This is a genomic window from Pseudomonas sp. NPDC087185, from assembly GCF_044744955.1.
Classification (GTDB): domain Bacteria; phylum Pseudomonadota; class Gammaproteobacteria; order Pseudomonadales; family Pseudomonadaceae; genus Aquipseudomonas.
Genome location: NZ_JBIUZK010000010.1, coordinates 1 through 57,671, shown reverse-complemented (window position 1 = coordinate 57,671; position 57,671 = coordinate 1). Strand labels below are relative to the sequence as shown.

Sequence of the window (57,671 nt, the reverse complement as noted above, 5' to 3'; positions counted from 1 at the left end):
TCTTGCCGTTGATTCCGACACTCATCATCAGTTTCCTGGGTGTGCTGCTGCTGGCCTGGTTCATTGGTACCCGTGAGCGGCAACGGCTGGGCAGGCTCCCACAATCGCTGGGCTCGGCGGCCACTACCTTTGATGATGGCGACGGTGATGGCACCCCGGCATTGTCGGAGGAAAACGCCGAACTGCGTCGGCCCAAGCTATTTTGGCTCAACGCTGCACTGACCATTGCCTTGATGGCTGGCCTGGTCATGGAACTGTTGCCGCTGGCGATCCTGTTCATGGTGGCGTTCTCGATTGCGCTGGTAATCAACTACCCGCACATGCAAGACCAGCGCCGGCGTATCTCCGCGCATGCGCCCACGGCCTTGAACCAGATCGCGATCTTCCTGGCGGCCGGTATCCTGGCGGGCATTCTGTCGGGGACCGGGATGGTCGATGCAATGTCCAAGAGCTTCCTGAGCATGCTGCCGGCGGAATGGGGCCCTTATATGGCACCTATCACTGCACTGGCGAGCATTCCAGGCACGTTCTTCATGTCTAACGATGCCTTCTACTACGGCGTGTTGCCCGTGCTGGCCAAGGCTGCCGAGGTCTATGGCATCACCCACGCCGAAATCGGCCGGGCCTCGCTGGTCGGGCAACCGGTGCACTTGCTCAGCCCGTTGGTGGCATCGACTTACCTGCTGTGCGGGTTGGCCGGGGTCGAGTTCAGTGACCATCAGAAGTACACCCTGAAGTGGGCCTTTGCGCTGTGCCTGGTGATCATGCTGGTCAGCATGGCCTTTGGCTTGTTCCCTTGGCGTGCTGTCTGACAGCAGGCGAACAAACGGCGATCCTGGATCGCCGTTTCTTTAGGCTCTGATTAACTGAACTGGAGCGCTTATGTTTGCCTATGTAGGATCCCGCACCACTGAAGAACGCAACGCGCGCGGCATCGGTATCAGCGTTTACCGGCTGGATCAGGAGCGAGGCGTGTTGGAGCTGATTCAGCAAGTAGAGGATCTGGTTAATCCCTCGTTCCTGGCTGTAAATCGTGCGGGTGACCGTTTGTACACCGTGCATGGGGACCGTAGTGACGTCAGCGCTTTCAAAATCGACAACGCTAGCGGTTACCTGGAACTGCTCAATTCCCAGTGTTGCGAAGGCAAGAACCCCGTCCACCTCGCGCTGTCTGCGGATGAGCGGCATCTGGTGGTTTCCAACCACATCACAGGAACTTTGGCTGTGATGGAGGTTGACGATCAGGGCGCGCTTGGGTCGGTGGTACAACTCCTCGCCTTGGACGGGCCCCCAGGCCCACATCGTACGGAACAACCTTTTCCCAAGCCGCATTTCAATATCTTCGACCCCACCGGCCAGTTTGTGCTGGTGCCAGACAAGGGGCTTGATCGAATCTTCAGCTTCCGATTCGAGCAAGGACGCCTGACCCCGGCCGAGCAGCCGTTTGTGATCACTCGCGAAAATGCGGGCCCTCGGCATATTGCACTGCATCCGAATCTGCCTTGTGCATATGCCGTAAATGAACTCGACTCCAGCGTCACCACTTATGATTACGATGCGCAAACAGGCGGATTACAGGCCAGGCAGATACTCAGCCTGTTGCCGGAATACTTCACTGGGAACAGCCGTGCCTCGGAGGTCGAAGTTGACCGTACTGGCCGTTTCCTTTATGCATCGAACCGTGGGTATGACAGCATTGTGATGTTCGCCATCGATCAGGTTACCGGCTGGCTGAAGCTTATCGACTGGGTCCCCAGTGCCGGTGCTACTCCGCGATTCTTTTCGTTGACGCCGAATGGTCGTTTCCTGTTCGCGCTTAACGAGGACAGTGACACCCTCCAGGCTTTCGAGGTCTGCCAAGAGAGTGGCCGCCTGTCCGCCACCGGGCATGTGAACCACACCGGTAGCCCCGTTTGTATGGTGTTCGTCGGCGACTAGCGGCGCGGTTGGACCGGCATAGGCTTGCCAGTAACGAACTCGATGAAGCGCCTGTTGGCTAAGGAAAGGTGCTCATCTGCTCGCCAACATAAACTGAACTGCAAATGCTGGGGCGTTTCAAACGGCACGCTAACCAGGTTGCCAACGGCGTGAAGGTTGGATTTGAACACCGTTGTCGCACCTAGGCCCCGCAGTGCGGCCTGTAGCACCAATGGGGCGTCATTGCTCTGCAACACGGTGCAAAACGCAACCCTGTGCTGTTTGCAGTATTCATCGAGCATCAGGCGTTGCGCGAAACGTCCATCGAGCACCGCCATGGGCAGGCCCTGCAAGTGGTCGGCAGAGACAGCATCCAGTTTGGCCAGTGGGTGATCAGGCAGTACGCATAGCACAAGCTCGTCGGCATCGACCACGGCCGATTGCCAGTGCGGCTTGACCCGGCGGGCATTCATCAACGCAACGTCGATGTCGCGTGACTCAAGCCGCCAGTCCACCTCTTGGCCGCCTCCTTCAAACGCCTTGAAACGCACGCCCGGATACTGGGCGTGAAACTGCTCGAGCCACATCGGCAGGCGGCCCATACCGAACATGGGCGCAAATCCCAGTCTCACCTCGCCGCTTTGCAAATTGGCCAGTGAAGTCAGTTCCTGGCGGGCTGCTGCCAATTCCTGAAGCATGAGGTCGACTCGCTCGAGAAACCTTGCGCCCTCCGCTGTGGCCGTCACCCCGCGAACACTGCGGTCAAACAGCGGCACCCCTAACTCATGCTCAAGCCGAGCGACTGCCATGCTGAGGGCCGATTGTGCAACGTGCGAATGCTGTGCGGCACGAGTGAAACTGCCGGTGCGAGCGACTTCGACTGCGTATTTGAGGGCTTTCAGGTTCATTGTGTTAGCGGGAGCTCACAACAAAAATAGATGGCTAACCTTACATAAAAGAATTTTCCATTCCAATTAGTGGTGGCTAATCTCGGTCAATTCAACGTGAGTACTGGACGCGCTGAGCATGACTCGATCAACCCAAATCGCTTTTCTGGTAGCCGCTACGTTCTTCATGGAGAACCTGGATGCGACGGTGATCGTCACTGCGCTACCAGAAATGGCCCGTAGCTTTGCCATCCGCCCGGTAGACCTGAGCATCGGGATGAGCAGCTATCTCCTGGCGATGGCAGCGTTCATTCCACTTAGCGGGTGGGTTGCCGATCGACTGGGGGCGCGTACGACCTTCGCTGCCGCTATTGCCGCATTTACCTTGGCGTCGTTGTTGTGCGGGCTGAGCTACAGCCTGGAAACATTCGTTGTTGCGCGTGTCATGCAGGGTATTAGTGGAGCGTTGATGGTTCCAGTCGGCCGTTTGGCCGTGCTGCGCGCCACTGACAAGAAGGACCTGGTAAGAACCATAGGCTACATCACCGTACCGGGCTTGGTAGCGCCAGTGCTGGGGCCCCCGGTTGGCGCTTTGATGGTCACACATGCCACCTGGCCCTGGATCTTCTATTTGAATATTCCCTTCGGCATCATCGCGTTCATCTTCGCATGCTACCTGATCGACAATCATCGCTCCGAGCGCCGCATGCCATTCGACTGGACTGGCTTCATTCTGTTGTCAGGCACTTGTGTTGCCTTGTTGGCAGGGTTTGAAATGTTAGGTCACGCGGCCGGACTGTCGTGGTCTGGCGCATGGATCATTGTCGCTGCAATGCTGCTTGCCGCGCTGAGTGTGTGGCATCTTCGCAAGGCCCCGTTTCCGCTGCTTAAACTCGATGCGCTGGGCGTGCAGACCTTTCGGCTGACCTTTTTCAGCGGCTCTTTGTACCGGGTCTGCATCAGCAGTTTGCCGTTCCTGTTGCCCTTGATGTTCCAGCTCGCCTTCGGTCTGTCGGCGCTAACCGCCGGCAGCCTGATGATCGCGGTCTTTGCTGGCAACCTGGCAATGAAAGCTGTCACTACTGCGGTGCTCAAGCGATGGGGTTTCCGGCAGGTATTGCTATTGAATGGCTGGCTGGGCGTTCTCTGTATCGGTGGTTGTGCGCTGCTCGAGCCGTCTACCAGCCATGAGCTGGTAGTTGCATGGCTTTTCATCGGCGGCCTGTCTCGTTCGCTACAGTTCACGGCCTACAACAATGTTGGATTCTCCGAGATATCCACGACTGGGATGCGGGATGCTTCCACACTCTTCAGCATGGCTTTCCAGCTCAGCATGGGTCTGGGGATCGCGGTTGGAGCGCTGATTTTGCGGTTCGCCATGCTGCTCCATGAAAACGTCGGAGTGGAAACGGCTGCGGACTTCCAGTTTGCATTTCTGTTGGTTGCGCTGCTGGCAGCGGTTGCCACGGGTGCCAGCTGGACACTTCGTCGAGATGCTGGAGCTTCCGTAATACAGAGGTGATAGTGGATGGCGGGATGAAGCAGTAATGACCGCCACTGCGAAGCGGTTCATCGTAAAAAGCAATTTTCATCTTATTTTTGTATTTTGGTGTTACAAAAAACATTACCATGCCGGCCGCTCGTGATTCGTCCTGAGAGGCCTGAATGAAACTTACATCTCCTGGTATCACCCGCCGTCAGCTCCTGGGGGCCGGCACGCTGATTGCGGTGAGCTCATCTTTCACCCATGCCGCCACCATCGTCGGTGGTGAACCCTTGCCTTGGGCGCCAAACGCCGCAGACCCGCCTGCGGACATCGATCCGCATAACTGGACATTCTTCACCGAGCACGAACAGCAGTTGGTTGAAGCGATTGTTGAGACACTCATCCCGGCCGATGATATGAGCATGAGCGGTAAAGAGGCCGGCTGTGCCATCTACATTGACCGCCAGATGTCTGGCCCTCAGGGGCAAGGGGCGCGCATGTACTTGCAGGGGCCCTTTGCCAAAGGGCTGCCAACCCAAGGTCCACAATCACCGTTGACGCCTGCGGAGCAGATGCGCGCTGGGTTGACGTCGCTCGAAAAACACTGTCAGGGAGCCTTCGGTAAGACGTTCGCCCAGTTGTCGGGGCACGATCGGGAGGCGCTGCTCAGCGGCCTGGAAAGTGGCCATGTGGAACTGCCCGATGGTGTACAAGGCGCGGCGTTTTTCGAGGTGCTGCTGTCGCGCACTATGGAAGGCTTTTTCGCCGATCCCATCTATGGCGGTAACCGCGACATGGTCAGCTGGAAAATGATTGGTTATCCCGGTGCTCGTTACGACTACCTGGACTGGATCGACAAGCATGGCCAGACGTATCCGAACCCTCCCGTAAGTATTTCCGGCCGCCCAGACTGGAAGGTGTAAGAGTCAAATGATCAAGTTACCAAAAAAAGACGTGGCAATCGTTGGCCTGGGCTGGTGCGGTTCGATCATGGCGATCGAGATGGCCGAAGCAGGCCTTGAAGTCATTGCCTTCGAGCGTGGTCCGTGGCGCGACACCGGTACCGACTTCAATCCGGGATATGTACAGGATGAACTGCGTTATGTGATCCAGCAGGAGTTGATGATCACTGCTGCCGAAGACACCTATACCTTCCGTAACGCGTATGACCAGACTGCCTTGCCGATGCGCGAATATGGCTCGTTCTTGCTGGGCACCGGCCTGGGCGGCTCCGGCGCCCACTGGAGCGGGCTGACGTGGCGCTACAACCCCAGCGACTTTGTGCTGCGTTCGCATCTGACCGAGCGCTATGGTGCCAGAGCCATCCCCAAGGACTTGCTGATCCGCGACTGGGGTATCACTTACGACGAACTTGAACCGTTCTATGACAAGTTCGAAAAAATGGCAGGTATTGGTGGCAAAGCCGGTATGCTCAACGGCCACTATCAACCCGGCGGCAACCCGTTCGAAGGCAACCGCTCGAGTGAGTTTCCGTTGCCGCCGATGGCAATGACCTACGCGCCGACGCTGTTCGCCGAAGCAGCTGCGAAGATGGGACTGCGTCCGTTTCCGACGCCCAGCGGCAACGCATCGCAGGTGTACACCAACCCCTATGGCGTGACCATGGCGCCGTGCACTTACTGTGGCTACTGTTCGCGTTGCGGTTGCGCCAACTATTCCAAATCCACCCCGCAGACCAACATCATTCCCGCGCTGATGCGTCGGCGCAATTTCACCGCCCAGGTTCAGTCAGAGGTGTTGCAGATCAAGCTGGATGCCTCGGGCAAACGCGCGGTGGGGGTCATCTACGTCGATGCCAGTGGCCAGCATTATGAGCAACCGGCGGACCTGGTCATTCTGACGGCGTTCTCGGTACCCAACGTGCGCCTGCTCTTCGCATCCGGCATTGGCACGCCGTATGACCCTATCAGCGAGAGAGGGCTCATCGGAAAGAATTACGCCTACCAGACCAACTCTGCGGTTCAGGCATTCTTCGATGACAAAAACTTCAATCCCTTCATCGCGGGAGGCGGAGTAGGGCAGGCATGCGACGAATACAACGGCGACAACTTCGATCACTCCGGGTTGGGTTTCTTTGGTGGTGCCTGCATCATGTCCAACGTCACAAGCGGTTGGCCGATCAGCAACCGGATGACTCCTCCAGGCACGCCCCGCTGGGGCAGTAAGTGGAAGGTCGCGACCCAGAAGCATTACCTCAGCACCACCGTGGTTCGCACCCAGGGCAGTTCGTACCCGACCCGCTCGAACTACCTCGGCATAGACCCGACCTACAAGGACCGCCACGGTCGGCCAATGATGCAACTGACGTTCGACTTCCCGGACAACGACTTGAAAATGTCGAGCTTCGTCACCGACAAGGCCGCCGATGTGGCGCGTGCCATGGGGGCTCGGCAGATAGTCGCAAAGCCGGCCAAGGGGCCTTACAACATCGTACCGTTCCAGAGCACCCACAATACCGGTGGCGCGATCATGGGCGACAACCCACGCGAAAGTGTGGTCAACAAGTACTTGCAATGCTGGGACGTTCCAAACCTGTTCGTGATCGGCGGGTCAGCCTTCCCGCAAAATGCGGGTTATAACCCTACCGCCACGGTTGGCGCGCTGGCTTACTGGGCTGCGAATGCTATCCGGACACAGTATCTGAAGAACCCTGGCCCGTTGGTGCACGCATGAACAGGTCAGCTACTGCAGCGCTAGCTGTGTCCCTGATGTGGGTGCCTGCTGGCCCTGCCCAAAGCGCGTTGTTCCCGACCATCGAGAAAGGCCGCTACCTGACAACCGTGGGTGACTGCACCGCCTGCCATACTGCCGAACACGGCGCTGTGATGGCGGGAGGCAAAGCAATCGAAACGCCTTTTGGCAAACTGATCGCCCCCAACCTTACGCCTGATCGTGAGACAGGCATTGGTGCCTGGACCGATGAGCAGTTCATACAGGCTCTGCAGAAGGGTATCGGGCACAGAGGCGAATTGCTGTACGGCGCGTTCCCCTACACGGCGTACACCAAGGTCAAGCGTGAAGACCTGCTGGCCATTCGTGCCTACCTGGCAACTTTGCCGCCGGTGCGCAACAAGGTCGAGGCCAATCAGCTGCCGTTCCCGTTCAATGTGAGGACCAGCCTCTACGGTTGGAACATGATGTTCTTCAAGGAAGGTGAGTTCAAACCTGACCCGAACAAGAGCGAACAGTGGAACCGCGGCGCATACCTGGCCGAGGGCCTTGCACACTGCAGTACCTGCCACAACTCCAAGAATTTGCTGGGCGGTGATACCTCGGGTGGGCACCTGCAGGGTTACACGCTGCAGGGCTGGGTCGCGCCGACCATTACCGGAGATGCCTACCGCGGGGTTGGCGCCTGGACCAACGCAGAGCTGGTCGAGTACCTCAAGACCGGTCGCAATCGTTACTCGGCGGCTTCTGGACCTATGGGGGAGGTAGTGATGCATTCCACCCAGTTCATGCGGCATGAAGACCTGGCCGCAATCGCCACCTACATCAAGAGCCTGGATGCTGGGCTGGAGGCGCCCAAGCAAGTGGATCAGAAGACATCGTCGATGGTGGCGGGCAAGGCGCTTTATGCCGACAACTGCTCGGCATGTCACATGGCCAATGGTGAAGGTGTACCGAAGTTGTTCCCCTCTTTACGTAATGCAGGCGCGGTACTCGCACAGGACCCGGCCACAGTGCTGCGTGTAGTGCTGGACGGGGCGCAGGCGGTTGCTACCGATGCGGCACCGACGGGGCCATCCATGCCGTCGTTCGCATGGCGTCTTGATGACAGCCAAGTGGCTGCTGTGGCGACCTACATCCGCAATGCCTGGGATAACGCCGCCCCTGCTGTTACCACTCAACAGGCGCGGGCAGTTCGCGAACAGCTGGCTAACGAGCGATGAATGAACTGAGCCCCGCAGCAGCGGGGCTCGGTCATTTTCAGATATCCATCCACAGCAGCGATTTGCTTTCATCATCCATTTCGTACTTGCGCACGAACTGGAGCTTGCCACTATTCTCGATACGGAAAACCGCCAGGTTCGAGCGGCGCTTGCGTAGCTCGCCGTGATCCTTCACCCATTGCGTCATCTGGTTGGCCACGATCAGCAATTTGCCAGAGGGATCGACCTTCATGGTGCGTGCTTCGATGCCTTGACCATCGATGACCTGAATGCGATGAGGTTCACCCGTCCGCTGGTCGATGGCAAATACCGCGATGTTGTTTTCTCCGCCATTGTTCACCCGTTTACCCTCATGCTCGGTGGCGGCATCGGCACGGTTGCTCACGTAAAGGAAGCGTCCATTCGGCGAGACTTGGATCACACCGCCTCTTTGACGAGGCGTTTCGAGATTGCTCAGGTGCTCAAGGGTATCCTTTTTGAAGCTGGGCGCCTGCTGCAACGACCCATCAGCCTTGAGCTTGTACATATAGAGTTTACTGCCGCGTTCCATGGCCACGTAAGCCCATGGTTGGCTAGGGTGGTAGGCCAGGTGCCTCGGGCCAATCCCTGGGTCGACCGCCGCAACTGAAACCTTGTGCAGCAAACCCTGTTCATCCAGCGCAAATGTGTTCACGCTGCCTGGCTGGTCTGGTACCTGCTTGACCGCGTCATTGCCGCGAGCCAGGGCTATCACGAAGCGGTCATTGGGGGTGAAGGTCACCTGATGTGTGAAAATGCCTGCCTGGGGCACCTGCCCCTGTGGGACTGCTGGGCTGACGCTGCCGTCCGCTTTGATCGGATGCACGCTGAGGGTAGAGGATTGGTTATAGGCAACCACCGCAAATCGGTCTTGCCGATCCAGTCCCAGGTTGATCGGCCGTTCCGGTAGGGCGATGACGTCCCCGACCGCTGTCAGTTCCCCGGATGCTTTGTTGATGTTGAATGCCTGCAAGACATGGGTATCACCCTTGGCGCCCAAGGTGCCGTTCCCGGCGTTGCTGGAAACCACATACAGCATGCTGCCTTTGGCATTTTTCACGCCGAATTGCAGGTTCGCCGGAACCTTGGTTTCACTGATCAATTGCAACTCGCCCGCACTGGGATCGACACGGTATCCCAGCACTCTCTCTCCGAGGCTTGCATAGAGCAGCTCTGATTGTTGCTGTGAAAAAGATGCGGCGCTTGATACCGCAGGCAGGGACGCTGTCAGCACCAGGGCGAGAAGGGTTTTTTTCATGGTCTGCTCGGCTTTCGTTATTGTGATTGGCCGTTCCATTGAACGGCGCCTAACATTGTATTTAAAGTTGTTAAAAAGCAATAATGAAGAATCGATCAATCCTCTGACGTGTGACCGGCGTCAGGTCTGCAGCATGAAGTGTTTCTAGTGCGTAGATCCGCCATTTCGGGGAGTATGTGATACGAAAACGGCGATTGGAGCGCGCAGCCAGCTCGGAGACGCAATGCGATACGATTTGACAAGCCTTGATGTTTTTATTGCTGTTGCAGAAACGCAAAACCTCACCCATGCCGCGAACCTTCGGCACTTGGCTGTTTCTGCGGTCAGCAAGCGCATCAGCGAACTGGAGGACCTTACCGGGGCGCCATTGCTTATCCGTCATGCACGTGGCGTAGAGCTGACCCCGGCCGGGCAGTCATTGCTTTTTTACGCCCGACAGGTGCGGCAAACGCTGCAAAACCTTGATGCCGAGCTGGGGGAGTTTTCCGAAGGGGTCAAGGGGCACATACGTATTCACGCTATCACTTCTGCGTTATCCCAATTTCTACCCACGGATATCACAGCATTCGCCGCGCTCTATCCATTGATTCGTTTCGACATTCAGGAACGAGTGGGGGCCGACGTGGTAAGTGCAGTGGCGGAGGGCCGCGCTGACGTTGGGGTTATAGCATCGCAAACCGCTTCCAGAGGTTTGCAAACGGTGCCTTATCGCACCGATGAATTGGTCGTGGTAGTGCCGGGGGCGCATGCCCTCGCGTCCTCTACAAGCATAAGGTTCGCTGAAGTCTTGCAGTACGAGATGGTCGGCCCGCATCGGGAAAGTTCCATGTATGGCCTGCTGACTCAGCAGGCAGAGGCTTTGAATATGCCGCTCAAGCTGCGAATCCGAATCAGCAGTTTTGATTGCATCTGTCGAATGGTGGCCGCTGGCATGGGCATCGCGGTGCTGCCGCGGTCCGTAGTGAAGCCCTATCAGCGAAGCCTCAAACTGAAGGTGCTGCGCCTGGACGAAGCCTGGGCCGTACGCGCATTGTTGCTGGTCTTGCAGAGTTACGATGCCGCTGCGCCAACCTTACGCACGTTCGTCGACAACATTCGCAGTGAGGCAGGCTAGCTCTAGCCCGCACCCTGGTACTGCTGACCCCATCACCCGATCAATCCACTTGAGCAGCGTTCTCCAGTGGAGAACGCTGCCATGGCGATTCATCAATTTTCATCCGGTGGGCCAACCACTAGCATTGCCCCATCACCAGCATCGGTAGCCGATGCTGTCACAACGATAAGACGCAGAGCGATACGAGCATGACCAAGACTGCCCGCGACCTGATGAGCAACCTGGAGATCGACCAGGCCCGATTCGCCTATGTTGATTTGAAGAAGTTGCTGAGCCCAGCCCAATTGCAGCGCCTGCCCTACTCGATCCGTATTCTTCTGGAGAACGTTGCCCGTTGCACACCCGAAGCGCTCGCATCAGTACTGGCTAGAGCCACGGGCCAGGGGCCAGATTGCGAAGTGCCGTTCCAGCCGAACCGGCTGATGTTCCATGACACCACCTGTCTGCCGGCTTTGGCTGACTTTGCAGGTATGCGCGATGTAGTCGCCGAGCTCGGTGGTGACCCCAGCGCTATGAACCCGCTGATTCCCGCCGTGCTGACCATTGACCACTCGGTGATTGTCGAAAGCTATGCCGACGCCAATGCGGTCGAGCAGAACCTTGATATCGATTTCCGCCGTAACAGTGAACGTTATCGTTTCATCAAGTGGGCGCAAAAGAGCCTGGACAACTTCGGTGTGATTCCCCCAGGCACCGGTATCATCCATCAAATGAACATGGAAGCCTTGGCCAAGGTCGTGTGGGAAAGCCGCACTGAAGATGGCCAGCGCTTGTTGCACCCCGATGACATGGTCGCGACGGACAGCCATACACCGATGATCAACGCCATCGGTGTTCTGGGGTGGGGTGTTGGCGGCCTCGAGGGGCAGGCGGCGATGGTTGGTGAGCCGGTACCTATCAGCTTTCCCAAGGTCATTGGCCTGCGTGTGACCAACGCGCTGCGCCCAGGTGTTACCGCGACGGATTTGTCATTGCATGTCGCTGAGATCCTGCGCAAGCGTTCGGTGGTCGGCAAGTTTGTCGAGTTCACCGGCCCAGGCCTTTCGAACGTTGGGTGGGCCGCGCGTGGCACGGTGTCGAACATGGCCCCGGAGTATGGCGCTACGGTGGTGTTCTTCCCCTTCGACACCCAGACGCTCGACTATATGCGGCTTACCGGCCGCTCTTCAGCGCTCTGTCAGCAGGCCGCCACATACATGAGTGCGCAAAACCTGTATCGCAGTGATGAACTGCCGGAGCCGGAGTTCGATGAACTGATCGAACTGGACCTGGCCAGCATCGAGCCAAGCGTTGCAGGACCTTACCAGCCGCATCAGCGTCAACCGCTGTCGCGCTCGGGCGACTCATTCCGTAAGGAAGTCCTGGGCGGCGGCAACCTTATCGCCGGGCCATCCTCTGAGCAGTACTTCGAGCCCACATTCGCAGAACCGATCACGCATGGCGCCGTGGTTATCTCGGCAATTACCAGTTGCACCAATACGGCCAACCCGGCGCAGATGATCCAAGCCGGCTTGCTGGCCCGAAAGGCACGTCGCCTGGGCCTGCAACGCAAGCCCTGGGTCAAGACTTCCTTGTCGCCAGGCTCCCAGGTCGTCTCCGACTATCTGGCTGAAGCTGACCTGCTGCAGGATTTTTCCGCTCTGGGCTTCGATGTTGCTGGCTTTGGCTGCATGACCTGTATCGGCAACTCGGGCAAGCTGGAAGAGCATGTCGAGGTGTTCGCCGATCAAGGCCTGAAGGGCGTGGTCGTATTGTCCGGTAATCGTAATTTTGAAGGTCGGGTGAACCCTAAAGTCCCCGCGGGTTATCTTGCCTCGCCCGCGTTGTGCGTCGCCTTTGCCATCGCCGGTACCATCGAGATCGACCTGACGCGTGAACCTTTGGGTTATGACTCAGCAGAGAATCCAGTCTATCTGCACGACCTGCTGCCCAGTGATGAAGAAGTGGCTGCGCTGGCCGCGAAAGTGGTGAAGCCGGAGTTCTTCCAACAGCGGCTGGCTACGGTGTGGGAAGGTACTCATCACTGGCAGGCGCTCTCCGCAGAGGGCAGTGTCCAGTTCCCTTGGGACCCTCGCTCGACTTATCTTCGCCGTCCGCAATACCTGGCTGACATCCAGGCTGAACCAAATTCTAGCCTGGCGATTCAGGGCGCTCGTGCCCTCATGGTGCTTGGGGACAACGTTACCACCGACCATATTTCGCCCGCCGGTGCCATCCCTGCCGATAGCCTTGCAGGCCAGTGGCTGCTGGAGCGCGGTGAGGATCCACAAGACCTCAACCAATATTCCACCCGCCGCAGTAACCACGAAGTCATGCTGCGTGGAGCTTTCACCAACAAGTCGGTGAAAAACCGTCTGGTCGGTGAGCAGCAGCCTGGCGTCGGTGCTTGGGCCTGGAATGCGGACCACAGCAAGTGCTTGCCCCTGTACGAAGCCGCCCAGAGTTACGCGGGTACGCCGATGATTGTCTTCGCAGGCATCAACTACGGCGCCGGTTCCAGCCGCGACTGGGCAGCCAAGGCGCAGGCCCTGCTTGGGGTGAAAGCTGTGGTAGCCCGCAGTATCGAGCGCATCCACCGCAGTAATCTGATCGGCATGGGCGTGTTGCCCCTGTTGTTCCAGGACGGGCAGGGCGCAGACGATCTACAACTGATCGGCACTGAGCACTTCGATTTGGTGGGGCTGGATGAGCTGGTCGTTGGCGATAACCGTGTTCGCCTGGAGATAGTCCGTGAGGGTGGCGTTCGCGATCAGATCGAGCTGATTGCTCGCCTGGATTCGCTGCAGGAACTGCGCTACCTGACTAACGGCGGGGTGCTGCCGTACGTGATCCGAAAAGTGGTCAAACGGACTCGCGGCTAACCCGCCAAGCACTGGTGTAACGACTCCGGCGGCGGCAGCAATGCTGCCGCACAGGGTACTGCTGCCTGCCAAAAGGCTGGTGCCCGCTTGAAAACGCATTTGCAAACGGGAGAACAACCCTATGTACGCCTATGTCGGCTCGCGGACCACCCGCGAGCGTAACGCCCGGGGTGATGGCATCACGGTCTATCGCCTGGATCAGCAGGCCGGTACGTTGGAGCAGGTACAGGTCGTCACTGATCTGGTCAACCCTTCCTTCCTTACCCTCAACCGTGCCGGAGACCGGCTGTATACCGTTCACGGCGACTGCAGCGAAGTCAGCGCCTTCAGCGTCGACAAGGCCAGTGGGACCTTGACCTTCCTCAACCGCCAGAGCTGCGAGGGCAAGAACCCGGTGCACCTGGCGCTGGACCCAAGCGAGCGCTTCATGGTGGTGTCCAACCACATCACCGGCACCTTGGCCGTGCTGAATGTGGCCGAGGACGGCGCGCTGGGCAGTGTCAACCAGTTGCTCACACTTGACGGCCCAGTTGGCCCGCACCGCGTCGAACAGCCGTTCGCCAAGCCGCATTTCAATCCGTTCGATGCGTCCGGCAACTTTGTCCTGGTACCGGACAAGGGGCTCGACCGAGTGTTCAGCTTCCGCTTCGACAACGGCAGGTTGCATCCTGCCGAGCAACCCTTCATTGCTGCGCGTGAAGGTGCCGGCCCGCGCCACATTGCAATGCATCCCAAGGCGGGGTTTGCCTATGTGATCAACGAGTTGGACTCCAGTGTCACCAGCTATCGTTTCGACCCCCACAGCGGCGCGCTACAGCCGATCCAGGTACTCCCTTCATTGCCCGCCAGCTACACCGGCAACAGCCGCGCTTCGGAAATTGAAATCGACCGTAGCGGGCGTTTCCTCTACGCCTCGAATCGCGGTTACGACAGCATCGCGGTATACGCCATCGACCAGGTCAGTGGGCTGCTCAGCCCGGTCGATTTCGTTCCCAGTGAAGGCAAGACGCCGCGCTTCTTCACCCTGACACCTGATCAGCGCTTCCTGTTCGCGCTCAATGAAGACAGCGACAGCATCGTCTCGTTTGCAGTCGACCCGTGCAGTGGTGCACTGAGCAAGACCGGCTTCTCGGTTTCGACCGGAAGTCCGGTGTGCATGATCTTTTCTGCCTGATACCCGTTACAACGATAACAATTAAGGGACGGGCTACGGTCCGTTCCAGATGAGGTCCTTATGAACAACAACAATACTGTCGACGAGCAGGCGATTGTCCGCAAGGTGACCTTGCGCATCATCCCGTTTATGTTCCTGCTGTACATCGTGTCCTATCTTGATCGCGCCAACATCGGCTATGCCGCGCTAGAGATGAACAAGGAGCTGGCGTTGACCAGCGAAGCCTTCGGTTTCATTTCCGGAATCTTCTTCATCGGTTACTTCCTGTTCGAAGTGCCCAGCAACGTCATGCTCAACAAGTTTGGTGCGCGGGTGTGGATTGCTCGCATTCTGGTGACCTGGGGCGTCATCGCCGCGGCCACGGCGTTTGCCCAGACGGCCAACCAGCTCTATGTACTGCGGTTCTTCCTCGGCGTAGCCGAGGCGGGCTTCTTTCCGGGCGTGATCGTCTACCTCACCTACTGGTTCCGCTCGCGTGAGCTGGCCACCACGGTGGCGCTGTTCACCGCGGCGATTCCGGTGAGCTACATCATCGGCGCACCGCTTTCGACCTGGATCATGGACAACATCAAGTGGCTCGACTGGAGCGGCTGGCGCTGGATGCTGTTCCTCGAAGGCGTGCCTGCCGTGTTCCTGGGCATTGCCTGCTTCTTCTTCCTGACCGACAAACCCGAGCAGGCCAAATGGCTGACCTCGCAGGAGAAGGAGTGGCTGCTGGCCGAGCTCGAACGCGACCGCCAGAGCCGCAAGAACGTCAAGCGCCTGGGTGTGTTCAAGACCATGGTCAACAAAAAGGTGCTGTACCTCGCGTTCATTTACTTCGTTTATCAGTGCGGTAGCCTGGGCGTCGGTTACTGGATGCCGCAGATCATCAAGGGCTTCTCCAGCGACCTGACCCATACCCAGATCGGCCTGATCGCGATGCTGCCGTATATCGTTGCAACCGCGGCGATGATTATCTGGTCGCGCAGTTCTGATCGGCGCAACGAGCGCAAGATGCACTCGGCCATCCCCCTTGCAATCGCTGCACTGGGCCTGGTCGGCGCCGGCATGCTGTCCAGCCCGATTGCTTCGATGGCGATGATCTGTGTTGCGCTGTCTGGGTTGTACAGCTTCAAGTCGCCGTTCTGGGCGCTGCCGACGCTGTTCCTCGACCGCGCCACCGCTGCGGTATCCATTGCGGTGATCAACTCGATCGGCAACCTCGGTGGTTTTGTTGGTCCGTCGATGATTGGCGTAGTCAAGGGTAACAGCCAGAGCGCGGCCACAGGCCTGCTGTTCCTCAGTGCGCTGCTGCTCATCGCGTTCCTGATGACAGCGCTGATGCGGGTCAATAACAAAGAGCCGGATCAACCGATGGCAGCTTCTGCACATTGATCGTCGGGGCTGCCACGCGGCCCCCATCCGCTGGACTCCTTTGCACTTCTCCAAGCCCGGACTGAGCGTCCAGGCCGGGCACTCCCGTGTTAACTAAACGGAACCGCCAGATGCACAACAACAAGAACATCCTGCGCACTCTGATTACCCTGTCACCTTGCGTGCTTGCCGGTACTGCTGACGCAGGGGGCTTTGTCGAAGACAGCAAGCTCAACCTGCAGATGTCCAACTATTACTTCAACCGTGATTTTCGTGACGGCACTGGCCAGTCCAAGCGGGAGGAATGGGCGCAGGGCTTTCTGCTCGACTTCCGCTCAGGCTATACCCCAGGCACCGTAGGCTTTGGCCTTGATGCTCTGGGCATGCTAGGTATCAAGCTTGACTCGAGCCCCGACCGTGCAGGCTCCGGTTTGCTGCCGGTGCATGACAACGGCCGCGCCGCCAATGAGTTCACCCGCCTCGGCCTGACGGCCAAGGTCAAGATGTCCGAAACCGAACTCAAGTACGGCACCCTGATTCCCAAGTTGCCGACAGTGCAAGCCAACACTGGCCGTATCTTGCCACAGACCTTCGAGGGCGGGTTGCTCACCAGCAACGAGATCGCTGGCCTGACCGTGACCGGTGCTCGCTTGGACCGGGTGACCGATCGCGACTCGAGCGACGCCCAGAAGATCAGCCTGAACAACAAGAACCGCCGCTTTGCCGGTGCTGTCGAAGGCGACGAATACTGGGTCGGCGGCGCCGACTACGCGGTGAGCAAGGCGCTGACCCTAAGCTACCAGTACGCCGAACTTGAGGATGTGTACCGTCAGAACTTTTTCGGCATCGGCCATACGTGGAACATTGGCCCGGGCAAGCTCAAGAGCGACCTGCGCTACATGCTCAGCGATGACGCCGGCAATGCTCGCGGCGGTGCGATCGACAGCGGCGCGCTCAGCGGTCTGTTCACCTACAGCCTGGGCGGCCATGCGCTGGGCTTGGGCCTGCAGAAAATGAACGGCGATACCTCAATGCCATTCCTCGACGGCACCGATCCCTACCTGGCCAACTACATTCAGATCAATGATTTCGCCGAGCCCGGCGAGCGCTCGTGGCAGCTGCGTTACGATTACAACTTCGCCGCCGTTGGCATCCCGGGGTTGACCTTCATGACACGCTACGTCAAGGGGGATCAAGCCGATGCCGCTACGCGTGGCGATGAAGGTCGCGAGTGGGAGCGCAACACCGATATCGCCTATGTGTTCCAGTCCGGCGCGCTGAAGAATGTCGGTGTGCGCTGGCGCAACGCAGCCTATCGTTCCAATTTCGCCCGTGGCGCAGATGAAAACCGTCTGATCGTTTCGTATACCTTGCCGATTTGGTGACGTTTTTGCCGACATGGCTGGGAAAAGTATCACACGACTTCTATAGGAGACCTGCATGAACACTATCGCCACCAGCGTCCTCAAAGATCTGGCCCCTGACGGCACCCTGCGCGTCGCGATCAACCTCGGCAACCCGGTGTTGGCCCAGCTTGGCTCGACGGGCGAGCCGCAGGGTGTATCCGTAGCCCTGGCCAAGGCTTTGGCCGAGGAGCTGGGTGTCACCTTGCACATGCGCACTTTCGATGCTGCGGGAAAAGTCTTTGCTGCACTGGAAGAAGGGGCTTGGAACTTGGCGTTTCTGGCCATCGAACCCGTGCGTGAGGCGCAAATCGCGTTCAGTGAGCCCTATGTGCTGATCGAGGGTACCTATCTGGTCAAGCGAGAAGCACCGTTCCAGCACGTTGACGAGCTGGAACGGCCTGGCCTTCGCCTGGCTGTGGGTAAAGGTGCAGCCTATGACCTGTATCTCACGCGCACGCTGCAACATGCCGAGCTGGTCCGTGCTGAAACTTCTGCCGGCGCAGTGGACCTCTTTATTGAGAGCGATCTGGATGCTGCTGCAGGCGTACGTCAGCCGCTGGAAAGGGTCGCCGCCAGTGATCAACGCTATCGCGTGCTTGACGGTGCATTCACGTCGATTCGGCAAGCGATGGCCGTACCTCGCGAACGTGAAGCAGGCGCCGCCTATGTGCGCAATTTTGTCGAGCGCCGTCTTGCCGAGGGCTTCGTCCGTGGCGCACTGCTCGCTAGCGGACAGACAGACGTCAGCGCCCCTCGCTGAGCGTTGCAAGCCAGCAGGTGTGTACCACCTGCTTCCACCAAGATGAAGTCTGCTTACTAATCGACAGCCGTTTTCATGTTGTCGAAAATGCCGCGACGCCGAACTCCGCCGAGGGCACCAAAAGAGCGAGTGTGGGCATCGAACAACATCTCGTGGCCTTGACTGGGATAAGCAACCAACCAGAACGCGCGACTGGCGCACAGCTTCATGTGGGAGACCTGGATGCGTCGGACCAGGCCGCCGATCAGCAGACCTTCTTCGCTCCAGTCAAATTGAAAGGCCTCACCCAAGGCAAAAGTCAGCGGTACAAAAGCGCGTAAACACTTGCCTTGCTCGCTTCGCCAAGAGCGTACAAACGCCGTCAGCTGGCTGTAGCCGCCGTCATAACCCTCAGCCTTGATCTGTTCGAAAAGTGCTTTGGCGCTTCTGCGGTTGTGCTTTGCCCGAAACGAATCGGCTTTCAGCGCCTGTTCTAACGTGTCTTGGAATGGGCTGAGTTTGTTGAAGATTGCGCACCGTCGGTACGCCGGCTGAGTGGCTTCGGGCGCTCTGACCCACTTTCGGATAATGTTTCTCGACAGCCCGGTACGCTTGGCTATCTGTTGCAGCGAGAGCTTATCGCGCAAGTACATCCGCCGGATTTTTCCCAACATTTCCATGCTGATCACCTGTGTTCTCCTGCTCGAAAAGTGAGCAGAAGCAGTTGAACACCTGGGTCAATTTTCAGTCGGCAGCACAGCCTCTGCAGGGTCAGTTTCGGTCAGCGGAAACAGATAACGATATCATTAGCGTCTATTTGGCGGATTCATTGAGATCGACGTTGCATTCATTAGAGATCACGTCTATTTTTCAATTAAATATGGTAACGTTACCATTTTCTTGCAGGCTCTAGGACACCAATAATGACAATACCGCCCCGTGCCCACATTTTTCAGGCCCCGAAACCGCCGCTGTTGAATGCCATCAGCAGGCGGCTGCTGCCCACTTGGTTGGCAATGGTGCTTGTCTCTCCAAGCCTGGCAGCTGATGCCGTGAACACATTGCGGTACAGTCCGAACCTGTCACTGAGTGGCGCGACCACTCTGCTGGACAAAGCTGTCAGCAGGGCCGCAGATGACGGGGTACACCCGTGCATTGCAGTGACCGATGCCAGCGGCTACCTGCTGGCTTTCAAGCGCATGGATGGCGCGGCCCCTGGCTGTGTCGACGCGGCCATCAAGAAAGCAAACTCGGCGGCCATCAACGATGTCGACACCGTGGTGTTCTACGACCTGGCGCGCAAGGACAACCTTCAGTTGGGCAGCATCCCCGGCATCCTGCCGGCCGTTGCCGGGGTGGTGATCCGCCAGCAGGGGCAGCGGGTGGGCGCCATTGGTGTCGCCGGCGGCGCCGGTGACGCTCAGGAACAGCGCTTTGCCACTGAACTGGCGCGCGCCTTCGAGAAAACCCTCCCAGCCCCACAACCTTGAGCGAGCACCTGCCCATGAACAGCCCTGTACTTCACCGTGAAGTCGTCGATGGTGCATTCGCCAGCGACTATCACGTCCTCAAACCCTCGCGCACACCGCACTGGTTGAGCATTACGGCCCTGTTGGCCACCTTCGTCGCGGCCGTGTATTGCGGTTGGTTCGACTACTCGCTGCCGGATTTCGCGGCTTGGTCAGGCGCAGGATGGATGGCGATCGCGCTGCTGTCGGCCGTGCTGATCACGCCGCGGGTATTCGCGCCCGGGTTTCTGCTGTCGTTGCTACCGTTTCTGCTCGCCTGGCGCGTCGCGGCAATGAACGATGCGAAGGTCATGGTCTGGGTCGCCAGCGTTGCCGCGGTGCCGTTGCTCGTGCAGTTCATCGACTGTGTGGTCAGCGACCTGCGCCGCGATCGCGGCAAGCCAGGCGCCTGGCTTGGCACCCTGTTGTGGCAGGCGACGCTGGTGCGCCTGTGTTTCGGCCTCAACGAGCTGTGCCATTCGGCGGAGAAGATCTTCGCCGGGACAGGGTGGTTCAACAAACTCGAAATCGGTTTCCAGAACCTCGGTTTCGGCGAGGCGGCAGCGGCGTTCGTGGTCCTCGGCGGCCTGATCGAGTTCGCCAGCGCTGTCAGTGTCGGCCTGGGCCTGTTCGCCAGGCTCGGTGCCTTCGTCAGCTTGATCTACTTCCTGGTGGCGACCGTCGGGTTTGGCGGCGAGTGGACCCGCGGGTATGCGTGGGCCATGGCCGGCGGCGGTGGCTGGGAGTATGTGATGCTGCTGATGGTGGTGTTCATCGGTGTGATGATCAGCGGCGCAGGTAAATTCTCGCTGGATGGCTGGTTGCTCCAGCGCGGCCTGATGCCACGCCTGCTGACCCCGCTGGCCGTCAACGCACAAGGCGTGCGCCAACCCTGAAGAGGCCGTCAGCGGGCAAGATCAGGGGGGGCGTCGCTAGGGCGCTCCGCTGGTCTTGCCAGACGGTCTATTGGACCGAGACGGGCTCAGGAACCGCGAGCTTCTGGTGTGCTCCCAACTCCCCGCGCAGTGCAGCCACCTGCTCGGGTTTCACTTCCACTGCTGCGTTCCCCCAGCTGTTGCGCACGTAGTTGAGAATCTCAGCGACCTGCTGATCGTTCATCTTCCACGCAAACGATGGCATCCCCGCTGCGGTCTGCCGTGCTTCGGTATGCGGCGCGCGCGCCCCCATCAGCATGGCGTGCAGCAGGTTGGTCGGGTCATCCGTAAGCATCCGGCGGTTGCCTGCAAACGCCGTGACCATGCCCTTGATGCCTTCGCCCTCGAGCCCATGACAGGCCGAGCAGTTGACTTCATACGTCAGCGCCGCCGCCTTCATGCGCTGCGCGTTCGGGGTCATCGGCTGGCCAGGCTGTGCAGGCGAGGCGGGCAGCGATTTGAGGTAACTGCCGATCGCATCGAGGTCGTTCACCTTGTAGTACTGGAACGAGTGCTCGACAGCCTCGGCCATCGGGCCCGCGGCGACGGCGATGTCATCCGAGCCGGTCTTGAGGTAAGTGGTGAGGGTGTCGACCGACCAGTGGCCAATGCCGGTCAGCGGGTTGGGGGTGATGTCGGGCGCATACCAGGCGCCGAGTCGCCCGCCTTGCAGGTAGGCACTGCTGCGCTCGCCACCGAGCAGGTTGCGTGGTGTATGGCAGGTGCCGCAGTGCGCCGGGCCGTCGGTGAGGTACTTGCCGCGGTTCCAGTCCTTGCCCTGGGTGACGTCGGCGATGAACGGGGTGTTGTCGAAGAACAGCATGTCCCAGCCGGCCATCGCCAGGCGCACGTTGTACGGGAAGTGCATGCCGGCGTTCTCGTCGATGGGCTTGTTCACCGGTGCGATGGTCGACAGGTAGGACCACAGGTCATGCATGTCGCGGTCGTTGAGTTTGGTGTAGGCGGTGTAGGGCATGGCCGGGTACAGCAGGCCATGCGAACCGATGCCCTGGCGCACGGCATTGAAGAAGTCGCGCTCGGTCATCGTGCCGATACCGGTCTGGGTGTCGGGGGTGATGTTCGAGGTGAGCAACGAGCCGAATGGTGTGTCGATCTTGTAGCCGCCGGCAAAGTCGGCCTTGTGGCAGGCTGCGCAGTCGCCCAGCCGCATCACGTATTCGCCACGCACGATGGCCGCCTGGTCGGTGCTGCGAAACTGCGCCAGGGGCACCGTGTCATCAGCCACTGCGGAGCGCGAGGTGTCGAAGGTCTTCACGGCGATCCAGGCTACGCCAACGGCCGCCAGGCCAGCCACAAGCGCGGTCCCGGTGGCGATTTTTTTCCAGTTTTTCATTGCTCGCTCAACCCTTGACCAGTGCGCCTGGATTGTTGAAATAGGTCTCGTGGATCGCCCGTGCCGCCCGAATGGCCAGCGCGCCGACCGTCACGGTCGGGTTGTAGCCACCGTTGTTGGGGAACGCCGATGCACCGACCACGAACAGGTTGTGCGCATCCCAGCTCTGCAGGTACGGGTTGATCGCCGAGGTGGTCGGGTCGGCGCCCATCACCGCGCCGCCAATGGTGTGCGAGCTGTGCTGCATGTACGGGTTCCAGCTCTGCTCGCCCTGGTTGTCGACGATGATGTCGCGCCCGCCGGCCTCTTTCATGATGCGCACGGCACGCTCAGTGACATAGTCGAGCATGTTGGTGTCGTTGCGGTTCCAGTCGAAGGTCAGGCGCAGCAGCGGCTGGCCGTGGCGGTCCTTGTAGGTCGGGTCGAGGTCCAGGTAGGCATCGCGCACCGGCATCGAGGTGCCTTGGCAGAAGATGCCGCCGGACTGCTGGTAGTCGCGCGCATAGGCCTTCTTCCACTCGCTGCCCCAGCGCTTGGTGCCAGGGCGCACGGTGTTGGCGTTCTGGATAGGCCGGCCATTGGTGGAGTAGCCCATGATCCCGGCGCCACCGATGAAGTCCAGATTGGAGTGGTCGAAGTTGTCGCCGTTGAAGTCGTCGATCTGCACGGCCAGGGCGCCGCCGCCGATGAACGGGTTCATGTAGCTGTCATCGAAGAAGCCGGTGACGGTGGAGCAGGTCTGGTAGTTGTAGTTGCGCCCAACCGTGCCGCGGCCGGTGCGCGGGTCGTACTGCTCGCCGACCCGCGACAGCAGCATCAGGCGCACGTTGTCCATCTGGTAGGCGGTGATGCACACGACATCGGCCGGCTGGAAGCCTTCGACGCCTTCCTTGGTGATGAACTTCACGCCTTTGACGGTCTTGCCGTCGTCGTGCTTCACCGCATGCAGCACTTCGGTTTCGCTGAGCAGGGTGAAGTTCGGCCGGCGCATCAGCGCCGGCAGGATGCAGGCTTGTGGCGACGACTTGGAGAAGTTGCCGCAGCCGTGGAAATCGCAGAAGCCGCAGTAGGTACATGGGCCCATGGTGACGCCCAGCGGGTTGACGAAGGCTTGCGAGATGTTTCCGGCAGGAATGGTGAACGGATGGTGGCCGAGGCGCGTGGAGGCGTCGCGGAAGGTGCGCATCCAGTGCGTGTCTTTCAGCGGTGGGGTCGGGTACTCACGCGAGCGCGGCCCCTCGAACGGGTTGCCGCCGGGCTGGATCTGGCCATTGATGTTGCCGGCAATCCCCGAGGTCCCGGCGATGCGCTCGAAGCGGTCGTAGTAGGGGGCCATCTCGTCATAGGTCACGCCCCAGTCCTGCAACTGCAGGCCTTTCATCTTTGCCGCGCCATAGCGCTCGCGGGTCTGCGTGGCGACTTCGAAGTCCCACGGCGAGAAGCGCCACGACATGCCGGCCCAGTGCGCGCCGGCGCCGCCGACGTTCCAGCCATACTGGAACGCCGACCAGCTACGCACCGGGGCGGCCTGTTGGTCCAGGCGATTGCGGAAGGTGGTGGTTTCCACACTCATCGGTTGCAGCAGTTCGCGGCGGGTGGTCCAGCGCAGTTCGTCCGGGTCCACTGCAGGGGGAAAGTCGGTCGAGGTGTCGCGCCAGGCGCCGCGTTCGATGGCGACTACTTCGAGCCCGGCGCGGGTGAGTTCTTCGGCCATTACCGAACCGGCCCAGCCCAGGCCGCAAATGACCACGTCGGCGCGTTTTCGTACATTACTCATGGGTACTCCTTACAGCTCAGTCGGCCGGAATCAGGCTTACAGGGATCAGTCGCAGGTTTTCACCGCGACGGTCGATGTAGGGGCGGTAGTCATAGCGCGCACCGGGGAAGCCGATCATTTTCCAGCCCGCCATGTTGCGGTTGCCGCCGTACATCGGGTCGGCCAGGTAGCCTTCGCGAACGTTCTGCAGCAGCAGTTCGAACAAGCCTTTGCTGTTGATGGCCGGGCCCAGGTCGAGTCGGCCCGCTTCCATTTCGCCGAGCAGGGCGTCGATCCGTTCGGCTGGCAGGTCGGCCAGGTGTTGCCCGTCCACACGCTGGGCATACGCCTCCAGCGCCGCGAGGCCTGAGCGATAACGCTCCAGCGGCGAGGCCAGGAACTGCGCGGTACCCATCAGTTGCAATTCGCTTTCAGGGCGGATCGGCCCTTCCAGATACAGCGCCTTGCCGGCCCCGTAATGCCCGGCCAGCTGGCTATCGATGAACTCCAGGCACCCCGCCTCGGTTGCCGACGGGCCGTACTCGTCGGCGGGTAACAGGCGGTCGTAAAGCGCGCCCAGGGTTCTGCGCTCGGCTTCGCTGAGGACCAGAAAGCCACCGCTGCGGATGGCCGGTTGTGGCATGTGGTCGTCACTGAGCTGGGTGTCGTGTGGCACCCCTTTGAGCTCTACGGCGCCGAGGCTGGGTGCTACAGCCAGCGAGGCTGCGATGGTGCCCAGGGAAAAAAGGGCTTCTCTTCGGTTCATTCACGGGTCCTGTGCAAGGCACTGCGGGGTGCTTTTTTAGAATTGACTCTGTACTTGAACGCCGGCCACCCAGGTGTTGACGACTTCGCGTTGGCCGTCAGGGTTCTTGAGGAACTGCAGGTTGGGCATCACGCTCAGCCAGCCGGTCAACTGTGCCCGGTAGTTCAGCTCGGCCACGTACAGGGTGTGCTGCTCGGGCACGTAGCCGGCATCGTTGAAGGTGGCGCCGCTGAGGTCGTTGGCGGTCTTGGCGTTACGCAGGAAGCGCGAGCTGCCATGCACGCGGGCCATGCCGAAGCCAACGGTGTCGGCGGGGCGGGCATCGAACAGGCCTTTGTAGAGCAGGGCGGCTTTCTGGTAGCTGTCGACCGGGGTGCTTGCGCGGTCCATGAAGGTTGCGCTGGCGACTACCGAGAGACCGCGGCTGCTGTCGCCGTTGACGCTGGTCAACTGTTGCTTGGCGACGATCCATGAGCCATGGCGGCTGCCGTTGATGCGGTAGTCGTCGCCGCTCAGTGCGGCCGGTTGACCATGGGCATCCTTGTACACATCGGCGGCTTCGGCGCTGCTGTGGTAGTAGCCGATGCGGTATTCACCGGGCAGCTGATTGACCCGCGGGGTCCAGACCAGCTCGACCGGGACCAGGGTGCCGGTGGTGCCTTGCACGTGCAGCTTGAGGCCGTTGTCGTTGTCGAGGTTGGACGGGTTGACGTTGTACGCGCCGACCTGGGCATACACCTCGGGGGTGATCCGGTAGCGCAGGCGCGCCGCCCACTGGCTGATCGGGCCGTTGTGGATGCTGTCGACATAGTTGCCCGGCTGCGAGCCGCAGAACGCCAGGTTCTGGAACACGCAGTCTTCAACGGCAAACTCGTCGCTCACCGCGAAGCGACCGGCCTTGAGGTTGATCCGGTCGTCCAGCCAGCCTTTGCTCAACCACAGGCCGCCGAGGCGGGTGACGCTGCCACGGCCGTTGATTTCCTGGGTGGCGCCAAAGCTCTTGGCGCGGGGGTCGCTGATGACCTCGTCGAGCTCTTTGCCATTGCGGTTGGTGAAGGAAATGCTGAACACGGCGTCTTGCCAGCCGAGGGCTTTTTCCAGGTCCGCTTCAACGCCGACGTTGAACTGGTCGGAGTAGCGCGTGGCATGGTTGTGGCGATCATAGCCACCGTGCAGTCCCGAGGCCGACTCGCCGACATAGCCCAGTTTGATGTTGATGCCCTGTTCGAGCAGCTCGGTGCGCAAGCCACCCCAGTCGCCGGTCATCCAGCGCGAGTCGATGGCAAACGCCTGGTCGGCGTTGGCCGCAGCGCTGCACAGTGAGGCGGCAAGCGCGCTCAGCATGAAGCCGGCAGTGCGCGGGAAGGCAGTAGCGGTGAAGATCCTTTTGGCCATGATCGGTTTCTTGTCCAGTATGGGTGACTGCCCTTGTTGGTGTTATGTGCAGTCAGTTGCGGGTGGGTGCTGCGTTATCGATGCGGGCGCCGGTGCAGCGCGCGAGGCAATGCCTCATGCGCTGGCCGTTGATGTCGCTGTGCTTACGGGTAATGGCGGCGGGGTTAACGCATCAGCCAGGCCTCGGCGCCCAGCGCGGTGCGCGCCCGGCTGACGTCTGCGGCGCTGACCCGGGCTGCGCTGTTGCCCCAGCTGTTGCGGATGTAGGTCAAGGCGGCGGCGATGTCTTCATCGGCCATCTTCCAGTCGAAGCGCGGCATGCCGGCGCCGGTGGGGTTGCCCGCGGTGACCGGGCCTTCGGCGCCGCGCAGGACGATGTTGATCAGGCTTGCGGCATCGCGGGCGTTGACCTGGGCGTTGTCGCGCAATGCCGGGATCATGTTGCGCACCCCGTGGCCATCCCTGCGGTGGCAGGCCTCGCATTGGCTTTCGACCACGCGCTTGCCGGCGACCATCTGTGGGTCGTCGGCGGCAATCGCCGGGCCCGGCTGTTCGGCGCTTGCCGGCAGCTGCTGCAGGTACGCGGCGATCGCATACAGGTCGGCGTCGGTCAGGTGCTGGGTGGAGTTTTCCACGGCTTCCAGCATCGGCCCGGAGGCCGCCGCCTGGTGGTTGCTGCCGGTCTTCAGGTAGCGCACCAGGTCGTCGCTGGACCACTTGCCCAGGCCGACATGTGGGTTGGGCGTCAGGTCTGGCGCGTGCCAGCCCTGCAGCGTGCCACCGTGCAGGGCGCCGGCCAGGTCGCCGCCGAGCAGGTTCTTGCCGGTGTGGCAGGCGGCGCAGTGGCCGGGGCCATTGACCAGGTAATCGCCGCGGTTGACCTGCGCACTGACGCCGGCGAGCGGTGTGAACGGCTGGTCCTTGAAGAACAGCAGGTTCCACCCGGCCAGCAGGAAGCGCTGGTTGTAGGGGAACGGTAACTGGTTTTCGACGACCGGCTGGTGGACCGGCTCGACCGTTTTGATATAGGCCCACAGGTCGGCGATATCGGCATCGCTCATCTTCGCGTAGGCCGGGTAGGGCATCGCCGGGTACAGGTAGCCGTGGCGGCCGATGCCGTGTCGTACCGCCTTGTCGAACTGCTCGAGGGACCAACTGCCGATGCCGGTCTCCGGGTCCTGGGTGATATTCGAGGCCTGAATGCTGCCAAATGGTGTTTGCAAACTGTAGCCACCGGCGTATTCGGGCTTGCCGGGGACCGTATGGCACGCGGCGCAATCGGCCATGGCGGCGACATAGCGGCCGCGCTCGATCTGCGCAGCGGACTCGCCGAGCAACGCCGGTGGGATCGCTGCAAAGCGCTGGCTTTCGCCGTGCTTGGCCCACGCCGCAAAACCGGCAACGCCGATCAGGCCGCAGCCTAGGGCGATGGCCGTGAGGGTTCTGAACTGGGTCACGGTCATCTCCTCAGCGGGTCAGCAGGCCAGGTTGGCGCAGGTAGTCGTTGATGATCGCCTTGGCGGTCCAGAGGGTCAGGGCGCTCAGCGTGCCGGTCGGGTTGTAGCCGGCGTTGTTGGGGAACGAAGAGGCGCCGATGACGAACAGGTTGTGCGCGTCCCAGCTCTGCTGGTAACGGTTGAGCGCCGAGGTTGCAGGGTCCAGGCCCATGGCGGAACCGCCAATGGTGTGTCCGCTGTCGTACGCGCGGGTCGGCGAGAACGGCTGATCGGGGAAGGCCATCGCCTCCCAGGTCTTGGCCCCGGACTGCCGGCAGATGTCGGCGATCCGGTCGCGCACGAAGCGCGCCATGCGCCGATCGTTCTCGTTGAACTCGAAGGTCATGCGCAACAGCGGTTGGCCGTTGTCATCGGTGTAGTTCGGGTCCAGCGAGAGGTAGCTCTCGGCATGCGCGTAAGAGGTGCCCTGGCCCTGGATCTTGGCGTAGTTCTGGTAGCTGTGCTGGAAGGCCTTTTTCCACTCAGAGCCCCACAGCTTGGTGCCTGCGGGGACGCGGTCGGTCATGCCCATCGGGGTCGCCTGGTCGGACAGGGCGAGGATGCCAGCGCCGCCGATGAAGCCCAGGCCGGTGTGGTCGAAGTTGTCGCCGTTGTAGTCGTCGACCTGGGTGGCCAGCGCGCCGGTCGAGATGAACGGGTTCATGTACTCGTTCTCGAAGTACAGGAAGCCATACGACATGGTCTGGAAGTTGTACGCCCGGCCAATGGTGCCGGTGCGGGTGGCAGGGTCGTAGGGCGTGCCGATCTGCGACAGCAGCATCAGGCGCACATTGTCGAACTGGAAGGCGGCGAAGATGACGATGTCGGCCGGCTGGAAGCCGATATTGCGGTCGGAGTCGATGAAGGTGACCCCGGTGACGGTCTTGCCATCGGCAGCCTTCTCGGCCTTGAGCACCGTACACTCGGTCAGCAGGGTGAAGTTCTTGCGGGTCATCAGCGCCGGGATCACGCAGGCATTGGGCGAGGACTTCGACCAGTTGCCACAGCCGTAGAAACCACAGAAGCCGCAGTAGGTGCAGGGCGCCAGGTTGATCCCGAGCGGGTTGGTGTAGGCTGCGCCCAGGGTGCCGGCGGGGATCGGGAAGGGGTGCAGGCCCATTTTTTCAGTGGTGGCGTGGAACAGGTCGTTCCAGCGTGAGCGCTCCAGCGGCGGCGTCGGGTACTCGGCGCTGCGCGAGCCTTCGAAAGGGTTGCCGCCGGGCTGCAGGGCGCCGTTGAGGACACCGGCCTTGCCGGAAATACCGGCGATCTTCTCCCAGCGATCGTAGTGCGGCTCGAGCTCGTCGTAGGTCACCCCCCAGTCCTGCACGATCAGCCCTTCGGGCAGCTGCATGTTGGAGTAGCGCTCCTTGACCCGGGTGGCCATGGTGAAGTCCGCCGGGGTAAACCTCCAGGCGTTGGCCGACCAGTGCTTGCCGGCACCGCCGACGCTGTAGCCCACCACCCAGTTGCTCAGGTCGCGGCCGGGCAGGGCGGTCTGCGAGCGGTGGTTGCGGAAGGTCAGGGTTTGCACGCTCGGCGGGCGCAGGGCCTCACGGCGGGCACCGTAGCGCAGCTCATCGGCGGCAACGCTGGGCGGGAAGTTGCGGTGGGTCACCTCGTAGGGGCCCCGTTCGATCACCACTACATCGAGCCCTGCGCGGGTCAGTTCTTCGGCCATGAGCGAACCCGCCCAGCCCAACCCGACGATCACGGCGTCGGCTTTCGGTCGTTTGTAATTCATCAGTCATATCCAGATCAGGCAAGCGCCTCTGCGGCGTCATACGTTATTAGAGGCGTCAGACTCGCCCGATGAGGCTCACGGGAATGATGTCCAGCTTCTGGCCTTTCTGCGCCAGGAAGTCGCGGTAGTCGTAGCGGGCCCCCGGGAAGCCGATCATCTTCCAGCCGACCATGCCCTGGTTGCCGCCGTAGACTGGGTCGGCGAAGAACCCTTCGTGGACGTTGGCCAGGCACTGCTTGAACAGCACCTCGCTGGGCAGGCGGCCCAACTGCACCGAGCCGCTTTCCAGCTGCGCCAGCAGGGCATCCTGTTGCTCGGCGCCGAGCGCTTCGAAGCTGCTGCCGAAGGCCTGCTGGCAGTGGCCTTCGAGCTCGGCGAGGCCGATGCGGTAGACCTGCGCCGGGTTGCGCAGCGACTGGTCGCCCTGGCTAGGCGTACCGGCCTGTTCAGGGCCTTTCAGGTAGCGGTTGCTGCCTTGCCCGTACGGCCCGGCCAGTTGGTGGTCGAGAAACACCACGCAGCCGGCTTGCGAGGCACTGACACTGAGCGCGTCTGCCGGGATCAGCCGGTCGAAGATGGCCGTGACCTGGGCGTATTCCTTGTCGCTGAGGAACATCCGCACAGCAGGGTCGACCGGGGTCGGTGGCAAGGTTTCTTTCGCGTGCCAGCGGTTGCCGCCCGACAGCACCCGCAGGGCGGCGCCTGCCGGTCGGTAGATGGAGGCTGCGACGCTGGTGGCAATCAGCACCATGCCGGCTTTGATGACGCTTCGGCGGTCCATTTCAACTCCCTCTGGTAACAGCCGCCGCGTGCGCGGTGCTGCCTGGCCCAGGTCCTGCCCCGTGATGATGCGGGGTCGTTATTGTGAGAGAGCGCTCTCATTCGTGCGGTGAAAAAATGCCCATTCAGGGCGATTGTTGGAGAGCGCTCTCATTTGCAATGAAAAAAAACGGCCGCATGGGCCGACACCGGCAGATCATAGGCGCGACATTTTGTCTCGTCAATGATCTGCCGTCAGCTGAAGCACTCAGGTTTTCTTTGGTGCGGCGGACGAGGTGCGCAAGATCAGCTCGACCGGCATCACGTGGCGTTTGATCCGCTTCGGGGTGCCGGCGATGATGTCCTGCAGCGCAGCGACGGCCGTCTGTGCTTGAGTCTGCGGGTCCTGGCGCACAGTCGAGAGGGCGAACACCGAGTTGGAGGCGCTGGGGATGTCGTCGAAACCGACCACCGAAACATCGTGCGGAACCGACAGCCCCATCCCTCTCAAGCGGTCGAGGATGCCCAGCGCGAGGTAGTCGTTGGAGGCCAGGATCGCCGTAGGCGGCTCAGGGTCCGCGAACAGCGTGTCGACGCCCCTGCGCCCCGACGCTGCATCGTGGGTGCCGCGCAGGTAGAACGGCGTCAGGCCGGCCTCGGTCATGACGTCGCAATAGGCCTTGGTGCGTTCGCGCGCCGAGGCCTCGGTACCGCCGCCCAGGTGGGCGATGCGCCGATGGCCGAGGGCGAGCAGGTGCTCCATGGCCTTGCGGATGCCGCCGTGGTCGTCGACGGTGATCACCGTCACCCGAGGGTGCTTGATCTGCAGGCTGCCGAGGTACACGCACGGCAGGCTGTCGGCGATGCTGTTGATGGCCTTGGCGGACAGCGAGTTGGCAATCAGGATCACCCCGGCCGCACGCAGGCGCAACAGCCGCTCGACCGCGCTGGTCGCGCAGTCGTCGTCGCTCGCCCTGAGGGTGGTCATGGGCTCGAAGCCAGCTTTCACCAACGCGTGGTCGATGGCCTGGGCCAACTCGATATGAAAGGGGTTGTTCGGGTCGCCAATCAGCAACCCGACCATGGAAGAATGCGCCGACATGAGGCTGCGCGCAGCCAGATTTGGCCGGTAGCCCAGCTCTGCGGCGATCTTGGCGATGCGCTCACGGGTTTCTGCGCGAACGCCCGGGTCACCCCGCAGGGCACGCGAGGTTTGCGCGCGAGACATGCCCGCTGCGAGGGCGACATCGTCGAGGGTAGTGAATGGTTTGTTCATAGGCGGGCAAGAATATACGTCTTGCCCGCCGTGCAGTACAACCTTCGCGGCGGCGGTCAGTGGCTGGCAGCGGTGCTCAGCGTCCTGAACGACATCGACTTGCCGAGCTTGATGCCGTCCACCGAGTCTGGCAGGGGCAGCGAGTAGACATGGAACTTGCCCGAGGTGCCGTTCTTGCCTTTATTGAAGTTGGCCATGAGCTCGCCCTGGGTCGCAGGGATCAGCAAGCGGCGGTTGGCGTCGATGAACAGCGCATCCGGGCCGATCAGGCGATCGTCCTGGATCAGGGTGGCGCGCCGGCCATCCGGTGCGACCACTTCGATGCTGCGGCTTTCGACCAGGCCCAGGTAGACGTTGCCCAGCGAGTCGATGCAGGTGCCGTTGATCGTGCCTTTGTCGAAGGCCAGGACGATGTGCTTGGCAAGCTCGGCGTCGCTCACGCTCGGGTCGTCGAGCAGTTGCCGGCGGATCTTGTACATCGGGCTGCTTGGGGTCGAAAACAGCACCCACTCACCGTCCGGGGTGACCTCGAGCATGTCTGCATGCACCGCTGGGCGCTTTCCGTTCTCGTCTTCATAAGGCCGGCCAGCGGTGGCCAGGATCGGACGGTCGAGCGGCTGGCGCAGCAGCGGCTGGTTGTGCAGGCGGCGCAGGGTCTTGCCGGTCTTCAGGTCATGGATGATCAGCGCGCCAACGCCGGCATCGGTGATGTAGACGCGGTTGTCGAATACCCGCAGGTCGTTCATCACCGCACCGGGTGGCAGGATGCTCTCTTCGAAGCGCAGCACCCGCAGGATTTTGCCGGTCTTGCTGTCGAGCTGGACGACCTTGGCCGCGCCGGGCAGGGTCTTGATGTTGTCCGGCGCGCCCTGGTCCACCAGCCACACCGTGTCGTCATCGAACACGTGCACCGAGTTGACCTGCACGAAGGCATTCGCGGCATCGCCGCCCGGTGCCCAGCCGTTCCAGCTGCCCCCGGGGAACGGGGTGTACTCGGTCGGCCCCTGCACGCGCATCAACGACGGGGTCTTCAAGGTCGCGTGCCAGCGGGGCAGGCCGATGAACAGTGTGCCATCGCTCGTAGCGGTGACTGCGTTGGCGATCGTGTCGATCTCGACTTCGGTCTTGAGCTCGGGGCTTGCGGCGAAGCTCAGAGAGGGCAGTAAGGCGGCGAGCGCGAAGGTCTTGATCCATGTCTTGTGTTGCATGTGGCTACATCTCCTGATTGTCATCGTTATTGCGGTGATGTGGCGCCTCGTTCGGAGAGCGCTCTCTTTAATGATGGTATCGTTACCATTACGGTGTCAATGATTGGCTAGTCGAGGATCCGATCCTGCAGCACCAGCACTTCCGGAGCACCGGCCTGCAGTTGGCCAAGTACCCGGTCAAACGCCCTGCCGGCCAACTGGGCGTGGAACTGCTGATAGGCCGCGGCGTCTTTCCAGCGCTCGTAGATGACGAAGGCGTTGTCGTCATCGCGCACGCCGTAGACGTTGAACACCCGGTTGCCCGGCTGTTGCCGAGCCTGCTCGATGGCCGAGCGGGCCTGGCTCAGAAACGCATCGCGCTGCTCAGGCTTGACCGAAAAACGGGCGACGACGTTCTTGCTCGCAGTGGGGGACTCGATTTCGGTTCGGGCCGGCGCCGGCAGGGCTTGCAGGTCGCGCAGCACGTATTTGCGCTCCGGCTTGGCGAACGCCGAGGGCACCAGGGCGAGGACCGGCGCGACGTGGGCCGAGGCCTCGTGCTGCTGATAACCGTCGGCATCGCGCCAGCTTTCGAAGAGCACCAGGGTCGGGTCGTTGCCGCCAATGTCGGCAACATCGAAGACCCGGTTGGCGGCCTCTGTGCGGCTTTGTGTGGCGTTGTTGCGCATGGCCTTGATGAAGCCTTCGCGGGCTTCGGGGTTGATCGTCTGAATGTTCAGGTAGTGCACCGGCTCTGCCTGGGCAGTGCCGAAAATGCCGAGCGCGGCGGCGCTGAACAGTGCGAGCAGGGCAGTGCGGCTGCGTGTGCGGGGATGATGCATGATGACCTCCAGTCTTTATTGTTGTGCGGCGCCAGGCATCCGGGGGGCATGCAACTGGCCGCCGTGGAGGAACCTATCAGGAAAATGAGAGCGCTCTCAAGGCTTTTCACGCAGCCGCTCGATCGTTGCGCATTTCAGCCAGCCTCGCCCTTGGGCCGATCAGCCTGATAGCATCGGGGTTCTTTCATTCGCCCGCATGGATATCGATACCCCCATGGCCGACACCCCGACCGGCACGCCTGGTAAACCGTCCGGTGCCGTTACATTGAGCGACGTTGCCCGTCTGGCCGCCGTGGCGCCGATGACCGTCTCGCGTTATCTGAACAACCCCGAGGCGGTCAAGGCCGCGACCCGTCTGCGGGTGCAGCGGGCCATCGAGCAGACCGGCTACGTGCACAACCGCCTGGCCGGTGCCTTGCGCTCCAACCGCACCCGGCTGGTCGCGGTGGTGCTGCCGATGGTCACCAACCCGTTGTTCTCCGACACCTTCCAGGCCATCAGCACGCGCCTGAGCCAGTCCGGCTACCAGGTGCTGCTGGGGGTTTCCGGGCATCAGCGCGAGCAGGAGCAGGAGTTGCTCGAGGTGATCCTCAGTCGCCGCCCCGATGGCATCATCCTCACCGGCACCCTGCACACACCGGCATGCCGCAATCGGCTGCGAGTGTGCGGGGTGCCCGTGGTCGAGACCTGGGACCTGAGTGCCGAGCCGATCGACATGCTCGTCGGCTTTTCTCACGAGCAGGCGGGCAGGGCGGTGGCGCGGCGCTTGCTCGAGCTGGGCTACCGGCAGTTCGGCCTGCTGGCGGTCGATGACCCGCGTGGCCTGCGCCGGGCCGACAGCTTTCTTGCCGCCTTGGCAGAGCAGGGCGTGAGCCCGGTACCGCGGCTGATCTATCCCGGGGTGCCGTCGCTTGCGCAAGGGCGCGAAGGCCTCAGCACCTTGCTCGAGGGCGTGCAAGTGGGCGCGGCTCAACCGCTGGCGGTGGTCTGTACCTCCGACACCATCGCCCACGGCGTGCTCACCGAGGCAGCGGCCCGCGGCATTCGGGTGCCCGAGCAGCTGGCGGTGATGGGCTTTGGCGACATGAATTTCGCCGCCCATACCTTCCCCTCGCTATCGACGGTAAAGGTCGATGGCAGCCTGATCGGCGATACCGCCGCGCAGATGCTCCTGGCCCGCCTCAAGGGGCCGCAGCAAGGGCAGCAGGGCGTGCAGGACGTCGGCTTCGAGCTGATCGAGCGCGACAGCACGGCGCGCGTGGCAACGGCGACCTCTACCGACGACTGATAGACACGAAATACGCCTCGGCGGAACCAGCACGCTTGTCGGGCGTGCTTTTCTGGGGTAGGGTTTTGCCCATGAATGGTAACGATACCATTTTTGCTTCAGCCGCCTTGGATTACAAAAATGTCAAAAATCACCTGCGTCAGAACCTTCCGCCTGCCCCAACGCCCCAAGCTGATCTGGGTAGAAATCGAGACCGACGAGGGCTTGATCGGTCTGGGTGAAACCTTTCGCGGCGCCGCCACCGTCGAGGCCGCTATCCATGAACTGATCGCGCCTGGCCTGATCGGCAGGGATTCACGCCAGATCGAAGCCATTGCCCTGGAGCTGTCGACGCCCTACGTGGGCTTTCACAGTGCCAGCGCCGAGATCCGTGCCGCCAGTGCGATCGACATCGCCCTGTGGGACCTCAAAGGGCAGCGCCATGGCGTGCCGATCCACGAGGCACTGGGCGGCGCCAGCCGTGACCGGGTGCACGTGTACAACACCTGCGCCGGCTATGAATTCAACACCCAGCAAGGCGCCCGCCGGGAGATCTCCGAGGCCGACAGCCGCCAGGGCCCGTATGACGATCAGTTGGCGTTTGCCCGCGACCCGGCGGCCCTGGCGATCAGCCTGGTGGAAGAGGGCTACACGGCGATGAAGATCTGGCCGTTCGACCAATTCGCGCGTCAGCCCGGGGCCAACACGATCAGCCTGGCCGAGGTAGAGCAGGGCGTGGACACCTTCCGCAAGATCCGCGACGCGGTCGGCAACAAGATCGAAATCATGTGCGAGCTGCACAGCCTCTGGGACACCAGCGCGGCGCTGCGCATCTGCCAGGCGCTGGAGCCGTTCGACATCTACTGGGTCGAGGACCCGCTGTGCAAGATGGATGACGCGCAAGCGCTGGCCGACCTGCGCCGACGCACCCGTGTGCCGATCTGCGCCAGCGAGACCCTGGGCGGCAGCGCGGCCTACCGCGAGCTGCTCAAGGCCGACAGCCTCGACTACCTCATGCTCGACCTGGTCTGGTGTGGCGGGTTCACCGAGGGGCGCAAGGTCGCCGCGCTGGCGCAGGCCTTCAACAAGCCGCTGGCGCCGCACGACTGCACCGGTCCGGTTGCGCTGTTCGCCGGGCTGCAGCTGGCCATCCACGCGCCCACGGCGGTGCTGCAGGAAGTCGTGCGGGCGTCGCTGTCGACCTGGTATGGCGACCTGGTCGATGAGCTGCCCCAGATCGAATCGGGTTTTGCCCTGGCACCGACCCGGCCCGGCCTGGGCACGGCACTGCGCCCAGCGTTCAAGCAGCGCGCTGACATGATCATCCGTCAAACCTCCCGTTAAGCGGAAAGTGAAGGGCAGCTGTGTGCTGCCTTCCCGCCCTCCGGCATCGAGAAAACAATGAAAAAAACAGGTTCTCTTCGTCGCTTTTTCGCCGAGCATCGCCGCTACGAGGTGATTGCTCTGCTGTTCATCATGATGATCGTCAACCAGGGCGATCGCGCCACCTTGTCGATCGCCGGCGCGAGCATCTCGCAGGAGCTCGGCCTGGGGCATGCGCAGATGGGTTGGCTGTTTTCGGCCTTCGGCTGGGCCTACATGCTCCTGCAATTGCCCGGTGGCCTGGCGATCGACCGCTTCGGCAGTATCCGCGTGCTGGGCTTGGCGATCGTCGCCTGGTCGCTGTTTACCGCAGCGATCGGCACTGTTGCGTTGATGCCCGTGGGCCTGGCGTTTCTCGCGGTGTTCGTCTTCCGGTTTCTGGTCGGCGTTGCCGAGGCTCCGTGTTTCCCGGCCAACAGCAAGATCGTCTCGATGTGGTTCCCGTCATCCGAGCGCGGCACGGCGACGGCGATCTTCAACTCCTCGCAGTATTTCGCCGCCGTGGTGTTCACGCCGCTGTTGGCGTGGATCTCCACGCGCTGGGGCTGGCCGTGGATCTTCTACGTTATGGGCGCGGCGGGTGTGTTGATCGGGGTGGTGTTCATCCTGCGCATCAAGGCGCCTGCGGATCACCCGAGCATCGAGGCGCAAGAGCTCGAGCACATCCGCTTGGGCGGCGCCAGCCTGACCGAACGCCCCACGGCTGTGGCGCGTAAAGCCACGCTGGGTGAAACCTGGAAAGACGCCCGCGCGCTGCTCGGTCAGCGGATGTACCTGGGCATCTACATTGCGCAGTTCTGCATCAGCACGATGACGTTCTTCTTCCTTACGTGGTTCCCCGTGTACTTGGTGCAGCAACGCGGTTTGTCGCTGCTCGATGCCGGCCTGATGGCGGCAGTGCCGGCGATCTGCGGCTTTATCGGCGGCATCAGTGGCGGCGTGATCAGTGACTGGATGCTGCGTCGCGGGTTGTCCTTGACCCTGGCCCGCAAGCTGCCGATCTTCGTCGGCATGTTGCTGTCGATGAGTATGATCCTCTGTAACTACGTCGACAGCGATTGGCTGGTCGTGCTGTTCATGGCACTGGCGTTTTTCGGCAAGGGTGTCGGCGCATTGGGATGGGCGATCATCGCCGACGTCTCGCCGAAGAACAGCGCCGGCTTGAACGGGGCGATCTTCAATACCTTTGGCAGCACCGCCGGTATCGTCACGCCGATCGTCATCGGCTATCTGGTGCAGTCGATGGGCTCGTTCAACGGCGCGTTGATCTATGTCGGCCTGAATGCCGCCGGGGCGTTCGTCAGCTACCTGCTGATCGTCGGCCCGCTGCGCCGTCCGGATGACAAGCTGCAAGCCGACAGCGGCCAGCAACCGACGCCGGTGACGGCGGGCTGAGCCTTGAGCCGGCCTGGCGTGTCGCTGCCTGAGTGACTCGCCAGGCCGTGTGCACGGTCTAGAAATTGACCGTATAGCGCACGATGAAGCGGTTTTCGTTGGCGCTGTCGGCATACGTGGAGCGATTGGTCGAGTTGCGCCACTGCACTGCCATGTTTTTTAGCGGGCCGCTCTGGATCACGTAGGCGATGTCGCTGACCCGCTCCCATTCCTTGCCCTGTCGATCATCCGCGCGCAGGCCGGCCGCCTGGCGTGTGGTCAGCAGCGCAGGGTCGACATCATCGCCTTTGACGTACCTCAGGGTCAGTGTCAGACCGGGGATACCCAGGGCCGCGAAATCGTAGTCGTAACGGCCAAACCAGACGCGTTCGTTAGGCGCGGTGAATGTGCTCACCAGTGATTCGCCAAACAGGTAGGTATCTGACCCGTTGACGAATGCGAACGGCGTATCGCCCCACGCCTTCTGGTAGCCCCCACCGAAGGTGTGGCCTTGCAGGGTGTAGGCGAAATAGCTGCTCAGGGTGCGGTTGTCAACTTCACCCAGGTCTTCATCGCCGGTTTGCCGGGCATCGAATACGCGCACGTCGGTGATTACCGTACCGGTCGCTAACGGTTGATTGAGCTTTAGACCCGCGTAATGGGTGCGATACTGGTCGGCGAGTTCGGCAACGTGGTAACTCACGGTAAGGGTCGGCAGTAGCTTGTAGTCGAACGCCAGGTAGTCGAAATGATCGGCTTCGACCGCGCGATAGCCAAAGGTCGTCAGCGATTCGAAATCGGTCGAGTTGCGCTGTTTCACCGCGTTGACCCGCAGTGCTGAAACGCTCAGTGAATCGACATCGTTGGACACCAGCGAACCGCCGCGGAACACTTGCGGCAGCAAGCGGCTGTTGTTGCTCCACAACAACGGCATCAAGGGGCTGATGCCACCCAGGCGAAGTTCGCTCTTGCCCAGGCGCGCCTTGGCGGTGAGGGTGAACTTGCCGTACTGGTCCTCGACGTTACGCTCGGAGTCGAACGCCAGCAGGCCAGAGCCTGTGCGGTCAGGGCTCGAGTCGAGCTTGACCCCCAACAGGCCCTGCGCATCCATCCCGAAGCCCAACGTGCCCTCGGTAAAACCCGACTGCAGGTTGAGAATGAAACCCTGCGCCCATTCGTCCCGCTTCGACTGGGCGGCACCCTCGTTGCGGAAGTCGCGGTTGTAGTAGAAGTTCCTCAATTCCAGGCTCGCCTTGGCATCAGCGACAAAATCTGCGCAGGCGTAGGGGGCCGAAGTAAGTACCGCCAGTGGCACCAGGAGGCGGGCGGGGGAGTTCGTCATTGCAAGCACCTTTTGTTATTTTTAATGTGCAGGAACGCCTGCTGCCGCAAGGGGCAACATCAGCGGTAACGCTTTAGGGGTCGCTGTTAGGTGGCGGTGGCTCAGCCGCTCGAAGCCAGGCGCATGATCGCCTCACGGCTGCCGGCGCGTTGGCGCAACAGGAACTTCTGGATCTTGCCGGTGGCCGTCTTCGGCAGTTCGTCGAAGATCACCCGTTGCGGGCACTTGAAGCGGGCCAGGCGTTGTTGGCAGAAGGCGATCAGTTGCGCCTGCGACGGCGCCTCCACGCCAGGTTTCAGTTCAATGAAGGCACACGGCACTTCACCCCATTTGTCGTCCGGCTGCGCCACCACGGCGGCGTGCAGTACCGCGGGATGGGCATGCAGCGCTTCTTCGATTTCGATCGAGGAGATGTTCTCGCCGCCAGAAATGATCACGTCCTTGGTGCGGTCGGTGATCTGAATGTAGCCGTTGGGGTGAACCACCGCTACATCACCGGTGTGAAACCAGCCGCCGGCAAAAGCCTGTTCGGTGGCAGACGGGTTTTTCAGGTAACCCATCATCACGGTGTTGCCGCGCAGCAACAGCTCGCCGGTGGTCTGGCCATCGTGGGCTACCGGTTGCAGGGTCTCGGGGTCGGCGACCATCAGGCCTTCGAAGACCGCCCCGCGGGCACCCTGGCGAACCCGCAGCGCGCACTGCTCGGCCTCTGGCAGGGTGTCCCAGGCGTCTTGCCAGACGCAACTGAGCGGGGTGCCGCAGACTTCGGTGATGCCGTATACATGGTCGACATCGAAGCCCTGTGCGAGTACCGCCTCCAGCACCGCGGCCGGCGGCGGGGAACCTGCGGTCAGCACCCGCACGGGCTTGGCCAGTGCGGCGCGGCCGGTACTATTGGCGATCATCGCCATGACGATCGGCGCGGCGCAGAAGTGGTCGACAGCCTGCGTGTCGATGGCCTCAAATACCGTTTCAGCAGACACCTTGCGCAGGCACACATGGGTGCCGGCGGCGGCGGTGATCGCCCAGGTGAAGCACCAGCCGTTGGCATGGAACATCGGCAGGGTCCACAGGTAGCGCGGCGCGCGGGGCAACGGCCAGTTGGTCATTTGCAGCAGGCTCATCAGGTAGGTACTGCGATGGCTGGCGACCACGCCTTTAGGGTCACCGGTGGTCCCGGAGGTGTAGTTCAGCGCAATCGGCTGCCACTCGCTGGCCGGCCAGACGCCGGCAAACTCGGGGTCGCCACTCGCCAGCAAGCTTTCATAATCGGTTTCGCCAATGGCCGGGCCCATCGGCGCCAGGTGGTCATCGATATCGATCACCACAGGGCGCTGCTCAAGCAGCTCCAGCGCAGCCGCCGCCAGCTTGGCGAACTCGCGATCGACCAACAGCAGCTTGCATTCGCCATGGCGCAGGATGAAGGCCACACCTTCGGCATCCAGGCGATAGTTGACGCAGTTCAATACCGCGCCAGACAGTGGCACACCATAGTGGGCTTCGAACATCGCCGGCGTGTTGGGCGAGAGGATCGACACGGTGTCGCCATTGCCCAGACCTCTGCTGGCCAGTGCCGAGGCCAGGCGGTAGCAGCGCTCACGGGTTTCGACCCAGGTTCGGCGCAGCTCACCGTGCACCACGGCCTCGCGCTGCGGGTGGACCAAGGCGGCACGGTCCAGGAAGCCAAGCGGCGTCAGCGCGAGGTGGTTGGCCGGGCTGCGCTCGAGCCCGCTGTCATAGGCACCAGGGTTCATGGGGTTGTCTCCTTGTTATTGTGGTGAAAAGTGGTGAATGCGCTGACCGGTTCGCGGTCAGTGACCAGGCTGTTCTCGATGCGGCTTTCGTCGGCGTAACCCAGGCTCATGCCACACACCAGCATCTGCTCGGGGGGGATCTCCAGCACTTCGGTGATCACCTCGTGGTACTTGAGGAACGCCGCCTGCGGGCAGGTGTGCAAGCCTCTGCCGCGCGCCGCCACCATCACGCTCTGCAAGAACATGCCGTAATCGAGCAGGCTGCCTTCCTGGAGGACCCGATCGATGGTGAAGATCAGGCCGATCGGCGCATCGAAAAAGCGGTAGTTGCGCGCGTGCTGCCGATGCATCCGCTGCTTGTCGCCCTTGCTGATGCCGAGCAGGCTGTACAGCTCCCAGCCGACTTGCCGGCGGCGGTCGACGTACGGCGCCACCCACTCGCGCGGGTAGTACTCGTAAGGGTCGGCGAGGTGTTCATTGAGCAGCGGGTCGTCGTCGATGGCGGCGATTGCGCTGGACAACCTGGCTTTCGCGGCACCACTGATGACATGAACGCGCCACGGCTGCATGTTCACGCCGGTCGCACAGAAGCGTGCGACCTCGAGGATCGACTCGATTTCCTCGCGCGGCACGGCGGTCGGCAGGAACGCGCGGATGCTGCGGCGTGAGGCGATCGCCCAGTCGACCGTCTGCTCCAGTAGAGGCGCCGAGAGGGGTGGTTGCGATAAGCGGTTCATAGTCATCTCTTGCAGGTTCGTGGGTGAGTGGCACGCGCAGGCAGGCTGCAGCTGCAGGCTCAACGCGCGGCCATTGCAGCCTTTGCCTGGGCGGAGTCGGAGCGCGATTGGTTGATCAGGGTGACGGCCGCGGCGCCGATCAGGCCGGCCAGGCTGATGGCCATGAAGTTCTGCTCCAGTGGCAGGCTCAAGGACACCAGCCAGCCGATCAGCACCGGTGCGACGATCGCGCCGATCCGGCCAACCCCGGAGGCAAAGCCGACCCCCGCCGAGCGCAGGGTCGAGGGGTAGAAGTCGCCGGCGTAGGCATAGGCCAGCAGTTGCGTGCCCAGGGTCGAGGCGCCGACCACGAACACCACCGCGAACAGCAGGCTGGTCGAGCGCGTGTAGCCGAGCAGCGTCAGGGCGATGGCACCGACCAGGTAGAAGCACACCAGCACATGCTTGATGTTGAACTTGTCACTCAGCCAGCCACCGCCGAGGGCGCCGACGATGGCCCCGACGTTGAACACAATGACAAAGTTGAGTGCCGAGCCCAGGCTGAACCCGGCCATCGCCATCAGCTTGGTCAGCCAGGAATTGAGCGCATAGACCATGAACAGGCCGGTCATGAACGCCGCCCAGATCATCACCGTGCTGAAGCCACGCCCGTCCTTGAACAGGTTGCGCACCGGCGTGTCCTGTTTGCCGAGGATCGCGGGGTTGCCGACCATGGCGCTCTGCTCGCTGATGGCCAGGTCCGGCTGAAGTTGCCGGGCGATGTCGCGCAGTTGGTCCTGGCGGCCATTTTTCAGCAGGTAGCCGATCGAGTCGGGCATGCTCTTGAGGATGAACGGAATCAGCAGCACCGGCAGCGCGGCGATATAGAACACCCACTGCCAGCCGTGGCTTTCGATCAGTTGCTTGGCCGTCAGGGCAACCAGAATGCCCCCCACCGAGTAGCCGGCAAACACCAGGGTCACCAGCCGGGTGCGCAGCTTCAGTGGGGCGAACTCCCCCATTTGTGCGGTGCACACCGGCAGCACTCCGCCGATCCCCAGGCCGGCGATGAAGCGCATGATGCTGAAACTCACCGGGTCGTTGGTCAGCCCCGCCGCCGCGGTGAACAGGCTGAACAGCGCGACACAGATCGCGATCATTTTCGGCCGACCGATACGGTCTGCCAGGGTGCCGAGGAAAATCGCCCCGAGCATCGTCCCGAACAGCGCGGAGCCTGCCATGATGCCGGCGCTGGTCGGGTCGATGTTCATGTCTTTCATGATGGCCGGCAGGGCCGCGCCGACCACCGCCAGGTCGTAGCCGTCGATCACCAGGATCAACACGCACCAGAACAGAATCAGCCTGTGGAAGCGGTTGAAGCGTGACTCGGCTGCCAACGCATAGACGTTCACCGGTTGCATAGCGTGTCTCCTTCGATCTTGTTTTTGTTTGTGAAGTGCACTGTGGCTCGCCAGGCTGTGCTGGCTGGGCCAATCATAGGAGCAGGCAGCGGCACAGCCCATGCCCGCAGGCATCGTTGTGCGTGACCGATCTGGGCAGTCTCGAGGCGAGGGGGGAGGGCTGTGCGGGGGCGCGGGGAGAAGAGGGCTGGCCTTCAGAGATCGGCGTCTTCACCCTGGGAACGGCGGTAGGCGCCGGGGCTTACCCCGGTCCATTTCTTGAAGGCTCGGTGAAACGCGCTGGTCTCCTGGAAGCCCGTCTGGGCCGCCACGTCGGTGACCGTCAGGCCGGGCTGGCTGAGCAGGTTGATGGCGATATCACGACGCAGGTTGTCTTTCAGGCGCTGGTAGCTGAGGCCTTCGGCCTGCAGACGGCGTTGCAGGGTCGAGTATGACATGCGCAGCACTGCTGCCAGCGTCTCGAGCTCTGGCCAGGCTTCCGGGCTTTGCCCGCGCAGGCGTTGGCGGATCCTGGCGCTGATGCTCTCGTCGTTGCGGTACTTGACGAGGATGCTCGCCGGCGACTCTTTAAGGAACGCCGCCAGGGCAAGGGGCGTCTGGGCCACTTTGAGCTGAAGAACATCACGGGTGAAAAACACCTGCGACAGCGGAGCGTCAAAGCGGATGTTTTCACAAAAACGCATGCGGTAGTCGCTGTCATCGTCGGGCTGTGGCGCACGCAGGTCGAGCCGTTGAATCGGGATGCGCCGATTGCCCAGCCAGCACAGCAGGCCATGCACCAGGATCAGCCAAGTACCGTAGCAGAACAACCGGCGCTGCACCCCATGATCATGCAGGACGATGACCGCCGAATCAGCGTCGACCACCAGTTCACCGTAGACGTCATCCAGCGTGCTGCGAAGAAACGCCAACATGCGCCGCAGGGCGTGCTCGAGGGTGTCGCAGCCGATCGTCAGCTGGCACATCAGCTTGAAGCTGCCGCGCCGCATCGGATGGCTGTCGATGGCAAAGAACTCGTCGTCGAGGGCGTCCGAGAGGGCGACCCACAAGCGCGAAAACCCCGCCGCCGACACCCGTGCCTGAGGCGACGCCAACAGCGCCGGATCGATGCGCGCCTGGCGCAGTGCCGATGACACATCGACGCCCTTGTGCCGCGCACCCAGCAACGCCTCATGGACCAGCCCGATCGAAGTGGTGCCCTTGTCTGGTGGCAGTGCCATGCATGCTCCATCTTCTGCCTGGGCCCTACGGCACTGGCAACATCAGTGGATTGAGACGGGTGATGCAACAGCCGACCCGCTGGATCCAGATCGGCTGGTAGTCGACGGCCCTAGGCGATCTCATTCGCTTTTAATTTGCTGGAATGTCGACGGTAGGTAAATCCTAACAGGATAAACCAGATCGGCATGACCAGAAGTGCGTTGCGCGTGTCGGCCGCCGACCGGGTTCGCGATGACGCAGAACAAGTATTCAGTCGAGGGTTTTCCACCCAGAACTGCCTCGGTTGCGATCATCACTGAGGAGATAAATTAATCGCTGTTCGCTGGTACAGGATTGCTTATGCTGATAGCCGAACGACGGACGTTGGTACGCAGTGCCACAAAGGCCTGAGTCTTGCGTCCAGGTGACCCCGAGTTGCTGAGTGGATGATCACCTAGCCGCGTGGTGCGGGCGGCCAGCACATCGGTGAATGCTTTTATTGCAGAAACCGCCAGGGCTCCTGACACTGGCATGCCCCGTGCGCTTAGCGTTAGAAGGTGTGCTCCGGTCCTGGGAAGGTTCCCCCCGCGACGTCTGCCGCAAACGCCTGTGCCGCCTCGCCAAGCACCTTGCGCAGGTCGGCGTACTGTTTGACGAACCGTGGCAGCGGCCCGCTGCGCAGCCCCGCCATGTCCTGCCAGACCAGCACCTGGGCATCGCACGCGTTGCCGGCGCCGATCCCTACGGTGGGGATCGAGACCGCCTCGGTGATGCGCCCAGCCACTTCCCCCGGGACCATTTCGATCAACAAGGCGAAGGCGCCGGCGCCTTCGAAGGCCTTGGCCACCTCCACTAGGCGATCGCCGTCGTCGCCCTTGCCCTGGACCCGATATCCGCCCAACTGGTGTTCGGCCTGGGGGGTGAAACCGATATGCGCCATGACCGGTATGCCCGCCGCGACGAGTTTTTCGACCTGTGCCAGCATCTCGATGCCGCCTTCCAGCTTCACCGCGTGCGCACCACCTTCCTTCATGAAGCGCACGGCAGTGTGGAAGCACTGCTCGGCAGACCCCTGATACGACCCGAACGGCAAGTCGGCGATCACCAGTGCCCGTTCGGTGACGCGCGACACCGAGCGCACCAAGGGCACCAGCTCCTCGACCGTCACCGCCAGGGTTGAGTCGTAGCCATAGACGTTGTTGGCGGCGGAATCACCGACCAGCAGCACCGGAATCCCAGCGTCTTCGAACACCGCGGCGCTGTACATGTCGTAGGCCGTGAGCATGGCCCACTTTTCGCCACGCCTTTTCATGTCCCGCAGGTGGGGGGTACGTACCCGTGCGGTAGGGCGCGTCACATAGGGGGCGTTTGATTGATCCGACATCGTTGTTCCTCTATCAAGCAATCCGAAAGCATCCCTGCGTCTATGACCAGGCGGCGCCTGGTTCAGCTCAGCGCCTGCTCGATCAGCAGTACCAGCGCAATGATGATCATCGCCACGCCTGACACACGGCTGACCCATTGTGCCGCTGCAGGCCGGGTATGCAGGACCGCGCGCGAGCCATAGCCGACCAGCAGGTAGACCACGCCACAGCTGAAGGTGTGCACCAGGCCCAGGGCGATAATCTGCAGCGGCATCGGCCAGCTGGCCGCTGGCGAGGTGAATTGTGGCAGCAGCGCGAGAAACAGCAGGAACACCTTGGGGTTGAGCCCGCTGACGCAAAGCCCTTTGAGCGCCCAGCGGGCGGCCGAGTCGGAATGCTGGTCCTCGCCGGCCTGAGGTATCGAAGGGTGGGCGAACATGTTGAAACCCAGCCACAGCAGATACGCCGCGCCCGCCACCGTCAAGACGGTCAGCGCGAAGGGCGTGCTGGCGACGATCCCGCCGACACCCGCGGCGACTACCAGCGTTGCGATCAGATGCCCCATCAGCAGCCCGACGACTGCCGGGATAACTACCCGGCCGTGCAAGCCAGCGGAGATGGCGTACGCCCAGTCCGCGCCCGGGGTTATGACGAACAGCAACGACACCGCCCAGAAGGCGGCAAACATACTCAAGGTCATTGGGTACTACCTTTTACGTCGAATGTATTGGCCTGTTGCAGCAGGCGATCAGCCACCGAAAAACGCCCGCCACGCAGTGCAAGTGGGTGTGAGGGACAATGTTCAGCGCCAATAGAATAATGGATATACTGCGGTGTATATTGTCTAATATTCTATTTTTGCCTACCGTCTAGGGGAGAATCTTCCAGTTGGATCATATCGATAGAAAGATTCTTGCTGAGCTGCAGCAGGACGGTCGGTTGTCGGTCACCGAGTTGGCGGATCGCGTGGGGCTCAGTTTGTCGCCCTGCCATCGACGCGTGCGGGCACTGGAGCAGGCGGGGGTGATCTTGAGTTACCGGGCGCAGTTGGCGCCGCGGGCACTCAACCTGAATTTTTCCGCGATGGTGTTCGTGACGCTTCGCGAGGGCGACAGTAAAGCGGTCGAGGCCTTTGAAAACGCGCTCATAGATATCGCCCAGATCGTCGATGCGCAACGGCTGTTCGGCGAGCCCGATTACCTGCTGCACGTGATTACGGTCGACCTGCCGGCATTTCAGAAGCTCTACGATGAACGCTTGTCGACACTGCCCAATGTGCAGCGATTGACCTCGACCCTGGTGATGAAGCGGGTGGTGCATGACCGTGCGTTGCCGCTTTGAGGGCTGCCAGGTGGGGCGCGAAGCGGCGCTCCACCTGGCAGGGGCTCAATGCTGAACGGCTTTATCGGCGCCCCAACCGGTTTGCGCACGGATGCATTGTGGCTCGAAGGCCGCACGTTCGACGACGCTGCGATTGCTCCGGTCAAGGCATGAGACGGCCCAGGCCGTTACGAAATGCCAGCGGCATCGAGAACAGGGCAGGGTAGTCATAGGGGAACAACGCATGCGGCTGGCCCAGCACTTTGACCCATACCCCAGGTGACAGCAGTACCAACACCAGCGCACTGATCAGCCCGATCAGGCCGCCGGAAATCGCGCCTCTGCTGGTCAGCCCTTTCCAGTACATCGCCAGCAGCAGAATCGGGAAGTTGGATGACGCTGCGATGCCAAAGGCCAGGGCGACCAGGAACGCCACGTTCTGCCCCTTGAAGGCAATCCCCAGGAGCACGGCGACGACGCCCAGGCCCACGGTCGCCCAGCGGCTGACGCGCATTTCGGTCTTCGGGCATGGCGTGCCCTTGCACAAGACATTGGCGTACAGGTCGTGGGAAATCGCCGACGCGCCCGCAAGCGCCAAGCCCGCTACCACCGCGAGGATGGTGGCAAAGGCCACGGCGGCGAGGAAACCGAACATGAGGTCGCCGCCCAGCGCTTGCGCCAGATGCATGATGGCCATGTTCACACCACCCAGCAGCGGGCCACCGATCATACCTTGTTCGAAGAACTGCGGCTGTTGCCCGACGATGCTGATTGCCGCCGTGCCCAGCACGCACACCAGAATGAAGAACAGGCCGATCAGCCCATAGGCGACCAGGACCGACTTACGCGCCGCCTTGGCGTCGGGCACGGTGAAGAAGCGCATCATGATGTGCGGCAGGCCGGCAATCCCGAATACCAGGCCCAACGACAGGGAAATCATCGACAGCGGATCACTGGCGATCTTCAGCGGCCCGAGGATCTTCACGCCGCTCTGGTGGCTGGCCACCGCGGTATCGAGCATCTTCGTCACGCTGAAGCCGAAGTGCTGAAGCGCCAGGATTGTCAGCAGGATGCCACCGCCTCATTGCGTGCTGACCCACCTTCCAAATGAAAGTGATTGCCGCAGTGTCGGCAGGCGAGAACAGGAGTAGTCACATGGCTTGGCAAATTGACGTGATCGACGGTTGTGCGGTCGTGCGGATGAACAGCAACAAGGTCAACGTGCAGAATGCGACCTTCTTCAAGGACCTGCACGATGCGTTCGACCGACTAGAGGAAGAATTCAGTGAATTGCCGGTCATCCTCACCGGACAGGGCAACGTGTTCTCGGCCGGTATCGACTTCAAATACAGCTTCGATATGTTTGGCAGCCTCGACCAGGAACGCATCCGCCAGTGGTACGCCGAGTACCGTGCAACCAATCTGCGGATCTTCCAGTACCCCCGGCCGACCGTCGCTGCGATCAATGGCCATGCCATAGCGGGCGGGCTGATTACCGCACTGGACTGTGACTTCAGGGTTGCTGCGCGCAAACCGGCCAAGTTCGGCCTCAACGAAGTGCCGATTGGTATCCCGATGCCAGCTGCCTACGTCGAGATCATCAAATATGCGTTGGGTACCCAGGTGGGGGCATTGACCACCCTGAAGGGTGAACTGTACTCCCTGGAAGAGGCGGAAAAGCTCGGGTTTTTCCATGAAGTGGTCGAGGAAGCCGAACTGCTGTCGCGTGCAATCGCCTATGCCCGTTGCATTACCCCGGATTGCAACGTGGCCTATGCCATGTCCAAGAAAGCCCTGCAAGACGCGGTCATCCAACAGATTGAGCAGCGGACCACACTGCTCGATGGCGAGCTCCCGGCAGGCATGAGCGATGCAGGCAACCGCCGCGCGCAGGACCTGCGCCGCAAGGAAATCATGGGTGTCTGAAAACCCCGGGTTCGGCCCGCAGTGCCGGAGTGGCGTTGCGGGTATCAACGAGGCAACTAGATGACTGATCTTATCGATGCCTGGATGCAGATTCCTTTCAGGTCGTTTTTGCGAGACCCATTGTTCGACTCGCTAAGGCGTTGGCCGACCGCCTGGCAAGGGTTGGCCGAGCAAGACCGTGACCTCGACTGTGATGAAGTGCTGCAGGGGTTCAGCGAACAAGGGGTATCCAAAGTATTTGCCAGCGCCTGGGTGGGACCACGCGGTGAGCTGATCTCCAACGAGCGTGTGGACCTGGCAGTGCAACGTCGGCCTGAGCAGGTGTTCGGTATCGCCTCGGTTGATATTCGCCAGCCGATGGCTGCAGTCAGAGTATTGAGGCAGTACGTGCGAAACCACGGCTTCAAGGGCTTGCGCATTCTGCCTTGGCTTTGGGGGCTGCCGCCCGACGACCGCCGGTTCTATCCGCTCTATGCGGAATGCATCGAACTGGATGTCACCCTCTGCGTGCAAGTTGGGCATGCTGGGCCCATGATGCCCTCGGAGCCAGGGCGGCCTATTCCGTATCTGGACTACGTTGCGCATGAGTTCCCTGAATTGCGCATCGTCGGCGGGCATATCGGCTTTCCATGGGTATCCGAGATGATCTCGCTGATGATGAAGTACCCTAACGTCTACGTGGATACTTCAGCCTACAAGGCCAGCCGTTATCCTCAAGAGTTGGTCAACTACATGCGTGGGGCAGGGCGGGAAAAGGTATTATTCGGTACCAACTATCCAATGTTGACGCCCGCCGACTGCCTCGCAGGTGTTGCCTCACTCGAACTGGGCGAGGAGGTGTCCAGCTTGTTCCTGACTGGTAATGCAAAGCGGGCGTTTAAGTTAAGCGATTGATAGGGCGGGGCATCTCGCTATTCGCGGATGTGGAGAGCAGACCTAGAGAGAGCATTTAGGCTAGCTTCTAATATCTGGACGATTAGGGGGCGTGAGACATTGTCATCCTGACAGAATGAGTCCAGTATTAAGGCTATTCCTGTTTCAGGAATAAGTGAAAGTCTATAGATTTCAACAGCTCGCAGGCCCGATGCGAGTCTCGTTTCCCGCTCCAAATTCGATCCTCAGTGCGTCGCTGGGATCACAAAGAAGAGGCCTTCGGGCCTCTTTTTTTGTGCCTGCGATTTGGCGGTGGATGCAGGCCGTATTCAGATTGTTCCGGCCGAGCCTGGGGCGCAAGCCCGAGTGCCTGCGCTCTTCAGGCTGCACTGAAGCTGTGGGTACCGTCCATCCGCGATGGATACGTTCATCACAAAGTAAGGACCTTTCTTTCACTCAATTTTCACGCTGCTTGAGAGAACCTAAAGTCATCCCTACGTGTGATAGACCTTGCCCGCCTAGCAGCGGGCTTTCTTTTGCCCGCAAATGCTCATCCGCTTGCACAGGCCTCGCTGTGTAAATTACTCTTGCAAACAATTCTCACTTGCAGAAAAAGAATCGCCCGATGAGCGAAGTTCTGCCCGGCAAAAATACCCATTTATCCAGCGTCGAGGAACTGTACAGCGTCCACCACGGTTGGCTGTACGCGCGTTTGCGCAGGCGCCTGGGCAACGCGATGGATGCGGCGGACCTGGCCCAGGACACCTTTGCGCGGATCCTCGCCTCGAAGGTGACGGTGTTCAACGAGCCGCGTGCCTACCTCACCTGCGTCGCCGGCGGCCTGCTGGCCAACTGGTGCAAGCGTAAATCGCTGGAGCGCGCCTACTTGGCTGCGCTGGAACAACTGCCAGCGCCGCAGGCACCGTCGCCAGAAGTACGCTTTCTGATCCTTGAAACCCTGCACGAAATCGACGCCATGCTGGACACGCTGCCGCCCGTGGTCAGGCGCGCGTTCCTGCTGTCCCAGTTGGCTGGCATGAAATATGAAGCCATCGCCGAGCAACTGGGCGTTTCGCTGATCACGGTCAAGCGCTACATGAAACAGGCATTTCTCCGGTGCCTGGTGTGGGGCGACTAGTTGGCCGGCGAGCATTCGGCACTGGGCCCCGGCGGCGCGGCACTCGAAGAGGCGGCCGAGTGGTTGATGCTGCTCAGCGCGGGCGATGCCACGGTCGAGCAGACGGCGGCCTGGCAGGCATGGCGCAGCAGCAGCGCCGAGCGCGAACGCGCCTGGCAGCGCGCCGAGTCGCTGATGGGCAAGCTGGGCGGGTTACCACCGGCGCTGTCGATGTCGGTGCTCGACCGCCCGCACGATCCGGGCCGCCGCCGCCTGATCCGCCACCTGGCGGTGCTGCTGGCCATCGCCCCCGCCGGCTGGCTCGGGTGGCGGGTAAGCGAGCAGCAAGGGTGGACGGCAGATTATCGTTCGGCCGTCGGGCAGCGTCGCGAGCTCATGCTTGCCGAAGGCACGCAGGTCATTCTCAACACCGACTCTGCAATCGATGTGCGTTTCGATGCGAACGAGCGATTCATCCGTCTGCTACGGGGCGAGATTCTGGTACAGACCGCAGCAGACAACCGGGTACCGTCGCGCCCCTTGCGTGTGGGTACCGAAGAAGGGCTGATGCAAGCGCTGGGCACGCGTTTTACCGTGCGTGAGCGCGCGGGGCGCACCTACCTGGCGGTACTCGACGGCGCGGTTCGGGTGCATCCTGGCAAAGCGGCTGCGCGCGTAGTCAATGCCGGTGAACGGGCTGACTTCGACCAGCGCAGCCTCGGCCCGAGCACGGCGCTGGACAGCGCCAGCACCTATTGGACCCAAGGCATGCTGCTGGCAGACAACATGACGCTGGCCGATCTCATTGCCGAACTGGGGCGCTACCAACGCGGCGTGTTGCGATGTGACCCACGCATCGCCGATGTGCGGGTGTCCGGCGCCTTCCCGATCAGCGACAGGCGCCGCACCTTGGACATGCTCCAGTCGACCTACGCCCTGAAGATCGAGGAACACATGGGCGGTTACTGGACGCTGATCTCTTCCCGTTGACGGGTGCTGGGAAAAATAAAAATGCCTTGGCCTGATACTTTTCTCCGCGTCGATTGGCAACAGGACTGAACGCCTCATTTCTGGTCTGAAGGATCCCACTGCCATGCCTGTTGCAAGCCGTACCCACGGGTTAACGTCTGTTGCCCGTTACGCCCTTTTGACGCTTGCCCTGGTGGCCGCCACCGCCCCTGCATCGGCCGCTCAATCCTCAAGCGCCCAGGCCACCCAGGCCTACGCGATCAGCCCGGGCCCGCTGGGCCGTGCATTGTCGAGTTTCGCCGTGGCCTCGGGCATTGCCTTGTCGTTCGAGCCGGCATTGACTGACGGCCTGCAAAGCCCTGGGCTCAAGGGCACGTATTCGGTACCGGAGGGCGCAAGCCAGCTGCTGTCGGGCAGCGGGCTTGCGCTGGTCGACAGGGGCAACGGCAACTACACCCTGGCCAAGCAGGCGGCGGGCGGCGATGGCCTGACCCTGGCAGCCACCAACATCGAAGCCAGCAGCTTGCGCCATGACAGCCTGCCCGAAGCCTTTGCCGGTGGCCAGGTTGCCCGGGGCGGGCGGCTGGGCATGCTCGGCAACAAGGATGTGATGGACACCCCCTTCAACGTCACCAGCTACACCGCCAAGACCTTGGCCGACCTGCAGACGGTGACCGTGGCCGATGCCCTGGAACGCGACCCTTCGGTGCGCTCCACCGGGCAGACGGGCGGCATTGTCGATTCCTTTTTCGTGCGCGGCTTCCCGGTGGGCGAAGGCAACCTGGGCGAACTCGCCTTCGATGGCGTGTATGGCGTGGCCCCCAACTACCGCGTGTTCACCGAGTACGCCGAGCGCGTCGAAGTGCTCAAGGGCCCCGGCGCGCTGATGTACGGCATCTCGCCCAATAGCGGCGTCGGCGGGGTGATCAATATCGTGCCCAAGCGCGCCTTGGCCGAAGACCTGACCCGCTTTACCGCCCGCTACGCCACGGACACCCAAGTCGGGGGGCACCTGGACATCAGCCGCCGTTTCGGTGAAGACAAACAGTGGGGTGTGCGCTTCAACGGCAGCATCGCCCAGGGCGACACGGCCATCGACAACCAGCAGCGTGCCTTGGACATCGGCGCCATCGCCCTGGACTACCAAGGCGAGCGCCTGCGCCTGAACTTAGACTTCATCAGCCAGAAGGAAAAGTGGGACGCAGCATCGCGGCCCTTTACCGTCGCCCCAGGCATCGACGTACCTTCAGCCCCCAACGGCCGCACCCACCTGCCGCAAGACTGGGGCTGGTCGAGCACCCGCGAGCAATCGGCCTTGCTGGGCGGTGAATACGACCTGACCGATTCGTTGACGGTGTTCGCCCATGCCGGCGGCGGCAGGGCGGAGGTCAAACGCATGTCCGACCAGGTGCCGCGCATCCTCAACGACGCAGGCGACACCAGCAACATTCCCGGCTATTACAAATTCAATGTCGACCGCTCCACCGCCGACATCGGCCTGCGCAGCCTGTTCGAGACCGGCCCGGTCAACCACACCGTCACGGTCATGGCCACCCGTTACCAGGACGAACTATCCCGCGGCATCAACAATGGCACGGAAATCCTCTCGAACATCTACCACCCGGTCGACGTACCCAAGCAGCACATCAATGCGCCGAAGGTACTGCGTATTTCCGAATCCGAGCTGGCCGGCGTCGCCCTGACCGATACCCTGTCGGTGCTCGACGACCGCGTGCAACTGACCCTGGGCGTGCGCCGCCAGGCCATCGAATCGCGCAACTACAGCGCCACCGGCGCCGTCACCAGCAGCTACGAAGACAATGCCACCACCCCGGTGGTAGGCGTGGTGGTGAAACCGTGGGACCACGTTGCGCTGTACTACAACTACGTCGAAGGGCTGAGCAAAGGCGATGTGGCACCGGCCACCGCCGCCAACGCCGGCGAAGCCTTCGCCCCCTACAAGAGCAAGCAGTACGAGGTGGGGGTGAAGTACGAACACGACACCTTCATGACCACCTTGTCGGTGTTCCAGATCGAGAAACCCAGCGGCGAATTGGGCGTGGGCAACCAGTTCGCCGTGCAGGCGGAGCAACGCAACCGCGGGGTCGAGTTGAGCATGTTCGGCGAGGTACGCCCCGGTGTCCGCTTGATGGGCGGCGTGACCGCGCTGGATGGCAAGCTGACCGATACGGCCACGGCCGCCAACAAAGGCAACGAGCCGGTCGGCGTGCCGGACGTGCAGGCCAACCTCTGGGGCGAGTGGGACACGCCGTGGATTGCAGGTTTTACGCTGACCGGTGGGGCGATCTATACCGCGAGCCAGTACATCAACCAGGCCAATACCCAGGAGCTCGATGCCTGGACGCGGTTTGATGCGGGTGCGCGTTATAGCACCCGGATCGACGGGCACCCGACCACGTTCCGGGCGACGGTGCAGAACGTGTTTGACCGTGAGTACTGGTCGGGGGTGGCGTCATACGGGGCGATATCGCCGGGGTATCCGCGAGCGTTGCAGTTGTCGGCTACGGTTGATTTTTGAGGGCTGCGGCAGGCTGGAGGAGGGCTGGATACACCAGCCCCAGCCTTGCGGACCTATGCCGTTATTCGATAAGCCATCCAGGGTCGCCTTCGAGCAACGTACCGCCGTGGCTCGTCGTATCACCCAGCCTGGCTGCTGGTTGCCCTTCAATGACCGTGCATTCTGCGCCGGTTTCGATGACCGCTCCGCAACTGATACGGTCACCGACACGGGCGACCGCCCTGCCATCTATAAGTGTGGCGCTTGACCCAGTTTCTACCGTGCCTTCGCCATGGGTAGGGCAGTGGTGGCGATGGCCGACAAGTACAATAGGTTTCATTTTAGTTTCCTTTTTGCCTGGATGGATGGGAGCTTCTTTGTGTCTGGGCGCGCCCATCACCCTCGCAAGGTGGCCAAGAAATACGCCTGCTTGGGCCCGTCCTAGCGTATTCACCCCATTCGCACATCGCTGCCCCCACAGCTATTTGAAAGTCTTCGTAATCCGGCGTTTTCTTGTTTCCCTTAAGCGTCAAGGTCGGGTTGTCATACCGTGTTAGGCGTATGCATCTCTCTAATGTATAGGCTTTGATACTACTGAACGGAACTTCTATTTCTTCTGACATGTTGAGTGGGTGTTTCTTCAAAGGCTTCAGGCGGGGGCGGTGCGGCACGGACATTGAAGACGCGGCAGATGATGTACCAGCCGATAGCGACGGACAGGTTGTAAGGAAACAGCACGGCCCAAAAAGGCAGTTGCCAGTTTTTTTTGCCCTGCATCTCTCCGGGCTCGCCAGTGCGCCAGGGAGCGTAATGCTGAAAAGCTTGTGCCGGGGTGAGGCAGATTTCATGCAAAGGTTTGTACCACCAGTTGGGCTCGCCGGGCGGGGGGAGTTTGCCCGGACCGTGGTCCATGAAATGGCGCAGGTATTCCCACACTTCGGCAACATGCTTGATGTCCGCGTCGGTAGGCTCGTTACTGTCGATCCAGAGGCAGTCTTTTTGGTGCAAAGTGCCGTCTTGGCGGCGTGGGGCGAATGCGAGTGCGTAGCTGGCGCTAAAGGAAGATCCGCCGAACTCGGTGCGTTTGAAAAGACCACCCCCTGTGTTGTCCCAGTCGAACGTCACTGTTTTTCTTATTCGTTTGTAATGGATTGTCCGGGTCGCTTGGTTGAAGTAGATTGGGGAGAGGTTCTTGATATAGTAAATTCTGTAAGCTAGGAATGGGGCGAACAGAAGAGGGGTGAGGAGATAGATTGTGAGCTCTTTTGTGCCTGATAGAATGACTTGACGATATTCCTCGTTCATTATGTCTGAATAAGTCATGAGTGCGAGCGCTAAAGACATTGAGGTATAGAGCTTTCCCATGAGCACTGAGTCGGTAACCCATGGGTTTCTCAAGATTAGCAAGTTTTTCCGTATACTGGAGACTTGGCCTCCTATCTTAGGCGGATTTTGGGTTTTGGTTTGTGGTGTAAAGAGCCAAATGGTTCCCATGTGATTATTTCTCAAGTGTAAATTTGGCGGATGATTCTGCTTCTTCATCTAAACCCCATGTTAGGGGTGGCTTATCTTTAAAGTTGCCTGTCTTTGACCTTGGGTGTCATTGGGGAAGTTAAGAATTAATCCCGCCGAGGTCGCGTAGCATTTTGGGTTTATCGGAAGGGGTGCAGAGCCGCTCTTGTTGTGGTGGCTGCTCAGTTTTGCATGCCAATTGCTTTGGCCTGGTCTGAATCCGCGTAAAAGAATTGTGAACTCCACTCGGGCTGTTTGCTGTAGCACTTCATTGTGAGTGTTTGGCGTCCATTTTGAATGTGGCCACGTCTTCTCTTTTGCCCACTTACTGTCCAGGCCCTCAAGGCCTAGCAGATTTTCGCCGTTGGTGCCTTTCATGAACACGTACATATAACCCGGGCGCAGTGCACGCAAGGTGTAGGAGGAGTACTGCAGCGGGGCAAAGCCTTTTTCCAGTTCGGAGCCCGAGTCGGCATAGCGGCACACCGGGGCATCGCGCACGCGCGCGCTGCAGGCGGGGATGGAGGTGGCGCGGCTGATCATCGTCGCTTCCTTTTACCTGAAGTTGGCGGAGCTTCCTCAAAGGCTTCTGCGGGAGCCGCTGCGGCTTGAACATTGACCAGCCGGCAGATGATGTACCAGCAGATGGCGACGGACAGGTTGTAAGGAAACAGCACGGCCCAGAAGGGCAGTTGCCAGTTCTTTTTGCCCTGCATTTCTCCGGGCTCGCCAGTGCGCCAGGGAGCGTAATGCTGAAAAGCTTGTGCCGGGGTGAGGCAGATTTCATGCAAAGGCTTGTACCACCAGTTGGGCTCGCCCGGCGGGGGGAGTTTGTCCGGACCGTGGTCCATGAAATGGCGCAGGTATTCCCACACTTCGGCAACATGCTTGATGTCCGCGTCGGTAGGTTCGTTACTGTCGATCCAGAGGCAGTCTTTTTGGTGAAGAGTGCCATCTTCGCGTCGAGGGGCAAACGCCAGTGCGTAATGGGTGCTGAAAGAAGCGCCTCCGAACTCTGTGCGTTTAAAAAGACCACCCCCTGTATTGTCCCAGTCGAATGAGATCAGTTTTTTTCCTCGCTGATATAAGATTTTTTTAGTTGTGCGGTTTAAGTAGAATTTTGATAGATTCCTAATAAAATAAATTCGGTAGAAAAGAAATGGGAGGAAGATGAAGGGAGCAAGTATCGTTCCAGCTATCAGGGCGGGGTTGTAGGTGTAGGGATTCCACGCTTCATCGGATAGTAGAATGGGGTAGAATCCCGTCATTAATATGATTATAGATGCACAATACAATTTTCCCATGAAGACGGAGTCCGTTACCCATGGGTTTCGCAGGCATAAGGTCTTGTCGCTTAAGTTTTCAATCTGGCCTCCCATTGCAGGCGGAAAGCCGGTAGAAGAATGTGAGTTGAATATCCATAGGGTTGCCATGGCTAGCGCTCGAGTAAAAAGTTAGAGTTGATCTCACTGTTTTCATCCAGGCCTTGATTGGGCCTGTATACTAGATCTAGTGAAGCATGCTTTTGCTTGTTCATTGTATTGTTAAAGTTAAGAATCAAACCTGCGTCGATGAAGTAGCATGTGGGAGTGAGCGGAAATTCGATCATGCCTTGTGCTTCGCAGGAGCCACTTAAGCTTCCTGACCACTCGCTTTTCCCCACGATGAAGCCCGGTAGAAACACTGTAAACTCAACGGTTGGCTCGATAGTAGGAACTTCGTTATGTGTGAGGGTCGTCCAGTTCGGGGGAGACCAATAATCATTTTGGTGCCACCTACTATCCAGTCCAGCTACACCATGTGACTGGGCTTGTTCTGCTGTAATCAGCTTCGGTCTATAACGTTCATGGTGCCAAGCTTTGATCTCGGCATGAAGTGTTGGGAATGAAGGGAGCTTTCTTTCATGGTCTAGGGCGATAGCGGGGCGAAGCTCCCCATCGTTTATGCGATTGCCGAAAATGCTACGTGCTGCCCAGAGCTCTATAGGTGAATGAACATGTTCATGGGCTTTAGCGTGAAGATACAAAGCACCAACGACGATTGCTGCTCCTATTAGCGCTAGAGACGCTGCAGCCCATCCTGCGAAGGGAACTACAGATGTAACTCCTGTGACTGCGAGCATGCCCTCAAGCACGACAGCGGAACCTATTGCCATGGTTAATCCGCCCGCGAACGTATAACCGGAGGCAGTTGTATTTCCGTTAATGTTTTGACGCCACGCTTTAATGCCGTCTGAGAATAAACTTAAAATTATCGCGGGGTATCCCGTTAATCGCGCGAATAAGTTGCTTCCCACGAATTTAATAACGCTATTTCCAAAGGCCATCCCTGGTGCCGTCAAACTTAGTCTCAACATCACGGCCTTCTGCGTTGCTCGCACACTCACCAATGTCGCACCCGTTGCACCAATCACACCAAAAATCGACGCAGCGAACCCCGTTGTATATTCCGGCACATCGCTCTTCTG

46 protein-coding genes and 3 pseudogenes (1 of these 49 running past the window's edge) are annotated in these 57,671 nt (G+C 61.0%); 23 read left to right on the top strand and 26 right to left on the bottom strand.

Annotation, left to right across the window (positions count from 1 at the left end; all coding sequences use genetic code 11):
* Together ACIPIJ_RS26780 and ACIPIJ_RS26775 are read left to right on the top strand one after the other, a co-directional pair.
* Positions 1 to 812: the 3' portion of a CitMHS family transporter gene (locus ACIPIJ_RS26780; protein ID WP_110744476.1), read on the top strand. It extends 520 nt beyond the left edge of the window; only the last 812 of its 1,332 coding nucleotides appear in the window; its start codon lies off the left edge, out of view; it ends in the stop codon at positions 810 to 812.
* Positions 813 to 882: 70 nt separating this feature from the next.
* Entirely contained in the window at positions 883 to 1,938 is a 1,056-nt protein-coding gene (locus tag ACIPIJ_RS26775) for a lactonase family protein (protein ID WP_401082710.1), read from the top strand.
* On the opposite strand, the gene ACIPIJ_RS26770 is transcribed toward ACIPIJ_RS26775, so the two are convergent.
* On the bottom strand, positions 1,935 to 2,825 hold the full coding sequence (locus ACIPIJ_RS26770) for a LysR family transcriptional regulator (RefSeq protein WP_401082707.1): 891 nt from the start codon (positions 2,823 to 2,825) through the stop codon (positions 1,935 to 1,937). The genes ACIPIJ_RS26775 and ACIPIJ_RS26770 overlap by 4 nt on opposite strands.
* A 112-nt stretch (positions 2,826 to 2,937) precedes the next feature.
* Here ACIPIJ_RS26770 and ACIPIJ_RS26765 point away from each other — a divergent pair, with 112 nt between their 5' ends.
* From ACIPIJ_RS26765 to ACIPIJ_RS26750, 4 genes are all read left to right on the top strand, one after another.
* The gene (locus tag ACIPIJ_RS26765) at positions 2,938 to 4,326 is read left to right on the top strand and encodes an MFS transporter (protein WP_401082921.1); all 1,389 of its coding nucleotides are present in this window, start codon (positions 2,938 to 2,940) and stop codon (positions 4,324 to 4,326) included.
* 143 nt (positions 4,327 to 4,469) lie between these two features.
* Complete coding sequence (locus ACIPIJ_RS26760; RefSeq protein WP_259139478.1) at positions 4,470 to 5,213, top strand: gluconate 2-dehydrogenase subunit 3 family protein; 744 nt, start codon at positions 4,470 to 4,472, stop codon at positions 5,211 to 5,213.
* A 67-nt stretch (positions 5,214 to 5,280) separates the two neighbouring features.
* A complete protein-coding gene (locus tag ACIPIJ_RS26755; RefSeq protein ID WP_401082704.1) occupies positions 5,281 to 6,984 on the top strand; it encodes a GMC family oxidoreductase in 1,704 nt (567 codons plus the stop codon).
* Complete coding sequence (locus ACIPIJ_RS26750; RefSeq protein WP_401082701.1) at positions 6,981 to 8,204, top strand: c-type cytochrome; 1,224 nt, start codon at positions 6,981 to 6,983, stop codon at positions 8,202 to 8,204. The genes ACIPIJ_RS26755 and ACIPIJ_RS26750 overlap by 4 nt, the downstream gene beginning before the upstream one ends.
* A 37-nt stretch (positions 8,205 to 8,241) precedes the next feature.
* Here the strand turns inward: ACIPIJ_RS26750 and ACIPIJ_RS26745 are convergent, their stop codons facing one another.
* The gene (locus ACIPIJ_RS26745; RefSeq protein ID WP_401082698.1) at positions 8,242 to 9,519 is read right to left on the bottom strand and encodes a lactonase family protein; all 1,278 of its coding nucleotides are present in this window, start codon (positions 9,517 to 9,519) and stop codon (positions 8,242 to 8,244) included.
* Between the two features lie 184 nt (positions 9,520 to 9,703).
* On the opposite strand from ACIPIJ_RS26745, the gene ACIPIJ_RS26740 reads away from it, so the two are divergent.
* The 6 genes from ACIPIJ_RS26740 (at position 9,704) to ACIPIJ_RS26715 (ending at position 18,151) form a co-directional block, all read left to right on the top strand.
* The gene (locus ACIPIJ_RS26740) at positions 9,704 to 10,594 is read left to right on the top strand and encodes a LysR substrate-binding domain-containing protein (RefSeq protein ID WP_401082695.1); all 891 of its coding nucleotides are present in this window, start codon (positions 9,704 to 9,706) and stop codon (positions 10,592 to 10,594) included.
* A gap of 188 nt (positions 10,595 to 10,782) precedes the next feature.
* Positions 10,783 to 13,455, top strand: a complete 2,673-nt coding sequence (gene acnA / locus ACIPIJ_RS26735) for an aconitate hydratase AcnA (RefSeq protein ID WP_401082692.1) — start codon at positions 10,783 to 10,785, stop codon at positions 13,453 to 13,455.
* A gap of 121 nt (positions 13,456 to 13,576) precedes the next feature.
* Positions 13,577 to 14,629, top strand: coding sequence for a lactonase family protein (locus ACIPIJ_RS26730; RefSeq protein ID WP_259139484.1), 1,053 nt, complete (start codon positions 13,577 to 13,579; stop codon positions 14,627 to 14,629).
* Between the two features lie 60 nt (positions 14,630 to 14,689).
* Positions 14,690 to 16,006 carry an MFS transporter gene (locus ACIPIJ_RS26725; RefSeq protein WP_259139485.1) on the top strand — a complete coding sequence of 439 codons (1,317 nt, stop codon included), beginning with the start codon at positions 14,690 to 14,692 and terminating at the stop codon, positions 16,004 to 16,006.
* A gap of 110 nt (positions 16,007 to 16,116) precedes the next feature.
* Entirely contained in the window at positions 16,117 to 17,370 is a 1,254-nt protein-coding gene (locus tag ACIPIJ_RS26720) for an OprD family porin (protein WP_110744464.1), read from the top strand.
* Positions 17,371 to 17,425: 55 nt separating this feature from the next.
* A complete protein-coding gene (locus ACIPIJ_RS26715; RefSeq protein WP_401082687.1) occupies positions 17,426 to 18,151 on the top strand; it encodes a transporter substrate-binding domain-containing protein in 726 nt (241 codons plus the stop codon).
* 59 nt (positions 18,152 to 18,210) lie between these two features.
* Here ACIPIJ_RS26715 and istA read toward each other — a convergent pair.
* A pseudogene (gene istA / locus ACIPIJ_RS26710) lies at positions 18,211 to 18,810 on the bottom strand (IS21 family transposase); the annotation flags it as partial.
* Positions 18,811 to 19,053: 243 nt separating this feature from the next.
* Here istA and ACIPIJ_RS26705 point away from each other — a divergent pair.
* The gene (locus tag ACIPIJ_RS26705; protein WP_401082684.1) at positions 19,054 to 19,620 is read left to right on the top strand and encodes a heme-binding protein; all 567 of its coding nucleotides are present in this window, start codon (positions 19,054 to 19,056) and stop codon (positions 19,618 to 19,620) included.
* 14 nt (positions 19,621 to 19,634) lie between these two features.
* Positions 19,635 to 20,534, top strand: coding sequence for a DoxX family protein (locus tag ACIPIJ_RS26700; protein ID WP_401082681.1), 900 nt, complete (start codon positions 19,635 to 19,637; stop codon positions 20,532 to 20,534).
* 67 nt (positions 20,535 to 20,601) lie between these two features.
* Here ACIPIJ_RS26700 and ACIPIJ_RS26695 read toward each other — a convergent pair whose 3' ends face one another.
* From ACIPIJ_RS26695 to ACIPIJ_RS26650, 10 genes are all read right to left on the bottom strand, one after another.
* The gene (locus tag ACIPIJ_RS26695) at positions 20,602 to 21,927 is read right to left on the bottom strand and encodes a c-type cytochrome (RefSeq protein ID WP_401082678.1); all 1,326 of its coding nucleotides are present in this window, start codon (positions 21,925 to 21,927) and stop codon (positions 20,602 to 20,604) included.
* A 7-nt stretch (positions 21,928 to 21,934) separates the two neighbouring features.
* A complete protein-coding gene (locus ACIPIJ_RS26690; protein WP_138736191.1) occupies positions 21,935 to 23,704 on the bottom strand; it encodes a GMC family oxidoreductase in 1,770 nt (589 codons plus the stop codon).
* Positions 23,705 to 23,720: 16 nt separating this feature from the next.
* Positions 23,721 to 24,449, bottom strand: coding sequence for a gluconate 2-dehydrogenase subunit 3 family protein (locus tag ACIPIJ_RS26685; protein WP_401082676.1), 729 nt, complete (start codon positions 24,447 to 24,449; stop codon positions 23,721 to 23,723).
* 36 nt (positions 24,450 to 24,485) lie between these two features.
* Entirely contained in the window at positions 24,486 to 25,844 is a 1,359-nt protein-coding gene (locus ACIPIJ_RS26680) for a carbohydrate porin (RefSeq protein WP_401082673.1), read from the bottom strand.
* Positions 25,845 to 26,008: 164 nt separating this feature from the next.
* A complete protein-coding gene (locus ACIPIJ_RS26675; RefSeq protein WP_401082670.1) occupies positions 26,009 to 27,301 on the bottom strand; it encodes a cytochrome c in 1,293 nt (430 codons plus the stop codon).
* A gap of 10 nt (positions 27,302 to 27,311) precedes the next feature.
* Positions 27,312 to 29,084, bottom strand: coding sequence for a GMC family oxidoreductase (locus ACIPIJ_RS26670; protein ID WP_401082667.1), 1,773 nt, complete (start codon positions 29,082 to 29,084; stop codon positions 27,312 to 27,314).
* A 55-nt stretch (positions 29,085 to 29,139) separates the two neighbouring features.
* On the bottom strand, positions 29,140 to 29,865 hold the full coding sequence (locus tag ACIPIJ_RS26665; RefSeq protein ID WP_401082664.1) for a gluconate 2-dehydrogenase subunit 3 family protein: 726 nt from the start codon (positions 29,863 to 29,865) through the stop codon (positions 29,140 to 29,142).
* Positions 29,866 to 30,111: 246 nt separating this feature from the next.
* Positions 30,112 to 31,119 carry a LacI family DNA-binding transcriptional regulator gene (locus ACIPIJ_RS26660; RefSeq protein ID WP_138736196.1) on the bottom strand — a complete coding sequence of 336 codons (1,008 nt, stop codon included), beginning with the start codon at positions 31,117 to 31,119 and terminating at the stop codon, positions 30,112 to 30,114.
* A gap of 56 nt (positions 31,120 to 31,175) precedes the next feature.
* Complete coding sequence (locus ACIPIJ_RS26655; protein WP_401082661.1) at positions 31,176 to 32,327, bottom strand: SMP-30/gluconolactonase/LRE family protein; 1,152 nt, start codon at positions 32,325 to 32,327, stop codon at positions 31,176 to 31,178.
* 107 nt (positions 32,328 to 32,434) lie between these two features.
* Positions 32,435 to 33,148: a putative quinol monooxygenase gene (locus tag ACIPIJ_RS26650; protein ID WP_401082659.1), complete on the bottom strand. Its 714-nt coding sequence runs from the start codon at positions 33,146 to 33,148 to the stop codon at positions 32,435 to 32,437.
* A 214-nt stretch (positions 33,149 to 33,362) separates the two neighbouring features.
* Here ACIPIJ_RS26650 and ACIPIJ_RS26645 point away from each other — a divergent pair, with 214 nt between their 5' ends.
* From ACIPIJ_RS26645 to ACIPIJ_RS26635, 3 genes are all read left to right on the top strand, one after another.
* On the top strand, positions 33,363 to 34,436 hold the full coding sequence (locus tag ACIPIJ_RS26645; protein WP_138736199.1) for a LacI family DNA-binding transcriptional regulator: 1,074 nt from the start codon (positions 33,363 to 33,365) through the stop codon (positions 34,434 to 34,436).
* A 120-nt stretch (positions 34,437 to 34,556) separates the two neighbouring features.
* Positions 34,557 to 35,759 carry a mandelate racemase/muconate lactonizing enzyme family protein gene (locus tag ACIPIJ_RS26640; RefSeq protein WP_401082656.1) on the top strand — a complete coding sequence of 401 codons (1,203 nt, stop codon included), beginning with the start codon at positions 34,557 to 34,559 and terminating at the stop codon, positions 35,757 to 35,759.
* A 57-nt stretch (positions 35,760 to 35,816) separates the two neighbouring features.
* Positions 35,817 to 37,193 carry an MFS transporter gene (locus tag ACIPIJ_RS26635; protein WP_138736201.1) on the top strand — a complete coding sequence of 459 codons (1,377 nt, stop codon included), beginning with the start codon at positions 35,817 to 35,819 and terminating at the stop codon, positions 37,191 to 37,193.
* 58 nt (positions 37,194 to 37,251) lie between these two features.
* Here ACIPIJ_RS26635 and ACIPIJ_RS26630 read toward each other — a convergent pair whose 3' ends face one another.
* The 7 genes from ACIPIJ_RS26630 to ACIPIJ_RS26600 all read right to left on the bottom strand — a co-directional run bounded on the left by ACIPIJ_RS26630 (position 37,252) and on the right by ACIPIJ_RS26600 (position 45,669).
* Entirely contained in the window at positions 37,252 to 38,514 is a 1,263-nt protein-coding gene (locus ACIPIJ_RS26630) for an OprD family porin (RefSeq protein WP_401082653.1), read from the bottom strand.
* Positions 38,515 to 38,615: 101 nt separating this feature from the next.
* On the bottom strand, positions 38,616 to 40,268 hold the full coding sequence (locus ACIPIJ_RS26625) for an AMP-binding protein (RefSeq protein ID WP_401082650.1): 1,653 nt from the start codon (positions 40,266 to 40,268) through the stop codon (positions 38,616 to 38,618).
* Positions 40,265 to 41,011 (bottom strand): nitroreductase, encoded by a 747-nt coding sequence (locus tag ACIPIJ_RS26620; RefSeq protein ID WP_401082647.1) that lies wholly within the window; start codon positions 41,009 to 41,011, stop codon positions 40,265 to 40,267. The genes ACIPIJ_RS26625 and ACIPIJ_RS26620 overlap by 4 nt, the downstream gene beginning before the upstream one ends.
* A gap of 53 nt (positions 41,012 to 41,064) precedes the next feature.
* Positions 41,065 to 42,405 carry an MFS transporter gene (locus ACIPIJ_RS26615; protein WP_401082644.1) on the bottom strand — a complete coding sequence of 447 codons (1,341 nt, stop codon included), beginning with the start codon at positions 42,403 to 42,405 and terminating at the stop codon, positions 41,065 to 41,067.
* 194 nt (positions 42,406 to 42,599) lie between these two features.
* The gene (locus ACIPIJ_RS26610; RefSeq protein ID WP_401082642.1) at positions 42,600 to 43,625 is read right to left on the bottom strand and encodes an AraC family transcriptional regulator; all 1,026 of its coding nucleotides are present in this window, start codon (positions 43,623 to 43,625) and stop codon (positions 42,600 to 42,602) included.
* 530 nt (positions 43,626 to 44,155) lie between these two features.
* Complete coding sequence (gene panB / locus ACIPIJ_RS26605; RefSeq protein ID WP_401082639.1) at positions 44,156 to 44,989, bottom strand: 3-methyl-2-oxobutanoate hydroxymethyltransferase; 834 nt, start codon at positions 44,987 to 44,989, stop codon at positions 44,156 to 44,158.
* A 62-nt stretch (positions 44,990 to 45,051) separates the two neighbouring features.
* Entirely contained in the window at positions 45,052 to 45,669 is a 618-nt protein-coding gene (locus tag ACIPIJ_RS26600; RefSeq protein ID WP_119141786.1) for a LysE family translocator, read from the bottom strand.
* Positions 45,670 to 45,857: 188 nt separating this feature from the next.
* Here ACIPIJ_RS26600 and ACIPIJ_RS26595 point away from each other — a divergent pair, with 188 nt between their 5' ends.
* Complete coding sequence (locus ACIPIJ_RS26595) at positions 45,858 to 46,310, top strand: Lrp/AsnC family transcriptional regulator (protein ID WP_401082636.1); 453 nt, start codon at positions 45,858 to 45,860, stop codon at positions 46,308 to 46,310.
* Positions 46,311 to 46,355: 45 nt separating this feature from the next.
* Here the strand turns inward: ACIPIJ_RS26595 and ACIPIJ_RS26590 are convergent.
* Positions 46,356 to 47,367: pseudogene (locus tag ACIPIJ_RS26590) on the bottom strand (cation acetate symporter); the annotation flags it as partial.
* Between the two features lie 77 nt (positions 47,368 to 47,444).
* On the opposite strand from ACIPIJ_RS26590, the gene ACIPIJ_RS26585 reads away from it, so the two are divergent.
* The 5 genes from ACIPIJ_RS26585 to ACIPIJ_RS26565 all read left to right on the top strand — a co-directional run bounded on the left by ACIPIJ_RS26585 (position 47,445) and on the right by ACIPIJ_RS26565 (position 53,713).
* Positions 47,445 to 48,215, top strand: a complete 771-nt coding sequence (locus ACIPIJ_RS26585; RefSeq protein WP_401082633.1) for an enoyl-CoA hydratase/isomerase family protein — start codon at positions 47,445 to 47,447, stop codon at positions 48,213 to 48,215.
* 60 nt (positions 48,216 to 48,275) lie between these two features.
* Positions 48,276 to 49,109 carry an amidohydrolase family protein gene (locus tag ACIPIJ_RS26580; protein WP_401082630.1) on the top strand — a complete coding sequence of 278 codons (834 nt, stop codon included), beginning with the start codon at positions 48,276 to 48,278 and terminating at the stop codon, positions 49,107 to 49,109.
* Between the two features lie 604 nt (positions 49,110 to 49,713).
* Positions 49,714 to 50,226: a sigma-70 family RNA polymerase sigma factor gene (locus tag ACIPIJ_RS26575; RefSeq protein WP_401082627.1), complete on the top strand. Its 513-nt coding sequence runs from the start codon at positions 49,714 to 49,716 to the stop codon at positions 50,224 to 50,226.
* The gene (locus ACIPIJ_RS26570) at positions 50,227 to 51,195 is read left to right on the top strand and encodes a FecR domain-containing protein (protein ID WP_401082624.1); all 969 of its coding nucleotides are present in this window, start codon (positions 50,227 to 50,229) and stop codon (positions 51,193 to 51,195) included.
* A 103-nt stretch (positions 51,196 to 51,298) separates the two neighbouring features.
* Positions 51,299 to 53,713: a TonB-dependent siderophore receptor gene (locus ACIPIJ_RS26565; RefSeq protein ID WP_401082621.1), complete on the top strand. Its 2,415-nt coding sequence runs from the start codon at positions 51,299 to 51,301 to the stop codon at positions 53,711 to 53,713.
* 61 nt (positions 53,714 to 53,774) lie between these two features.
* Here ACIPIJ_RS26565 and ACIPIJ_RS26560 read toward each other — a convergent pair whose 3' ends face one another.
* The 5 genes and pseudogenes from ACIPIJ_RS26560 to ACIPIJ_RS26540 all read right to left on the bottom strand — a co-directional run.
* Positions 53,775 to 54,089, bottom strand: a complete 315-nt coding sequence (locus tag ACIPIJ_RS26560; RefSeq protein WP_401082618.1) for a PAAR domain-containing protein — start codon at positions 54,087 to 54,089, stop codon at positions 53,775 to 53,777.
* Between the two features lie 194 nt (positions 54,090 to 54,283).
* Complete coding sequence (locus ACIPIJ_RS26555; RefSeq protein ID WP_401082919.1) at positions 54,284 to 55,186, bottom strand: hypothetical protein; 903 nt, start codon at positions 55,184 to 55,186, stop codon at positions 54,284 to 54,286.
* Positions 55,187 to 55,246: 60 nt separating this feature from the next.
* Complete coding sequence (locus ACIPIJ_RS26550; RefSeq protein ID WP_401082615.1) at positions 55,247 to 55,747, bottom strand: hypothetical protein; 501 nt, start codon at positions 55,745 to 55,747, stop codon at positions 55,247 to 55,249.
* Positions 55,744 to 56,637, bottom strand: a complete 894-nt coding sequence (locus ACIPIJ_RS26545) for a DUF6708 domain-containing protein (RefSeq protein WP_401082613.1) — start codon at positions 56,635 to 56,637, stop codon at positions 55,744 to 55,746. The genes ACIPIJ_RS26550 and ACIPIJ_RS26545 overlap by 4 nt, the downstream gene beginning before the upstream one ends.
* A gap of 2 nt (positions 56,638 to 56,639) precedes the next feature.
* A pseudogene (locus ACIPIJ_RS26540) lies at positions 56,640 to 57,671 on the bottom strand (hypothetical protein); the annotation flags it as partial.

Bases quoted from the DNA above. Each gene is read 5' to 3' on its own strand.
- ACIPIJ_RS26760 (WP_259139478.1), top strand. From the start codon at position 4,470: ATGAAACTTACATCTCCTGGTATCACCCGCCGTCAGCTCCTGGGGGCC.
- ACIPIJ_RS26770 (WP_401082707.1), bottom strand. From the start codon at position 2,825: ATGAACCTGAAAGCCCTCAAATACGCAGTCGAAGTCGCTCGCACCGGC.
- ACIPIJ_RS26575 (WP_401082627.1), top strand. From the start codon at position 49,714: ATGAGCGAAGTTCTGCCCGGCAAAAATACCCATTTATCCAGCGTCGAG.
- acnA (WP_401082692.1), top strand. From the start codon at position 10,783: ATGACCAAGACTGCCCGCGACCTGATGAGCAACCTGGAGATCGACCAG.
- ACIPIJ_RS26650 (WP_401082659.1), bottom strand. From the start codon at position 33,148: ATGCATCATCCCCGCACACGCAGCCGCACTGCCCTGCTCGCACTGTTC.
- ACIPIJ_RS26565 (WP_401082621.1), top strand. From the start codon at position 51,299: ATGCCTGTTGCAAGCCGTACCCACGGGTTAACGTCTGTTGCCCGTTAC.
- ACIPIJ_RS26550 (WP_401082615.1), bottom strand. From the start codon at position 55,747: ATGATCAGCCGCGCCACCTCCATCCCCGCCTGCAGCGCGCGCGTGCGC.
- ACIPIJ_RS26715 (WP_401082687.1), top strand. From the start codon at position 17,426: ATGAACACTATCGCCACCAGCGTCCTCAAAGATCTGGCCCCTGACGGC.
- ACIPIJ_RS26775 (WP_401082710.1), top strand. From the start codon at position 883: ATGTTTGCCTATGTAGGATCCCGCACCACTGAAGAACGCAACGCGCGC.
- ACIPIJ_RS26560 (WP_401082618.1), bottom strand. From the start codon at position 54,089: ATGGGCGCGCCCAGACACAAAGAAGCTCCCATCCATCCAGGCAAAAAG.
- ACIPIJ_RS26635 (WP_138736201.1), top strand. From the start codon at position 35,817: ATGAAAAAAACAGGTTCTCTTCGTCGCTTTTTCGCCGAGCATCGCCGC.
- ACIPIJ_RS26750 (WP_401082701.1), top strand. From the start codon at position 6,981: ATGAACAGGTCAGCTACTGCAGCGCTAGCTGTGTCCCTGATGTGGGTG.
- ACIPIJ_RS26610 (WP_401082642.1), bottom strand. From the start codon at position 43,625: ATGGCACTGCCACCAGACAAGGGCACCACTTCGATCGGGCTGGTCCAT.
- ACIPIJ_RS26705 (WP_401082684.1), top strand. From the start codon at position 19,054: ATGACAATACCGCCCCGTGCCCACATTTTTCAGGCCCCGAAACCGCCG.
- ACIPIJ_RS26690 (WP_138736191.1), bottom strand. From the start codon at position 23,704: ATGAGTAATGTACGAAAACGCGCCGACGTGGTCATTTGCGGCCTGGGC.
- ACIPIJ_RS26670 (WP_401082667.1), bottom strand. From the start codon at position 29,084: ATGAATTACAAACGACCGAAAGCCGACGCCGTGATCGTCGGGTTGGGC.
- ACIPIJ_RS26660 (WP_138736196.1), bottom strand. From the start codon at position 31,119: ATGAACAAACCATTCACTACCCTCGACGATGTCGCCCTCGCAGCGGGC.
- ACIPIJ_RS26625 (WP_401082650.1), bottom strand. From the start codon at position 40,268: ATGAACCCTGGTGCCTATGACAGCGGGCTCGAGCGCAGCCCGGCCAAC.
- ACIPIJ_RS26630 (WP_401082653.1), bottom strand. From the start codon at position 38,514: ATGACGAACTCCCCCGCCCGCCTCCTGGTGCCACTGGCGGTACTTACT.
- ACIPIJ_RS26645 (WP_138736199.1), top strand. From the start codon at position 33,363: ATGGCCGACACCCCGACCGGCACGCCTGGTAAACCGTCCGGTGCCGTT.
- ACIPIJ_RS26755 (WP_401082704.1), top strand. From the start codon at position 5,281: ATGGCGATCGAGATGGCCGAAGCAGGCCTTGAAGTCATTGCCTTCGAG.
- ACIPIJ_RS26730 (WP_259139484.1), top strand. From the start codon at position 13,577: ATGTACGCCTATGTCGGCTCGCGGACCACCCGCGAGCGTAACGCCCGG.
- ACIPIJ_RS26585 (WP_401082633.1), top strand. From the start codon at position 47,445: ATGGCTTGGCAAATTGACGTGATCGACGGTTGTGCGGTCGTGCGGATG.
- ACIPIJ_RS26740 (WP_401082695.1), top strand. From the start codon at position 9,704: ATGCGATACGATTTGACAAGCCTTGATGTTTTTATTGCTGTTGCAGAA.
- ACIPIJ_RS26665 (WP_401082664.1), bottom strand. From the start codon at position 29,865: ATGGACCGCCGAAGCGTCATCAAAGCCGGCATGGTGCTGATTGCCACC.
- ACIPIJ_RS26695 (WP_401082678.1), bottom strand. From the start codon at position 21,927: ATGAAAAACTGGAAAAAAATCGCCACCGGGACCGCGCTTGTGGCTGGC.
- ACIPIJ_RS26680 (WP_401082673.1), bottom strand. From the start codon at position 25,844: ATGGCCAAAAGGATCTTCACCGCTACTGCCTTCCCGCGCACTGCCGGC.
- ACIPIJ_RS26620 (WP_401082647.1), bottom strand. From the start codon at position 41,011: ATGACTATGAACCGCTTATCGCAACCACCCCTCTCGGCGCCTCTACTG.
- ACIPIJ_RS26640 (WP_401082656.1), top strand. From the start codon at position 34,557: ATGTCAAAAATCACCTGCGTCAGAACCTTCCGCCTGCCCCAACGCCCC.
- ACIPIJ_RS26615 (WP_401082644.1), bottom strand. From the start codon at position 42,405: ATGCAACCGGTGAACGTCTATGCGTTGGCAGCCGAGTCACGCTTCAAC.
- ACIPIJ_RS26685 (WP_401082676.1), bottom strand. From the start codon at position 24,449: ATGAACCGAAGAGAAGCCCTTTTTTCCCTGGGCACCATCGCAGCCTCG.
- panB (WP_401082639.1), bottom strand. From the start codon at position 44,989: ATGTCGGATCAATCAAACGCCCCCTATGTGACGCGCCCTACCGCACGG.
- ACIPIJ_RS26745 (WP_401082698.1), bottom strand. From the start codon at position 9,519: ATGGAACGGCCAATCACAATAACGAAAGCCGAGCAGACCATGAAAAAA.
- ACIPIJ_RS26655 (WP_401082661.1), bottom strand. From the start codon at position 32,327: ATGCAACACAAGACATGGATCAAGACCTTCGCGCTCGCCGCCTTACTG.
- ACIPIJ_RS26725 (WP_259139485.1), top strand. From the start codon at position 14,690: ATGAACAACAACAATACTGTCGACGAGCAGGCGATTGTCCGCAAGGTG.
- ACIPIJ_RS26700 (WP_401082681.1), top strand. From the start codon at position 19,635: ATGAACAGCCCTGTACTTCACCGTGAAGTCGTCGATGGTGCATTCGCC.
- ACIPIJ_RS26600 (WP_119141786.1), bottom strand. From the start codon at position 45,669: ATGACCTTGAGTATGTTTGCCGCCTTCTGGGCGGTGTCGTTGCTGTTC.
- ACIPIJ_RS26720 (WP_110744464.1), top strand. From the start codon at position 16,117: ATGCACAACAACAAGAACATCCTGCGCACTCTGATTACCCTGTCACCT.
- ACIPIJ_RS26555 (WP_401082919.1), bottom strand. From the start codon at position 55,186: ATGGGAACCATTTGGCTCTTTACACCACAAACCAAAACCCAAAATCCG.
- ACIPIJ_RS26545 (WP_401082613.1), bottom strand. From the start codon at position 56,637: ATGGCAACCCTATGGATATTCAACTCACATTCTTCTACCGGCTTTCCG.
- ACIPIJ_RS26580 (WP_401082630.1), top strand. From the start codon at position 48,276: ATGACTGATCTTATCGATGCCTGGATGCAGATTCCTTTCAGGTCGTTT.